The organism is Micromonospora sp. NBC_00821 (assembly GCF_036347035.1).
Lineage (GTDB): Bacteria > Actinomycetota > Actinomycetes > Mycobacteriales > Micromonosporaceae > Micromonospora > Micromonospora hortensis.
Genome location: NZ_CP108880.1, coordinates 2,409,963 through 2,467,633, shown reverse-complemented (window position 1 = coordinate 2,467,633; position 57,671 = coordinate 2,409,963). Strand labels below are relative to the sequence as shown.

At 69.7% G+C, this 57,671-nt stretch carries 45 protein-coding genes (2 of these 45 cut by a window edge); 17 read left to right on the top strand and 28 right to left on the bottom strand.

What is annotated here, in order from left to right:
- Together OHB44_RS11260 and OHB44_RS11255 are read left to right on the top strand one after the other, a co-directional pair.
- On the top strand, positions 1 to 2,090 hold the 3' portion of the coding sequence (locus OHB44_RS11260; protein ID WP_330440747.1) for a M64 family metallopeptidase. It extends 214 nt beyond the left edge of the window; 2,090 of the gene's 2,304 nt are visible here — the last part of the coding sequence; its start codon lies beyond the left edge, outside the window; its stop codon occupies positions 2,088 to 2,090.
- A 176-nt stretch (positions 2,091 to 2,266) separates the two neighbouring features.
- Positions 2,267 to 2,539, top strand: a complete 273-nt coding sequence (locus OHB44_RS11255) for a hypothetical protein (protein ID WP_238677066.1) — start codon at positions 2,267 to 2,269, stop codon at positions 2,537 to 2,539.
- Positions 2,540 to 2,747: 208 nt separating this feature from the next.
- Here OHB44_RS11255 and OHB44_RS11250 read toward each other — a convergent pair whose 3' ends face one another.
- Positions 2,748 to 4,016, bottom strand: a complete 1,269-nt coding sequence (locus OHB44_RS11250; RefSeq protein ID WP_330440746.1) for an Nramp family divalent metal transporter — start codon at positions 4,014 to 4,016, stop codon at positions 2,748 to 2,750.
- Positions 4,017 to 4,285: 269 nt separating this feature from the next.
- Here OHB44_RS11250 and OHB44_RS11245 point away from each other — a divergent pair, with 269 nt between their 5' ends.
- The 3 genes from OHB44_RS11245 (at position 4,286) to OHB44_RS11235 (ending at position 6,655) form a co-directional block, all read left to right on the top strand.
- Entirely contained in the window at positions 4,286 to 4,693 is a 408-nt protein-coding gene (locus tag OHB44_RS11245) for a GntR family transcriptional regulator (protein WP_238686345.1), read from the top strand.
- A gap of 85 nt (positions 4,694 to 4,778) precedes the next feature.
- Positions 4,779 to 5,669: an ABC transporter ATP-binding protein gene (locus OHB44_RS11240; RefSeq protein ID WP_238686346.1), complete on the top strand. Its 891-nt coding sequence runs from the start codon at positions 4,779 to 4,781 to the stop codon at positions 5,667 to 5,669.
- On the top strand, positions 5,666 to 6,655 hold the full coding sequence (locus tag OHB44_RS11235) for an ABC transporter permease (RefSeq protein ID WP_238686347.1): 990 nt from the start codon (positions 5,666 to 5,668) through the stop codon (positions 6,653 to 6,655). Before OHB44_RS11240 ends, OHB44_RS11235 begins: the two co-directional genes overlap by 4 nt.
- 148 nt (positions 6,656 to 6,803) lie before the next feature.
- Here OHB44_RS11235 and OHB44_RS11230 read toward each other — a convergent pair whose 3' ends face one another.
- From OHB44_RS11230 to OHB44_RS11200, 7 genes are all read right to left on the bottom strand, one after another.
- Positions 6,804 to 7,634 carry an ABC transporter permease gene (locus tag OHB44_RS11230; RefSeq protein ID WP_238686348.1) on the bottom strand — a complete coding sequence of 277 codons (831 nt, stop codon included), beginning with the start codon at positions 7,632 to 7,634 and terminating at the stop codon, positions 6,804 to 6,806.
- Positions 7,631 to 8,596 carry an ATP-binding cassette domain-containing protein gene (locus tag OHB44_RS11225; RefSeq protein WP_266303164.1) on the bottom strand — a complete coding sequence of 322 codons (966 nt, stop codon included), beginning with the start codon at positions 8,594 to 8,596 and terminating at the stop codon, positions 7,631 to 7,633. The genes OHB44_RS11230 and OHB44_RS11225 overlap by 4 nt, the downstream gene beginning before the upstream one ends.
- 164 nt (positions 8,597 to 8,760) lie before the next feature.
- A complete protein-coding gene (locus OHB44_RS11220; RefSeq protein ID WP_330440743.1) occupies positions 8,761 to 10,023 on the bottom strand; it encodes an ROK family transcriptional regulator in 1,263 nt (420 codons plus the stop codon).
- 112 nt (positions 10,024 to 10,135) lie between these two features.
- On the bottom strand, positions 10,136 to 11,239 hold the full coding sequence (locus OHB44_RS11215; protein WP_330440741.1) for a sugar-binding protein: 1,104 nt from the start codon (positions 11,237 to 11,239) through the stop codon (positions 10,136 to 10,138).
- A 52-nt stretch (positions 11,240 to 11,291) separates the two neighbouring features.
- Positions 11,292 to 12,590, bottom strand: a complete 1,299-nt coding sequence (gene mmsB / locus OHB44_RS11210) for a multiple monosaccharide ABC transporter permease (protein WP_238686352.1) — start codon at positions 12,588 to 12,590, stop codon at positions 11,292 to 11,294.
- Positions 12,587 to 14,134 (bottom strand): multiple monosaccharide ABC transporter ATP-binding protein, encoded by a 1,548-nt coding sequence (gene mmsA, locus OHB44_RS11205; protein ID WP_238686353.1) that lies wholly within the window; start codon positions 14,132 to 14,134, stop codon positions 12,587 to 12,589. Before mmsA (OHB44_RS11205) ends, mmsB (OHB44_RS11210) begins: the two co-directional genes overlap by 4 nt.
- A gap of 582 nt (positions 14,135 to 14,716) precedes the next feature.
- On the bottom strand, positions 14,717 to 15,433 hold the full coding sequence (locus tag OHB44_RS11200) for an SDR family NAD(P)-dependent oxidoreductase (RefSeq protein ID WP_330440739.1): 717 nt from the start codon (positions 15,431 to 15,433) through the stop codon (positions 14,717 to 14,719).
- A 68-nt stretch (positions 15,434 to 15,501) separates the two neighbouring features.
- Between OHB44_RS11200 and OHB44_RS11195 the strand changes: the two genes are divergently transcribed.
- From OHB44_RS11195 to OHB44_RS11185, 3 genes are all read left to right on the top strand, one after another.
- Positions 15,502 to 16,110, top strand: coding sequence for a TetR/AcrR family transcriptional regulator (locus OHB44_RS11195; RefSeq protein ID WP_266303167.1), 609 nt, complete (start codon positions 15,502 to 15,504; stop codon positions 16,108 to 16,110).
- A gap of 113 nt (positions 16,111 to 16,223) precedes the next feature.
- Positions 16,224 to 17,909 carry an ABC transporter ATP-binding protein/permease gene (locus tag OHB44_RS11190; RefSeq protein WP_330440738.1) on the top strand — a complete coding sequence of 562 codons (1,686 nt, stop codon included), beginning with the start codon at positions 16,224 to 16,226 and terminating at the stop codon, positions 17,907 to 17,909.
- On the top strand, positions 17,899 to 19,365 hold the full coding sequence (locus OHB44_RS11185) for an aminotransferase class V-fold PLP-dependent enzyme (RefSeq protein ID WP_330440737.1): 1,467 nt from the start codon (positions 17,899 to 17,901) through the stop codon (positions 19,363 to 19,365). The genes OHB44_RS11190 and OHB44_RS11185 overlap by 11 nt, the downstream gene beginning before the upstream one ends.
- A gap of 17 nt (positions 19,366 to 19,382) precedes the next feature.
- Here OHB44_RS11185 and OHB44_RS11180 read toward each other — a convergent pair whose 3' ends face one another.
- Positions 19,383 to 19,781 carry a hypothetical protein gene (locus OHB44_RS11180; RefSeq protein ID WP_238686358.1) on the bottom strand — a complete coding sequence of 133 codons (399 nt, stop codon included), beginning with the start codon at positions 19,779 to 19,781 and terminating at the stop codon, positions 19,383 to 19,385.
- Between the two features lie 378 nt (positions 19,782 to 20,159).
- Between OHB44_RS11180 and OHB44_RS11175 the strand changes: the two genes are divergently transcribed.
- The 4 genes from OHB44_RS11175 to OHB44_RS11160 all read left to right on the top strand — a co-directional run bounded on the left by OHB44_RS11175 (position 20,160) and on the right by OHB44_RS11160 (position 24,431).
- Positions 20,160 to 21,419, top strand: a complete 1,260-nt coding sequence (locus OHB44_RS11175; protein WP_330440735.1) for a family 16 glycosylhydrolase — start codon at positions 20,160 to 20,162, stop codon at positions 21,417 to 21,419.
- A 170-nt stretch (positions 21,420 to 21,589) separates the two neighbouring features.
- Entirely contained in the window at positions 21,590 to 22,612 is a 1,023-nt protein-coding gene (locus OHB44_RS11170) for a DUF4331 family protein (protein WP_330440734.1), read from the top strand.
- A gap of 273 nt (positions 22,613 to 22,885) precedes the next feature.
- Positions 22,886 to 23,431 carry a hypothetical protein gene (locus OHB44_RS11165; protein WP_238686361.1) on the top strand — a complete coding sequence of 182 codons (546 nt, stop codon included), beginning with the start codon at positions 22,886 to 22,888 and terminating at the stop codon, positions 23,429 to 23,431.
- A 76-nt stretch (positions 23,432 to 23,507) separates the two neighbouring features.
- Positions 23,508 to 24,431, top strand: a complete 924-nt coding sequence (locus tag OHB44_RS11160) for a hypothetical protein (RefSeq protein WP_266303172.1) — start codon at positions 23,508 to 23,510, stop codon at positions 24,429 to 24,431.
- Between the two features lie 178 nt (positions 24,432 to 24,609).
- On the opposite strand, the gene OHB44_RS11155 is transcribed toward OHB44_RS11160, so the two are convergent.
- From OHB44_RS11155 to OHB44_RS11145, 3 genes are all read right to left on the bottom strand, one after another.
- Positions 24,610 to 27,564, bottom strand: a complete 2,955-nt coding sequence (locus OHB44_RS11155; protein WP_330440732.1) for a fibronectin type III domain-containing protein — start codon at positions 27,562 to 27,564, stop codon at positions 24,610 to 24,612.
- 216 nt (positions 27,565 to 27,780) lie between these two features.
- Positions 27,781 to 28,011: a DUF2188 domain-containing protein gene (locus OHB44_RS11150; protein ID WP_091401205.1), complete on the bottom strand. Its 231-nt coding sequence runs from the start codon at positions 28,009 to 28,011 to the stop codon at positions 27,781 to 27,783.
- Positions 28,012 to 28,084: 73 nt separating this feature from the next.
- Positions 28,085 to 28,744, bottom strand: a complete 660-nt coding sequence (locus OHB44_RS11145) for a M23 family metallopeptidase (RefSeq protein WP_330440731.1) — start codon at positions 28,742 to 28,744, stop codon at positions 28,085 to 28,087.
- 122 nt (positions 28,745 to 28,866) lie between these two features.
- On the opposite strand from OHB44_RS11145, the gene OHB44_RS11140 reads away from it, so the two are divergent.
- From OHB44_RS11140 to OHB44_RS11125, 4 genes are read left to right on the top strand one after another with little or no spacing between them, the layout of a single operon-like run.
- Complete coding sequence (locus OHB44_RS11140) at positions 28,867 to 31,308, top strand: PEP/pyruvate-binding domain-containing protein (protein WP_330440729.1); 2,442 nt, start codon at positions 28,867 to 28,869, stop codon at positions 31,306 to 31,308.
- Positions 31,305 to 31,970, top strand: a complete 666-nt coding sequence (locus OHB44_RS11135; protein ID WP_330440728.1) for a hypothetical protein — start codon at positions 31,305 to 31,307, stop codon at positions 31,968 to 31,970. The genes OHB44_RS11140 and OHB44_RS11135 overlap by 4 nt, the downstream gene beginning before the upstream one ends.
- Before the next feature lie 51 nt (positions 31,971 to 32,021).
- Positions 32,022 to 32,588, top strand: a complete 567-nt coding sequence (locus OHB44_RS11130) for a TetR/AcrR family transcriptional regulator (protein ID WP_330440727.1) — start codon at positions 32,022 to 32,024, stop codon at positions 32,586 to 32,588.
- Between the two features lie 59 nt (positions 32,589 to 32,647).
- Entirely contained in the window at positions 32,648 to 33,832 is a 1,185-nt protein-coding gene (locus OHB44_RS11125) for a low temperature requirement protein A (protein WP_330440726.1), read from the top strand.
- Between the two features lie 44 nt (positions 33,833 to 33,876).
- On the opposite strand, the gene OHB44_RS11120 is transcribed toward OHB44_RS11125, so the two are convergent.
- From OHB44_RS11120 to OHB44_RS11105, 4 genes are all read right to left on the bottom strand, one after another.
- Positions 33,877 to 35,190, bottom strand: coding sequence for a hypothetical protein (locus tag OHB44_RS11120; RefSeq protein ID WP_330440725.1), 1,314 nt, complete (start codon positions 35,188 to 35,190; stop codon positions 33,877 to 33,879).
- A 23-nt stretch (positions 35,191 to 35,213) separates the two neighbouring features.
- Positions 35,214 to 36,731 carry an alkaline phosphatase D family protein gene (locus tag OHB44_RS11115; RefSeq protein WP_330440724.1) on the bottom strand — a complete coding sequence of 506 codons (1,518 nt, stop codon included), beginning with the start codon at positions 36,729 to 36,731 and terminating at the stop codon, positions 35,214 to 35,216.
- 122 nt (positions 36,732 to 36,853) lie between these two features.
- Positions 36,854 to 37,837, bottom strand: a complete 984-nt coding sequence (locus OHB44_RS11110) for a TolB family protein (protein WP_330440723.1) — start codon at positions 37,835 to 37,837, stop codon at positions 36,854 to 36,856.
- On the bottom strand, positions 37,834 to 39,129 hold the full coding sequence (locus OHB44_RS11105) for an MFS transporter (RefSeq protein WP_330440721.1): 1,296 nt from the start codon (positions 39,127 to 39,129) through the stop codon (positions 37,834 to 37,836). The genes OHB44_RS11110 and OHB44_RS11105 overlap by 4 nt, the downstream gene beginning before the upstream one ends.
- 220 nt (positions 39,130 to 39,349) lie before the next feature.
- Here OHB44_RS11105 and OHB44_RS11100 point away from each other — a divergent pair, with 220 nt between their 5' ends.
- A complete protein-coding gene (locus OHB44_RS11100; RefSeq protein ID WP_238686373.1) occupies positions 39,350 to 40,729 on the top strand; it encodes a CBM96 family carbohydrate-binding protein in 1,380 nt (459 codons plus the stop codon).
- Between the two features lie 178 nt (positions 40,730 to 40,907).
- Here OHB44_RS11100 and mmsB (OHB44_RS11095) read toward each other — a convergent pair whose 3' ends face one another.
- The 12 genes from mmsB (OHB44_RS11095) to OHB44_RS11040 form a co-directional block, all read right to left on the bottom strand.
- Positions 40,908 to 42,158 carry a multiple monosaccharide ABC transporter permease gene (mmsB, locus tag OHB44_RS11095; RefSeq protein ID WP_238686374.1) on the bottom strand — a complete coding sequence of 417 codons (1,251 nt, stop codon included), beginning with the start codon at positions 42,156 to 42,158 and terminating at the stop codon, positions 40,908 to 40,910.
- Complete coding sequence (mmsA, locus tag OHB44_RS11090; protein WP_112585361.1) at positions 42,155 to 43,693, bottom strand: multiple monosaccharide ABC transporter ATP-binding protein; 1,539 nt, start codon at positions 43,691 to 43,693, stop codon at positions 42,155 to 42,157. Before mmsA (OHB44_RS11090) ends, mmsB (OHB44_RS11095) begins: the two co-directional genes overlap by 4 nt.
- 82 nt (positions 43,694 to 43,775) lie before the next feature.
- Entirely contained in the window at positions 43,776 to 44,918 is a 1,143-nt protein-coding gene (gene chvE / locus OHB44_RS11085) for a multiple monosaccharide ABC transporter substrate-binding protein (protein WP_091401170.1), read from the bottom strand.
- Positions 44,919 to 45,230: 312 nt separating this feature from the next.
- Positions 45,231 to 46,886, bottom strand: a complete 1,656-nt coding sequence (locus OHB44_RS11080; protein ID WP_330440717.1) for a glycoside hydrolase family 27 protein — start codon at positions 46,884 to 46,886, stop codon at positions 45,231 to 45,233.
- 325 nt (positions 46,887 to 47,211) lie between these two features.
- Entirely contained in the window at positions 47,212 to 48,198 is a 987-nt protein-coding gene (locus OHB44_RS11075; RefSeq protein WP_238686376.1) for a LacI family DNA-binding transcriptional regulator, read from the bottom strand.
- A 411-nt stretch (positions 48,199 to 48,609) separates the two neighbouring features.
- Positions 48,610 to 50,715 carry a family 43 glycosylhydrolase gene (locus OHB44_RS11070; RefSeq protein WP_330440716.1) on the bottom strand — a complete coding sequence of 702 codons (2,106 nt, stop codon included), beginning with the start codon at positions 50,713 to 50,715 and terminating at the stop codon, positions 48,610 to 48,612.
- A 338-nt stretch (positions 50,716 to 51,053) separates the two neighbouring features.
- Positions 51,054 to 52,556 (bottom strand): L-arabinose isomerase, encoded by a 1,503-nt coding sequence (gene araA, locus OHB44_RS11065; RefSeq protein WP_330440714.1) that lies wholly within the window; start codon positions 52,554 to 52,556, stop codon positions 51,054 to 51,056.
- A 26-nt stretch (positions 52,557 to 52,582) separates the two neighbouring features.
- Positions 52,583 to 53,572 carry a galactofuranose ABC transporter, permease protein YjfF gene (gene yjfF / locus OHB44_RS11060; RefSeq protein ID WP_238686379.1) on the bottom strand — a complete coding sequence of 330 codons (990 nt, stop codon included), beginning with the start codon at positions 53,570 to 53,572 and terminating at the stop codon, positions 52,583 to 52,585.
- A complete protein-coding gene (locus OHB44_RS11055; RefSeq protein ID WP_238686380.1) occupies positions 53,569 to 54,639 on the bottom strand; it encodes an ABC transporter permease in 1,071 nt (356 codons plus the stop codon). The genes yjfF and OHB44_RS11055 overlap by 4 nt, the downstream gene beginning before the upstream one ends.
- Complete coding sequence (locus OHB44_RS11050) at positions 54,636 to 56,177, bottom strand: sugar ABC transporter ATP-binding protein (protein ID WP_238686381.1); 1,542 nt, start codon at positions 56,175 to 56,177, stop codon at positions 54,636 to 54,638. Before OHB44_RS11050 ends, OHB44_RS11055 begins: the two co-directional genes overlap by 4 nt.
- A gap of 191 nt (positions 56,178 to 56,368) precedes the next feature.
- A complete protein-coding gene (locus OHB44_RS11045; RefSeq protein WP_372488391.1) occupies positions 56,369 to 57,373 on the bottom strand; it encodes an ABC transporter substrate-binding protein in 1,005 nt (334 codons plus the stop codon).
- Between the two features lie 129 nt (positions 57,374 to 57,502).
- A protein-coding gene (locus OHB44_RS11040) for an L-ribulose-5-phosphate 4-epimerase (RefSeq protein WP_238686382.1) crosses the window boundary here: on the bottom strand, positions 57,503 to 57,671 show its end. The gene runs 524 nt beyond the window's last position; the window shows 169 of its 693 coding nt (coding positions 525-693); the start codon falls outside the window, past its right edge; its stop codon occupies positions 57,503 to 57,505.

Genomic DNA, 57,671 nt, shown 5'->3' with positions numbered 1-57,671 from the left:
ACCGGCACCTCAACACCCTGTGGACGATCGAGCCGTTCAAGTCCTACCGCAGCTACTTCAACGTCTACGCCGTGGAGATCGTCTCGGCGGAGTCCGGGGTGGACTGCGACCCCGGCCTGTCCGCGCCGCGACGCGACACCGCGCTGGGCATGGGCTTCTGGGGTGGTTGCAACCCGGCGAGTGTGCAACGCCTGCTCACTGTCGACGGCACCGCCGCTAACGCGTACGCCGACCTGGCCGGCGGCAGCAACCCCGGCAACCGGCAGTTGATCGCGCTGGCCAACAGCGGCACCTACGGCGGGGCCGGCGGCAGCAACGCCACCGCCTCCGGCGGCAACGCCCTCTCCGCGCTGATCAGCCCGCACGAGCTGGGGCACTCGCTCGGTGGCTTGCAGGACGAGTACGACTACTACGGCCGTGGGGTGCCGGGCGACACCTACAGCGGGCCGGAACCGGACTCGGCGCACCACACCGTGTTGACCGAGCGGCAGATGCGCGACACCCGGGCCAAGTGGTGGCGCTGGCTCGGTGAGCCGAGCGAGTCGGGCGGAACGATCGGCCGCTACGAGGGCGGCCTGTACCTCCAGCGTGGGGTGTGGCGACCGAGCCGGCACTCGATGATGAAGTCGCTGGGCTTCTACTTCGACCAGGTCGGCCGCGAGCGGATGACCGAACGGATCGCCGCCCGGGTCGGCATCGTGCAGGGCGGAACGGCCACCGATCAGGCGGTGGGCGCGGACCGACTGCTCTGGGTGGACACCCTGCACCCGGTGAGCCACGCGCTGACGGTGACGTGGTCGGTGGACGGCACTGCGGTGCCGCGCACCGGCAACGCCCGCCATCTGGACCTGCGGAAACTACGGCTCTCCCCCGGCCGGCACACGGTGACCGCCACGGTGACCGACCCGACGGAGTTCGTCCGCGACCCGGCGATCCGCAGCTCACCGGCGCTGACCCAGACCCGTACCTGGACCGTGGACACCGCGGTGCGTACCCCGGTGGTGGAGTCGCCGCTGGCGATCACCGCGTCCACCGCGACCGACCGACCGGTCGGCGCGCAGGATGTGGTGTACGTGCGGACCAACCAGCCCACCGATCGGGCGCCACGCGTGCGCTGGACCCTCGACGGCCGGCTGGTGGCCGACTCCGGCACCGACCGGGACGTGGACCTGTCCGCCCTGCGCCTGTCGCGGGGCACCCACCGGCTGACCGCCCGCGTCAGCGAACCGGCCACCGGGAAGGCGGTGACCCGCACCTGGACGGTCGACGCGACGCGGCCCGACGTGGCGTACGCCCTCTCCGAGCCGCTGCTCACCGTTACCCGGCCCGGCCGACCCACCGAGTACGTGTACAACGGCCCGTTCAGCATGGGGTTGACCGGCACCGACGACGGCACCGGTCAGGTCACCTCGGAGTTCCGGCTCGACGGCGACGGGTGGCACAACTACTACGGTTGGCCCACCGACGCCCGATCACCGTTCCTGTTCACCGCCACCGGCACCGACGTGGACGGTCTGGTCTACGGCAACCTCGGCTCGGGCGGCCTGTCCGTGTCCCCGTTCGCCGAGCGGACTCCCGGGTACGGCCGGCACCGCGTCGAGTACCGGGGCATCGACGCCGTCGGCAACATCGGGCCGGCCCGCGCGTTCGTGGCCACGCTGATCCCGCCCCCACCGGACTGCACCACAGTGATCACCGGCCGGCACGCCGGCCCGCTGACCGTCAGCGCCGGTGTCACCTGCCTGCGCACGGCCACGGTGACCGGCCCGGTCACCGTCGCGCCCGGCGCCGCCCTGGTCGCCCAGGGCTCCTCGATCGCCGGAGACCTGACGGCGTCGCGCGCCGCTGCCGTCGAGGTGCTGAACACCGAGGTACGCGGCGCGGTGGCGCTGACCGGCACCACCGACCACGTCACGATGGTGGGGGCCCGGGTGGCCGGGCCGCTGGCGCTGACCGGTACCGCGTCGGCGCCCATCCTCGCCGGCGGCCAGGTGGGCACGGTGGCCTGTTCCGGTGGCCCGACCCCGGTCGATCTGGGGGTGCCCACCACGGTACGAAAGCCCACCGCGGGCCAGTGCCGCCGGGCGTGACGCCAGACCCACTCAAGGTCCGCGCAACTACCGGGACAGTGCTGCTTCCGCTGCCGCGGAGGCAGCACTGTCCCGGAAACTGCCCAGATCTTGGCCGGCGCGGCGGCGTGAGTGCCGCGCCGGCGGGTAGGCAGCGGCCCGGCGGCATGTCGACACCCGCCGGGTGGGAGGCTCCGATGAGCACGTACCGGGACGAACAGGGCGACACGTTCCCTCCGCCCGAGGCGGATGCCCTTGAGCAACGGCAGGACGCGTTCGACGTCGGGCCGCCGGACCGGGTGTCGGGCGACGTGGACCCGGAGGCGGCCGAGGCCGACCTGGCCGAGCAGGGCGCCTTCCCGGCGGGCACGCTCGAGGAGGTGACGTCGCTGCCGGCCGACGCCAACCCGGCGGACGCCCTCGAACAGCGCCAGGAGATCCCGGCCCGCGACGAGGGGCGTCGCACCTGACAACGCCCGTTCCCGCCGGCCCCGGCCGGCTCAGCCCGCAGCGCCGACCAGCCGGCTCAGCCGGCGACGCCGACCAGCCGGCTCAGCCGGCGACGCTGACCAGCCGGCTCAGCCGCGACGCCGACCAGCCGGCTCAGCCGCGACGCCGACCAGCCGGCTCAGCCGCGACGCCGACCAGCCGGCTCAGCCGCGACGCCGACCAGCCGGCTCAGCCGGCGACGACCTGCCAGAGGAGGAACGCGTTGAGCGCGACCACCAGCACGGCCACCAGTGACGCGGCGGCGGTGGTGAGCGGGTGGTTGACCAGGTTGCCCATCAGGTCGCGTCGGCGGGTGAAGGCGACCACCGGAATCAGCGCGAACGGGATGCCGAAACTGAGGATGACCTGGGACAGCACGAGCGCCCGGGTCGGGTCGAGGCCGATGGCGAGCACCGCCAGGGCGGGCAGCAGGGTGACCATCCGACGCAGCAGCAGCGGTACCCGCCGACGCAGGAAGCCCTGCATGATCACCTCTCCGGCGTAGGTGCCGACGCTCGTGGAGGCGAGCCCCGATACCAGCAGGGCGACGGCGAAGCCGAACGCGGCGGCGGTCCCGATGGTCTGGCCGAGCCCGGCGTGCACGCCCTCCAGACTGTCCGCACCGCCCGGGCCGCCGCCCCGGAAACTGGCCGCGGCGATCAGCAGCATGGCGAGGTTGACAGCGCCGGCCGCGCTGAGGGCGAGTAGCACGTCGGTGCGCTGGCCGCGGAACAGGATCCGACGCTCGGTGTCGTCGGCGGCGGGAATGCGGTCGCGGGTGAGCGCGGAGTGCACGTAGATGACGTGCGGCATGACTGTCGCGCCGAGGATGCCGGCGGCCAACAGCACGCTGTCCGTGCCCTGCAGACGGGGCACCAGACCGGCCATGGCCGAGGCGGGGTCGGAGCCGGAGGCCAGCAGGTTGGCGGCGAAGGCCAGCACGATCACCCCGAGCAGGACGGCGATGACGACCTCGAAGGCGCGGAACCCGCGCGAGCGCAGGGCGAGCACGGCGAACGCGGCAGTGCCGATGATGATCCCGCCGGGCAGCAGGGGGATGCCGAAGAGCAGGTAGAGGGCGACGGCGCCACCGATCACCTCGGCCAGGTCGGTGGCCATGGCGACCAACTCGGCCTGCACCCACATCACCCGGTTCACCGGCTTGGGTAGGCGTTCCCGGCACAGCTCGGGCAGGCTACGCCCGGTGGCCAGACCCAGCTTCGCGGTGAGCGTCTGCACCAGCATCGCCATCAGGTTGGCCACCACCACGACCCAGACCAGCAGGTAGCCGTAGCGGGCGCCGGCGGCGGAGTTGGTGGCGAAGTTGCCGGGGTCGACGTACGCGACGGCGGCGACGAACGCCGGGCCGAGCAGGATCAGTCGCCCGCGTACGCGGCCCCGGGCACGGGCGGCCTGTAGTGGAGTCGCCCTCGACGTCGTCAGTTCGTTGGTGACCATCGAACACCTCCCCGTCCACGCGGATCGCTGCCGGTCCCTTCCCCTCGGGCTGGCCCTTGGGTGCCAACCGGTGGCCTGCCGGTGCCACCGGGGTCGGCCCGCCACGCCGGGCACGGACCCGATGCGCAGCCAGCGAGCGCGCGGCGCGCCGGACGAGACGCGCCGTGCCCGAACAGAACCTGCCGCGGCGGGCTTGACAGCCGGGTGAGTCACCGATGAAGCTGTCTATTAGTCCTACTGTCGTAGGACAACAGGAAGGATCATCGGGAGTGATCGAGTTCGTACTGGACAGCCGGTCGAAGGTGAACACCTACATGCAGCTCGTGCAGCAGGTGAAACAGGCGTTGCGGGTTGGCCTGCTGACGCCGGGCGACCAGTTGCCGAAGGTCCGGGACGTCGCGCAATCCCTGGCGATCAACCCGAACACGGTGCTGAAGGCGTACCGGGAGTTGGAGATCGAGGGTCTGGTCGGTGGCCGACCCGGGGTGGGCACGTTCGTCCAGCGCACGCTGGCCAGCGCGTCCCTGCCCAACCAGGCCGAGCTGCGCGACGACCTGGTCGCCTGGCTGCACCGGGCGCAAGCGGCCGGTCTCACGGCCGAGGACGTCATCGCCCTGGTGGAGACGACGTTGCGCGCCACCCTCGCCGACGACGCCCCGCAGAACGAGCCCGCGTGAGCGAGCAGAGCGAACGAACCATCAGGCACCGCAAGCGCTCGCGCGACCGCGAAGCGATCGCGTGAACGGAACGAGAGGACAAGGGATGGACATGGTCTTGGAAGCGGACCTGCTCGGCAAGCGGTACGGCAGCACCTGGGCGTTGCGGGACTGCTCGCTGCATTTGCCGGCCGGCCGGATCGCCGCTCTGGTCGGGCCGAACGGCGCGGGCAAGAGCACGCTGTTGCACCTGGCCGTCGGGCTGCTCAAGCCCGACGCGGGCACGGTCCGGGTGTTCGGTCGATCCCCGTACGGTGACACGGAGGGACTGGCCGACATCGGGTTCGTCGCCCAGGACACCCCGCTGTACCGGGACTTCACGGCGTCCGAGTTGGTCATCGCCGGCGGCAAGCTGAACAAACGGTGGGACGCGGCGTTGGCTCGCCAGCGGCTGGCACAGCTCGGCATTCCACCGGACAAGCCGGTCGGCAAGCTCTCCGGCGGTCAACGGGCCCAGGTCGCGCTGGCCCTGGCGCTGGCCAAGCAGCCGCGACTGCTGCTGCTCGACGAACCGGTCGCCAGCCTCGACCCGCTGGCGCGACGGGAGTTCCTCCAGTCCCTGATGGGCAGCGTCGCGGAGTCGGGCACCACAGTTCTGCTCTCCTCGCACCTGCTGGCCGACCTGGAACGCGTCTGCGACTACCTGATCGTGCTCAACGCCTCCCAGGTGCAGCTCACCGGCGCTGTCGACGACCTGGTCACCGAGCACCGGCAGCTCGTCGGGCCGCGGCACGACGGCGGCGTCATCGGGGGCGTCGCCGCAGTGATCCGGGCCAGCCACACCGACCGGCAGTCAACGTTGCTCGTCCGCACCGACGGGCCGGTCACCGATCCGGCCTGGACGGTCCGCGAGGTGAGCCTGGAGGACGTCGTGCTGGCCTACCTGGCCGACGGCACCACGAAGACCAGTCACAGCGAGTGGGGGGTAGCGGCATGATCTGGTTGACCTGGCGGCAACACCGCAAGCAGGCGTTCTACACCCTGCTGGGGCTCGCGGCGCTCGCCGCCCTGCTGGTGCCCATCGGCCTGGCGATGCGGCACACCTTCTCCGACCTCGGGCTGACGGACTGCGCCAACCAACTCGCCCGCGCCGACGTGGCGCAGGCAACCCGGGACACGTGCGATGCGGGCTATCGGCGCTTCGGCGACCAGTACGGCAACCTCAGTCTGGTGGCCGTACTGCTGATCACCCTGCCGGTGCTGGTCGGCCTCTTCTGGGGTGCGCCGCTGGTCGCCCGCGAGGTGGAGCAGGGCACGCACCGGTTCGTCTGGACCCAGGGCGTCGGCCGGACCCGCTGGGCCCTGGTGAAGTTCGGTCTCGTGAGCGGGTCCGTTCTGATCCTCGCGACGGTCTACGGGCTGGGCATGTCCTGGTGGGTCGACCCGCTCACCAAGTCCGCGCACGAGGGCCGGTTCGGCATGATCGTCTTCGACCTGCAGGGCATCGTCCCGATCGGGTACACGCTGTTCGCCGTGGCGCTGGGCGTCTTCGCCGGCACCGTGTGGAAGCGGATGCTGCCCGCCATGGGCATCACCCTCGCCGGCTTCATCGGCGTACGGGCGGCGGTCGAGCTGCTGGCCCGACGGCACTATCAGCCGGCCCGGACCCAGACCTTCCCGATCGAGGGGGAAGGGCCACCGGAGGTCAGCCGGGGAGACTGGATCCTCGCGCAGGGCGTCCGGAACCCCGACGGCACGATGATCGCGGAGGGCGGTCGGATCCAGTGCCCGCCGGGCGGTAAGGGGCCGGACGGTCGGGTCTGCGGCGCCGAGTTGGGCCTCGAACCGGGCGCGTACAACTGGCAGCTCTACCAGCCGGCGGACCGGTTCTGGCTGTTCCAGGGCATCGAGACGGGCATCTTCGTCGCCCTCGCCCTGCTCCTGCTCTACCTGGCGGTGCGCCGGGTCCGCCGGATCGCCTAGTTGGGCGACGGGTGCTCGTCGGGGAGCGGGGGCCTCGGCGATCACCCGCCCGGGCCCGATCGAGTCGGTGCGCTTCCACGCCGGTGAGCCTGACGACGACCACCGACACCGATCGGGCCCAAGAGTCGCACTCCGCGTCCGCGCGGGCTCAGCCGGCCAGCCGCCGGTACCGGGCGACCGAGAGTGGCAGGAAGACCGCGACCAGCACGAGTGGCCAGAGCACCGCCAGCAACTGGTAGTGCTGCGCCGCCCAGGAGTCGCCGCCCCAACCGGGGTTACCGAACAGCTCACGGGTGGCGCCGACGGTCGCCGACAGCGGGTTCCACGCTGCCACCGCACCGAGCCAGGCGGGCATGGTGGACGGTGCGACGAACGCGTTGGAGAGGAAGCCGAGCGGAAACTCCAGGGTCTGCACGGCCACCACGGCCGTCTGCCCGCGGGTGACCAGTCCGAGGAAGATGCCGACCCAGATGAGGGCGAAGCGCAGCAGCAGGATCAACCCCACCGCTGCCAGCGTGGCGCCGACCCCACCGTGTGCCCGCCACCCGATTGCCAGACCGGTCAGCAGCAGGACCCCGAGGGTAACCAGCGCGAACAGCATGTCGGCCACCGCCCGGGCCGCCAGCGGTGCCAGCGGTGAGACGGGCATCGATCGGAGCCGGTCGGTCACCCCGCGCTCCAGGTCCTCGGCAACGGCGATCGTGGTGAGACTGATGCCGAAGACCATGGTCATCACGAACATGCCGGGCATCAGGAACTCTCGGTAGCTCCCACCGCCGGGCACCTGCAACGCGCCACCGAACAGGTAGGCGAACATCAGCACGATCAGGATGTTGAAGCCGAGCGAGGCGATCAGCGGGCCGGGATCGCGTCGCCACCGGGCCAGGCCGCGCCAGATCAGCGTGCCGCTGTCGGCCAGGAGGGTGGGCCGGCCGGGCGTCAGGTCCACCGGCGGGGCCGGCATACTCACCGCGCTCATGCCGCCACCTCGGCCGACGCCGCCCGGTGCCCGGTGAGGTGCAGGAACACGTCGTCCAGGGTTGGGCGGCGCAGCGCGACGTCCGCCACCGGGATGTTCACGGCGTCGAGCGCCCGCAGCACGTCGACGAGCGCACCGGCCTGGTGGCCGACCCGGACGCTCACCATCCGCCGGTCCACGTCGACGGTCGGTTCGTCGTCGGCCGCCCGGCGTATCTGGGTGACGGCGGCGGCAAGGTCGGTCGGCGCCGCGACGACCACCTCGATCCGATCGCCGCCGAGCCGGGTCTTGAGGTCGTCCGGAGTCCCCTCGGCTATCACCCGGCCGGCCTCGACCACCGAGATCCGATCGGCGAGTTGGTCGGCCTCGTCCAGTTGTTGGGTGGTGAGCAGCACCGTGGTGCCGGTGCGTACCAACTCCCGGACCGACTCCCACACCTCGTTGCGGCCACGCGGGTCCAGCCCGGTGGTGGGCTCGTCGAGGAAGAGGACCGCGGGGGCCAGGATCATCCCGGCCGCCAGGTCGAGCCGTCGGCGCATGCCGCCGGAGTACGTGCTGACCGGCTGTTCGGCGGCGTCGGCGAGACCGAAGCGTTCCAGCAGCTCGACCGCCCGTTGACGGGCCCGGCGGCGACCCAGGTGAAACAGGCGGCCAAAGAGCACGAGATTCTGTCGGCCGCTCAGCGCCTCGTCGAGCGCGGGGTGCTGCCCCACCAGCCCGATGCGGTAACGCACCTGGTCGGGTTGGCGGGTCACGTCGAAGCCGGCCACCTCGGCGCGACCCTCGTCGAGGCGGAGCAGGGTGGCGAGGATCCGTACCGCTGTGGTCTTGCCGGCCCCGTTCGGGCCGAGCAGGCCGCACACCGTTCCCCGCGGCACCCGCAGGTCGAACCCGTCCAGCGCGTACCGGTCCCGATACCGCTTGCGCAGCCCCTGCGCCACTATCGCGTCGGCTCCTGTCATCAGAGCGCTCCCCTCCCGAAACTGTCCGTCCGCACTACCGTACAGCGTACGATAACGCGTACGGGAAGCGTCACGAAGGCCAGAGCGAATGAGGTCAGAACGAAGCACCGGGGATCACGCGCCACCCGCTCCGGAGCCGGGCCGGCACCGGCGGGCAGTCGCGGCTACTCGGGCTCGGCGGTCCCGCCCTGGCCCGCGACACCGACGTTCAACGGGTCGGCCAGGAGTTTGTCGAACGCCAACTCGGCGGCGCCGATCAGGACGGCGTCGCGGCCGAGCGCCGCCGCGCGCAACCGCAGGTGCTCGCGGGAGGCGGGCAGCGGCATCGTGTCGAGCCGATCCCGAACCACGTCCGCACCGGCGGTGAAGATGTCGCGCAGCGAGCCACCGAACACCACTGCGTCCGGGTTGACCACGTTGACCAGGTTCGCCACGCCGAAGCCGAGCCAGTCCGCCACCTGCTCGACCGCCGCGCGGGCGGTCTGGTCGCCCTCCGCCGCGGCGCGCAGCACCTCGGCCACCGCCGCGCGGTCGCTCGGGTCACGGCCGGCGTGTCGCAGGAGCGCGGCTTCGGAGATCTCGGTCTCCCAGCAGCCGCGTGAACCGCAGCCGCAGGGCAGGCCGTTGGGGTTGACGACCATGTGGCCGACCTTGCCGCTGTGACCCCGGTGGCCGACCACCAGTCGGCCACCAACGATGATGCCGGCGCTGATGCCCAGGTCGCCGTGCAGGTAGATGACGTCGTCGATGCCGACCGCGACGCCCCGGACATGCTCGGCCAGGCCGGCGATGTCGGCCAGGTCGCCGGCCACGAAACCGGGGCCGCAGCGGAACTCCGCCTCCAAAGCCGCGCCGAGCGTCTCGTCGATGCTGGCGATCCGGAGCCTGCCGTCCGGATCGCGGGTGGTGTCGGTGACCGCGGCGGCGCCGCCGACCAGCAGCGCGTCGCCGGCCACCGAACGTTCCATGTCGCGGACGAGGTCGGCGAGGGGCCCTACGGCTTCGATCGCCGACATGCCGCTGGGTCGGGGGATCTCCCGCAGGTCGAGGATCTGCCCGCCGAGGCCGACCCGGGCGGCACGCAGCCGGTCCGCGTCGATGCTCAACGCGTGTGCGTAGACCCGGTCGGAGCGGGGGCTGACCACGAGCGAGGGGCGGCCGGCGCGGCGGGCGGTGGTCGGTGCCTCCTCGGTGACCAGGCCGCCGGTGACCAGGTCGGCCGCGAGGGCGCCGATGGTGCTTCGGTTGAGGCCGAGCCGGCTGGTCAGTTCGGCGCGGGACGTCGGTCCGTGCAGGTGGACGTAGCGCAGCACGGCGCCGAGGTTCTGCCGCCGGATCTCCTCCTGGCTGGCGCCGGGAACCGACGGCAGCGGGGATTCGGGGTTGCGGCCGACGCCGGCTGGCCTGGCCCGTACTGGTGTCGCCACGGTCAGACCTCCTTCCGGGTCGATGCCGGTTGGTGCGGGGGTGCAGGGACGACGATGGGTCCCGGTAGAGGAGACCCGGGACCCATCGGCGTTACTACCTACCGTGCGGTGATTACTTGGTGAGCGGAGCGAGCTTCGGGTCGGTGGCGTACGCCTCAGCCGCGTTCGCCTTGGTGACGGCGACCGGCGGGAGCAGGTACGTGTCGACGACCTTGCTGCCGTTGTTGTAGGACTTGGTGTCGTTCACCTGCGGCTTGTCGCCGGCCTGGAGAGCCTTGACCATGTTGATGGTCTCCTTCACCAGGTTGCGGGTGTCCTTGTTGATCGTCATGTACTGCTCGCCCTTGACGATCGACTTGACCGACTCAACCTCGGAGTCCTGACCGGTGACGATCGGGGTCGGCTTGCCAGCACCCTTGACCGAGGTCAGGATGGCGCGGGCCAGCGTGTCGTTCGGGGAGAGGACGCCGTCCAGCTCCTTGTTGCCGTAGGTCGAGGTCAGCAGCTGGTCCATGCGGGCCTGCGCACCCTCGGCCTTCCAGCCCTGGATGGCGGTCTGCTTGACCTCCTTCTGACCCGAGGCGACGACCACGTTGCCCTTGTCGATCTCCGGCTTGAGCACGTCCATCGCGCCGTTGAAGAAGACACCGGCGTTGTTGTCGTCCGGCGAGCCGGAGAACAGCTCGATGTTGTACGGGCCGTTCGGCTTCTTGGCCTTCATGCCTTCCAGCAGGGCCTGGCCCTGGAGCTGGCCGACCTTGAAGTTGTCGAAGGCGACGTAGTAGTCGAGGTCCGGGGTGTTCGTGATGAGCCGGTCGTAGGCGATGACCTTCACGCCGGCCGTGTGGGCGGCCGCGACCTGGGTCGACAGCTGCGCGGCGTCGGTCGCGCCGATGACGATGACCTTGGCGCCCTTGGTGACCATGGCGGTGATCTGGGCCTGCTGGTCGGCGACAGTGGTCGACGCGCCGGCGTACTGCACGTCACCCTGGAAGCCGGCCTCCTTGAGGCCGTTGCTGAACAGGTCACCGGCGAGGACCCAGTTCTCCGAGGTCTTGGCCGGCAGGGCCACGCCGATCAGCGAGTTGGCCGCGAAGCCCTTGGCGGCCTCGCCGCCGGAGCCGGTGTCGCCGTCGCGGCCGGAGCCGCAGCCGGCGAGGGCCAGCATGGCGGCGGCGCTGATGGCCACCACCGACGTGCCGAAGAATTTACGCATGGTGAGGACTTGCCTTTCTAGATGGTGAGGCGGGTAGAGAGGTCGGTGGCCGTCAGCCGGACACCGCTGCCTTGGCGGGCTCGCGCTCCGCGTCCGGCGGTGAGGCGGGTGGGACGGAGTCGTCGCGGCGGAAGGGCCGCATCAGGCTCCCGATGATGGAGAAGCGCCCCTGGCTCTTGTTGTAGACGTCGATCGCGACGGCCAGCAACAGGACCAGACCCTTGATGATCTGGACGCGGTCGGTGCCGACACCCATGAGCTGAAGGCCGTTGTTGAGCACGGCCATGACGAGACCACCGACGATGGAGCCGCTGATGGTGCCGATACCGCCGGCGACGGCCGCACCACCGATGAAGACGGCGGCGATGGCGTCCAGCTCCCAACCGTTGCCGTCCTGCGGTCCGGAGGCCGCCGAACGGGCCACGAAGATCATGCCGGCCAGGGCGGCCAGGACGGACATGTTCATCATGACGAAGAAGTTGACCCGCTTGAGCTTCACACCGGACAGCTCGGCCGCCCGGGAGTTGCCGCCCACCGCGTAGATGTGCCGGCCACCGGCGGTGTTGCGGGTGTAGAAGGAGTACGCGATGACCAGGACCAGCAGGATGATGCCGGAGATCGGGAAGCTGGTGCCGACGCGACCGCTGGCGAAGCGCAGCGCCGCGAAGGCGATGACGCCGACCATGATGGCCATCCGCAGGATGGAGATCCACATGGGCGCCGGGTCGGCGTCCATGGCCCGTCGGGTCTTGCGGGCCTGGACCTCGCGCCACACCACGGCCAACGCCGCGGCCAGGCCGAGCAGCAGAGTGGCGTTGTTGTAGCCGGTGTTCGGACCGAACTCGGGCAGGAAGCCGGAGCCGATCTCCCGGAAGCCCTCCGGCACCGGGACGGTGCTCGCGTTACCGATGAACTGGTTGCCGCCCCGGAAGAGCAGCATGCCCGCCAGGGTGACGATGAACGCCGGCACCCCGATGTAGGCCACCCAGAAGCCCTGCCAGGCGCCGATCACCGCGCCGATGGCGAGGCCGAACACGATGGCAGCGGGCCAGGGAAGGTCCCACTCGGTCATCGACTTGGCGACCAGGATGCCGGCAAAGGCGGCGACCGAGCCGACCGAGAGGTCGATGTGTCCGGCCACGATCACCATGAGCATGCCGATGGCCAGAATCAGAATGTACGAGTTCTGCTGGAACAGCGCGATCAGGTTGTCCGACCGCAGGGTGAGCCCGTCGGTCAGGATCTGGAACAGGACGACGATCGCCACCAGGGTGAAGATCATGCCGAACTGGCGAGCGTTGGAGGTGGTGCCTCCGAACAGGTTCTTCTGAAGGTCCTTCAATCGGCTCATCGTGTGGCCATCTTCTTCGTCGAGGTCATCTGCTTCATGAGGGTTTCCGGGGTGGCGTCCGCCCGGGCGATCTCGCCCGTGATGGCGCCTTCGAACACTGTGTAGATGCGGTCGCACAGCCCGATCAGCTCAGGCAGCTCCGAGGAGATGACGATGACGCCCTTCCCCTGGTCGGCGAGCCGCTGGATGATGCCGTAGATCTCGTACTTGGCACCCACGTCGATGCCGCGCGTCGGCTCGTCGAGGATCAGCAGGTCCGGGTCGGTGAACATCCACTTGGCCAGGACGACCTTCTGCTGGTTGCCGCCGGAGAGCTTGGAGACGCTCTCGTCGACCGTCGGGGCCTTGGTCCGCAACTCCTTGCGGTACGACTCAGCCGCCTGGTATTCCTCGACCTCGTTCAGGACGCCGTGGTGCGAGATCTTGGACAGCTTGGCGGCCACCGTCGACGTCTTGATGTCGTCGAGCAGGTTGAGGCCGATCGCCTTGCGGTCCTCGCTGACGTACGCGAGACCGTTGTCGATGGCGTCCGCCACCGACTTCAGGACGACCTCCTTGCCGTCCTTGATGATCGTGCCCGACTCGAACACCCCGTAGGAGCGGCCGAAGACACTCATCGCGAGTTCCGTGCGGCCCGCGCCCATGAGACCGGCGAAGCCGACGATCTCGCCGCGGCGCACCACGAAGCTCTCGTTCTTGCAGACCTGCCGCTCGGCGGAGATCGGGTGCCGGACGTTCCAGTTGCGGACCTCGAAGAAGACGTCACCGATCTTCGGCGTGTGGTCCGGGAACCGGCTGCTCAGCTCACGGCCGACCATGCCCCGCACGATCCGGTCCTCGTCGACCCCGTCCGCCTTGACGTCGAGGGTCTCCACGGTCCGGCCGTCGCGCAGGATGGTGATCTGGTCGGCGATCGCCTCGATCTCGTTCAGCTTGTGCGAGATCATGATCGAGGTGATGCCACGGGAGCGGAACCCGCGCAGCAGGTCCAGCAGGTGCTTGGAGTCGGCCTCGTTGAGCGCCGCGGTGGGCTCGTCGAGGATGAGCAGCTTCACGTCCTTGGCGAACGCCTTGGCGATCTCGACGAGCTGCTGCTTGCCGACCCCGATGTCCTTGATCAGGGTGTCCGGGTTCTCTTCCAGACCGACCCGGGCCATCAGGTCCAGCGCCATCCGGTTCGCGGCCTTCCAGTCGATCGCCCCCCGCTTGCGCGGTTCGTTGCCGAGGAAGATGTTCTCGGCGATCGACATCCCTGGAATGAGCGCGAGCTCCTGGTGGATGATCACGATGCCGGCGTTCTCACTGGCCCGGATGTCGGAGAACTTGCTCTCCGACCCCTGGTAGATGATCTTGCCGTCGTAGGTGCCGTGGGGGTACACCCCGCTGAGCACCTTCATCAGGGTGGACTTGCCCGCGCCGTTCTCGCCGCAGATGGCATGGATCTCGCCGGCGCGAACCACCAGGTTGACGTCGGAGAGGGCCTTGACTCCGGGAAACTCCTTGGTGATGGAGCGCATCTCAAGGAGGATGGGCACGTCGCTCATCGCTCGTACCACCTCGCCAACGTCATCGGTTGCCTCCGGAAGGTTGAACCTTCACTTGGTTTTGTTGTTGACGGCAACGTATTGCGGCCGGAGGGCCATCCGCAAGGCGAGGGACTGTTGAAAAAGTAACAATCCGGCAATATAGATGTCGCACAGTGTTCGTCCGCCACAGCGGCAACGACAGTCCCTCCCGGGACCCGAGGCCCGACCGCAGCACCCACGCCCACCTGCGACAACGCGCCAATCGACCCCGGCCGTTCCCGCAGCTTTCCCACCAGGCAAGATGCCTCGGGCACGGTGCATCCGGTAACGCAGCGCACACGTCACGCCATCGAATACTGGGAATCGGGCACCAGCCCAGCGCCGTACACGAGGCGTACCGCGAGCCCCTGGCGGCTGATGTGACCCACGCCTCTACCGCCCGCACGCATCGACGGTCACCACCCGGGAGCGATGGGCACCGGACGACGGGTCAGAGCCCGAAAATCCCTTATGCGCAGTTCGTGACGGCACAGACCAGGATCCGCACCGCGGTGCGGATCCTGCCTCCGTGGGAGTCTGCGGCCCGCTCGGTGTGCGGGATCAGTGACCGGCGTTCTGGCCGCCGTCGACGTGCAGGATCTCGCCGGTGACGAACGGGGCGGACTCGAGATAGAGGACGGCGTCGACGACGTCGCTGGTCTCGCCCATCCGGCCGACCGGGTGCAGGCCCGCGAGCGTCTCGTGCGTCTCGACCGGGTGCATCGGGGTCTTGATGATGCCGGGCGCGACGGCGTTGACCCGTACGCCCCGAGCCGCGTACTCGATGGCCAGGGACTTGGTGGCCGAGCTGAGGCCGCCCTTGGTCAGCGACGCGAGCACCGACGGAACGTGCGAACTGGGCTGGTCGACGAAGCTGGTCGTGATGCTGACGATGTGCCCCGAGCCCCCGGCCAGCAGGTGCGGCAGGACGCGGCGGGTGAGGTGGAAGAAGCCGGCGAGGTTGACCCCGGTGACCAGGTCGAACTCCTCGTCGGTGTAGTCGGTGAACGGCTTGGCGACGAAGACACCGGCGTTGTTCACGAGAGTGTCGATCCGCCCGAAGCGGTCCAGTGCGGCACGTACCACCCGCTCGGCGGTGTCGGCCTCCGCGATGTCGCCCTGGACGGTGACGATCTCCGGGTCGTCGGACGCGCCGATCGAGCGCGAGGTCGCCACGACGCCGTACCCGAGCTTGCGGTAGGCGGCCACGAGGTCGGCGCCGATGCCCTGGGAGGCACCGGTGATAACGACGACCTTCTGGCTCTGACTGCTGTTCATGAGGGAACCACCTTCGCTAGACGACTGGTCTACTAAAAGCTAGCCGACCGGTCGTGTATCGTCGAGGCATGGGTCGAACCAGTGACGCGAAGAACAAGATCCTCGACGCGGCCGCCACGCTGATCGAGCAGCGCGGCTACACGGCGCTCGGCGTGGCCGAAATCTGCGCGGCGGCGGGCGTGCCGAAGGGCAGCTTCTACTACTTCTTCGAGTCCAAGCAGGCGCTCGCCCGCGCCGTCATCGACGAGCACTGGATCACCCAGCGACGCCAGTGGGAGCAACTGCTCGGCAGCGAGCGCGACCCGCTACAGCGACTCCGGGACCTGTTCGAGGCCACCGAGGAGATCCAGCGCGTCGGCCAGCAGAAGGCCGGCGTGGTCGCGGGCTGCCTGTTCGGCAACCTCGCCCTCGAACTCAGCAACCAGGCCGAGGAGATCCGCGGCCGGCTCCAGGAGATCTTCGAGGAGCAGATCAGCCTCATCGAGCAGGTCGTCGTCGAGGCGAAGGAGCGCGGCCTGGCGGGCCCGGCGGTCGACAGCCGGGAGGCCGCCCGATCGATCGTCGCGCAGATCGAAGGGCGGGTCCTTCTCGCGAAGTTGCTCAACGATCCGACCCAGCTGGAGACGCTGTGGCGCAACTGCCTCGACCTCCTCCAGGCGCGGACCACCACCGGCTGAACGGACGACGGTCGCTGACCGTCCACTCCGGGGCGCGCTGCGCGGCCGCTCAGTAGCATCGGCGAGGCACGATATTCAGGCGGACCACTCCCCGACCGGATCGAGCACTCGACATGACGACCGAGCAGACCACGTCTCCCCCGCGTGCCGGTGTCGGCATCGCCGCTCAGGGACTGGGTCAGAGCGTCCGGAGCGGTCGCCGGATCCTGACCGACATCTCAGTGAGCATCGCGCCGGGCGAGCTGGTCGCGATCATCGGCGCCAGCGGCGCCGGCAAGACCACCCTGCTGGAGATCCTCGCCGGGGTACAGCAACCGGCATCGGGCACCGTGACGTACGACGGCACCACCGCGGCCGGCACCATCGGAATCGTTCCGCAGGACGACATCATCCACCGCGAGCTGCCCCTGGCCCGCACCCTGCGGTACGCCGCCAGACTGCGCCTGCCCTCCACCACCGGGCCCGCCGAGATCAGTGACCGAGTCGCGGAGGTGCTCGCCGAGCTGCGACTCACCGACCGGGCCACCACGCCGGTCGGCCTGCTCAGCGGCGGTGAACGCAAGCGCGCCAGCATCGCCGTCGAGCTGCTCACCCGGCCCGGTGTGTTCTTCCTCGACGAGCCCACCTCCGGATTGGACCCGGCGATCGCCGTGGAACTGCTCCGGGTGCTCCGGGCGCTCGCGGACACGGGCGCCACCGTCGTGCTGACCAGCCACCAGATCACCGACGTGGACCACTGCGACCGGGTCGTCGTGCTGACCCGTCAGGGCCGACTGGCGTTCACCGGCACCCCGGCCGCCGCCCGGGAGTTCTTCGGCGTGCGGTCCCTGGCCGAGGTGCACCTCCGGCTCGACGAAGCGACGCAACCCGCCGAGTGGCCCGACCGCTTCGCCGAGCAGCGCGCGACCGAGGGGCCGTCAGGTACCACCGACGACGGTGACGTCTCCGCGACGCCGCCCCGGCGCGTCGGCCGGCTGCGCCAGTGGGCCGTCCTCACCGCGCGCAACGCGGAGATCGTCGTCCGCAACCGGCTGACCCTGGCGATCCTGCTCGGCTCGCCGCTGATGGTGCTCGGTATGTTCGCGCTGCTGTTCCGCCCGGGAGCGTTCGAGCCGACCAGCCCCAGCCCGACGGTGACCGTGATGATCCTGTTCTGGATCGCGTTCGGCGGCTTCTTCTTCGGGCTGACCTACGGGCTCCTCCAGATCTGCACCGAGCTGCCGATCCTGCGCCGGGAGCGGCTCGCCGGTGTCCGGCTGGTGCCGTACCTGTTGGCGAAGGTCGCGGTGCTGCTGCCGCTGCTGGCCCTGGTGGACCTGGCCCTGCTCGGGGTGCTGCGCGGCATGGACCGGCTACCGCCGGTCGGCGGCGCCGACTTCGCCGCCCTGTACGCGACCCTCCTGCTCTCCTCGACGGCGGCGCTCGCCCTCGGCCTGCTCTGCTCGGCGGCCGTGTCCGACGCGGCCCAGGCGACGCTCATGCTGCCGATGCTCTGCTTCCCACAGGTGCTGTTCGTCGGCGCGATCCTGCCGGTGCCGGCCATGGCGATCGGCGGTCAGTGGCTCAGCTACGCGATGTCGAACCGCTGGGCGTTCGAGGGCCTCGGGCACACGGCCGGTGTGGAGCGGCTCTGGCGCGACGGTGGCTCCCCGCTCGGCCCGCCGCTGCTGGCCACGTACGGCGACAGCTTCTCTCGGCCGGTGTGGGTCGACTGGCTGGTGCTCGGCGGTTTCGTCCTGCTCTTCCTGGGCGCGGCCTGGGCGGTACTGCTCCGACGGGATCCACGTCGTGGGTCCTGACCCGACGCCGCCGGGCTCCCCCACGGCGCTGCCGGGATACGCCGCCACCGGCCGGATCGACGAGCTGCGGGCCACCGAGTACCGACACCTGGACACCGACGGGCAGGTGTACCTCGACTACGCCGGAGCCGGGGTGGCCGCCCAGGCGCAGGTGCGCAATCACCACGACCGGTTGCTCGCCGGCCTGTACAGCAACCCCCACTCGGAGAACCCCACGAGCGTGGCGGCGGGGTCGCTGGTGGAGTCGGCGCGACGCGCGGTGCTCGACTACTTCCGCGCCGACCCGGACGAGTACGCCGTCGTCTTCACCCCGAACGCCAGTGGCGCCTGCCGGCTGGTCGGCGAGGCGTACGACTTCGGCCGGACCGCGAAGCTGGTGCTCACCTGGGACAACCACAACTCGGTCAACGGCATCCGCGAGTACGCCCGGTCGGCCCGCGCGTCCGTACGCTACCTACCGCTGAGCGGCCCGGAGCTGCGGGTCGCCGAGTCGGACCTGGTCGCGGCGCTCGACGCCGGCAGTGGCGGCCTGGCCCGTCGCCGGGGTCGGCCTGGTCGGCGCGGGCTGTTCGCCTATCCGGCGCAGAGCAACTTCTCCGGTGTGCAACACCCGCTGGGCTGGGTGGAGCTTGCCCACCAGCGCGGCTACGACGTGCTGCTCGACGCTGCCGCCTTCGCGCCGACGAACCGACTGGACCTCAGCGTCGTACGGCCGGATTTCGTCTGCCTGAGCTGGTACAAGCTCTTCGGCTACCCCACCGGGGTCGGCGCGCTGCTGGCCCGCCGTTCGGCGCTGGCCCGGTTGCGCCGACCGTGGTTCGCCGGCGGCACGATCCGCGCGGTGAGCGTGCAGGGCGACTGGCACCGGCCGATGGACGACGAGTCGGCGTTCGAGGACGGCACGCTCAACTTCCTGAGCATTCCGGACGTGGAGTTCGGGTTGCGCTGGCTCGACTCGATCGGCGTGGACCTCGTTCATGCCCGGGTCGGCCTGCTCACCGAGTGGCTGCTGGAGCGGCTGGCCACCCTGCGGCACGACACCGGCGGGCCACTGGTCCAGGTGTACGGGCCGGCGACGGGTGCGGGGCGCGGTGGCACAGTGACCTTCAACCTCCGTCACCCGGACGGCACGCTGGTCGACGAGCGGCTCGTGGCGCGGGAGGCGGCAGCGGCCGGTCTGTCCCTGCGTACCGGCTGTTTCTGCAACCCGGGCGCGGCTGAGGGCGCGTTCGGGATGAGCCGGACGTCGATGCGGCAGCGGCTGTTGGCGGGGGTCGACACGATCGACCAGTACCTTGACGCGCTGGGGTTGCCGACGGGCGGCGCGGTCCGCGTCTCGTTCGGACTGGCCTCGATCGCGACCGACGCGGAGCGCCTCGTCGACTTCGTCCAGTCGACCTATCTCAACCGGGGTGCCGGTACGGAGTCACCACTGCCACCTCGGCTGCGCTGCTGACCGCCCGGCCCCGCCGACTAGCTGACCTGGGCCACCGGTGCTGGGCGGTGCTTGATCTCCTCCATGAACGGGAACCGGGCGGTCAGCTCGGCGACCGTCAGGCCGGCGCGCCAGGCGGCGGCCACCTGGGCGACCTGCACCAGATCCATGACGTCACCGCGGGCGAGCACCTCTCCCGAGACGCGCAGGTCAATCATGAAGTACCGGGCCTGCGAGCCCAGCCCCACACAGACCACGCCCTCGTCGGAGTGCAGCTCGGCGCAGGTGAACCGGGCCCGCCCCTGCTCCGGCGCTGTCACCCGACCGACGTCGAGCCCGTGGTGGGCAGCGGTTTCGATCAGCGCGGGGGCCAGGCCACCCCGCTCGACCAGATCCGGGTAGAGGCGCACACCCAGCGCCGTCGACGCCTCGCTCATGACTGACTCCCACTTCCTTGTGACAGAGACCAGCAGCGCGCAGGTTACGGGAAAGTTTCCGGCACGCCTCGTCATCCTGTCCCGCGTGGACGCCCCACGGCAATAGGAAGGGTCGATTCGACCGCTATCGAGTAACCCTCGGCCGCGCCGAACTCCGTCGATGGGTCGGCGTCGTCCATCTCGGAGGCATCGAGCAGCGTGATGGCGACGACCGGCGTCCGCGCGCCGCCGATCACTGGTCAGCATCGGGCGGTAACGGACGGTCGTGATATTGGAAACACTCTTGACAGAAAGACATGATATCGACATGCTTCGCTTTAGAGAGCGCTCTCTATCCTGGTAAACCGCCTCCACCACCCCCAAGCTGAGGAGCCTCCCGTGTTCACAGCCCGGCCCAGCCTCCGCTTCCGCCCCCTCGTACTCCTGGCGGCCGCCCTCGTCGCGACCGCGACAGCGCTCGTCGTCCCGGCGCACCCCGACCGGGCCGAGGCCGCCATCGGCCCCATCAGCTGGCAGGACGAGTTCAACTCCCCCGCCGGCACGCCCGTCGACCAGAACAAGTGGCGGTTCGACACCGGCGGCGGCGGCTGGGGCAACAACGAGCGGCAGTACTACACGAACAGCACCAGCAACGCCGTCCACGACGGCCAGGGCAACCTGGTCATCACCGCCCGCCGGGACAATCCCGCCAACTACCAGTGCCACTACGGGCGCTGTGAGTACACGTCGGCACGGTTGCTGACGGCGGCCACCTTCACCCAGACGTACGGGCGGTTCGAGGCCCGGATCAAGGTTCCTCGTGGTCAGGGCATCTGGCCTGCCTTCTGGATGCTCGGCACCGGCGGCGGGTGGCCCGACGCTGGCGAGATCGACGTCATGGAGAACATCGGCAGGGAGCCCAACACCGTCTACGGCACCGTGCACGGGCCCGGCTACTCCGGCGGCGGCGGCATCACGGGCAGCCGCACCCTCGGCGCGCCGCTCGCCGACACCTTCCACACCTACCGGGTGGACTGGGAACCGAACGTCATCACCTGGTACGTCGACGGGGTGCAGTATCACCGGGTCGATCCCGCTCGGCTCGGCGGCAACCGTTGGGTGTTCGACCACCCCTTCTTCATGATTCTCAACGTGGCGGTCGGTGGCAACTGGCCCGGCTACCCGGACGGCTCGACCCAGTTCCCGCAGCAGATGCTCGTCGACTACGTCCGGGTGTCCAGCTACACCTCGGGTGGCGGGGGCGACCCGGCTCCCGGCACCAACCGGATCCGGGGTGCGCAGAGCGGTCGCTGCATCGACATCCCCGGCGCCAACCCGGTCGAGGGCGCCAAACTCCAGATCTGGGACTGCAACACCACGGCGGCCCAGAGCTGGACCTTCGCCTCCGACGGGACCGTCCGCGCGATGGGCAAGTGCATGGACCCGGCCTGGGCCGGCACCGCCAACGGCACCGAGGTCAACCTCGTCAGCTGCAACGGCAACACGGCGCAACGCTTCACCCTCAACGCCTCCGGCGACCTGGTCAACCTCAACGCCAACAAGTGCGTGGACGTACGGGAGGCCAACCCCAACAACGGCGGCAAACTGCACCTGCGGGACTGCCTCGGCGCCGCCAACCAGAAGTGGTCTCGCATCTGATCAGCCGAGCGCGAAGGCGTGGGCCGCCCGAGGGGAACTTCGGGCGGCCCACCGCCGTTGCGGCCTCCACCCACCTCCTCGAACCGGATTAGCTCGATGGGCGGGGAGGCCAGGCTCACGCCCACTATGTTCGGATTAGTCCAGAATCCGGCAGTTCCGGGAGTGAGCTCATGTCGCACCACCTCGATACGCCCCTGGCCGCCCAGGGCGGCCAGTTGTACATCGACGACCTTTACGTCTTCAACGGCGACCGCGCCACGGTGTTCGTCATGGACGTCAACAGCTCGGTGACCAAGGCCGACATCAAGCGCGGCTTCCACGCCGAGGCGCGTTACGAGATCAAGATCCACATCAACGGCACCGAGGCGGAGGACCTGACCTACCGGTTCGCCTTCGGCGAGCCGGACGGCGACGCCCGGCAGGCCCTCCAGTTGTACGAGCTCACCGGCGCGGACGCCCGCGACGACGCCGCGATGGGCACCCCCATCGCCGAGGGGCGCACCGGCGAGGTGACCACCGGCGGCAACGTCCGGATCTGGGCCGGCCGGATCACCGACCCCTTCTACGTCGACCTCGACGAACTCGCCACCATCAACGGCGCGGTCAAGAACGGTTCACCTGTGGACCGCTCCGCGTGGCGGGTCGACCAGGCCAAGAACAGCTTTGCCGGCACCACAGTCGAGTCGATCGTCCTCGAGGTCTCCCACGACGAACCACTGCTGCGCGACGGCACCGAGATCGGCGTGTGGTGTCGCACCATGCTGGCCACCGACGCCGGCGGATGGCGGCAGATCAACCGCGCCGGCCACCCCATGATGTGGCCGATCTTCTGGCCCCACGACACCGACTTCTCCGACCCCGCCAACTTCCGGCACCCCAGCAGCGACCTCACCGAGGGCGGCGAGGAGATCGCGAACGCGGTCGCCGGGGTGGTCAAGGCGAACGGCACCGCACCGGACCCGCAGGCGTACGGCTGGAGCGTCGCCCGGCAGCTCTACCCCGACGTGTTGTCGTACAAGGTCGGCACGGCCGCGAACTTCGGCTTCGCGGTCCGCAACGGACGCACCCTGGCCGACAACGCCGCCGAGGTGATGTTCTCCCTGGTCCTCAACACCGGCACCACGGCGGGCCTCACCTCGGAGGTCACCAAGGCCGCCCGTTCCGCCACGTTCCCGTACGTGGTCGCGGCCTGAATCCGCTCGCAAGGGCTCGGCGGCCGACACGGCGCCGAGCCCTTGCCGTGCGCGCCCTTGACGACGGCCGAACGGGCAGGACGGGCCACCCATGATCGCGCTCGATCCAGGAGAGAGGCCCCTGCCGCGCGCACGACACCACGACATCCAGGATCGAGCACGATCATCGAATGCCTCACCGGGTGATGCTCGCGTCATTCACGCCCTGATGGGCGTTTTGCGTAGTTAGTCTCTTAAGTGCTTCCCAGGGTTCTTTAGGACAAAGGAGACTCGATGCGTAGAAAGATTCTCGCGGGCTTGGCCGGCGTCGCCGCCGTCGTCGCGCTCGCCGGACCGGCCGCCGCGGACACCACGGGCGACACGATCGTGACCCTCACCGTCGACGCCGCCGGTGGCCTGTCGATCACCGTGCCCGCGACGGCGAACATCGGCCACGGCGTGGAGGGCTCGACCATCTCCGGTCAGCTCGGCCCGGTCACCGTGCTGGACCAGCGCGGATCGCTCACCCCCAACTGGACCGCCAACGTCATCTCCACCGACTTCGTCACCGGTGGTGGCTCCTCCGGGGAGACGATCCCCAACATCAACGTCCGGTACTGGTCCGGTCCCGCCACGGCGACCGCCGGTGGCGGCACCTTCACACCGGGTCAGCCCACCGCCGCCCAGGCAGTGATCATCAACGTCCCCCAGACGGCGATGACCCACACCGGCGGCACCGGCAACAACTTCGCCACCTGGAACCCGACCCTGGTGGTGGACGTACCCGTCGGCACCGTCCAGGGTGTCTACACGGGGACGGTGACACATTCGGTGTTCTGAGCCGCTCGGCCGGCTGGTGCTGCTGGCCTCGGTCGCCCTCGCGGCGCTCGGGGTTTCGGCGGCACCAGCCGTTGCCGTGCGGGAGCAGCGACAGGAGCCGGCCGAGGAAGCCGCGATCAGCATCCGGATGCTGGACATCCCGGCCAGTCGGGTGCAGGACCCCCGGGCCCAGGTCTACATCGTGGATCACCTGAAGCCCGGGACGACGATCAACCGCCGGGTCGAGGTGCAGAACACCTCCGCCGAGACGCAGAAGATCGAGTTCTATTCCGGCGCAGCGTCGGTCGAGAACAACGCCTTCACGGTGCCCGAGGGGCGTACGGGAAACGAACTGAGCGGGTGGATCCGGCTGAAGACCGCCACCATGGAGCTGGACCCGGGCGAGCGGCAACCGGTCGAGGTCGAACTCGCCGTGCCGAGGAAGGCATCGAAGGGCGAGCGGTACGCGGCGATCTGGGCGCAGGTCACCAGCGCGAAGGAACGCACCGGCAACGTCACCCAGATCCACCGGGTGGGCATCCGGGTCTACCTCGACATCGGCCCGGGTGGTGAGCCGCCAACTGACTTCCGGATCGAAGGGTTGGCCGCGGAGCCGGGAACCGGTGAGTTCCCAGTGGTCACCGCGAAGGTCACCAACACCGGCGAACGCGCGCTGGACATGACCGGCACCCTGTCGCTGAACAAGGCGGCGGTGCAGGCCGGTCCGTTCAAGGTGACAAACGGCGTGACGATCCTGCCCGGCCAGAGCGGTCAGGTTCGGATCGAGGTCAACCAGGCCCTGCCCGCCGGGACCTGGGACGTGCACGCGAAGCTCGCCAGCGGCACCGTGGAACGCACAGCGACCGGGAAGATCGTCCTACCCGTCGCGGCGCCCATGACTGTCGCGACGTCCAGCGGGCCGAGTTGGCTGGTCTACACGGTCGGTGGGGTCGCCCTGCTGGTGCTGGTCACCCTCGGCGGCTGGTACCTCGTCCGCCGGCAGCGCACCCAGTTGGCCTGACGTCCCCGGACCAGAGACTGCCCGGCCGTTCCCTCCGGAACGGCCGGGCAGCGACGTCTGACCGAGTCGATCATGGACTTGTGCTGGCCGACCTGGGCACAATCAAAACGATTTGTCCCCCACCACAACTTCACGATCCAAGAGGCGGGGCGGCGGGCGAGGGGTGTCGGGCCGGGGTTCAGATGACGGAGTGCGTCACGACCGCCACGTAGTCGCCGACCACCACCCCGGACGGGAGCGTCACGAACAGCGTGGGGTTCCAGGTGGCGGAATTCGGGCCTCCTGTTTGGCCGGACCACCCGGCGGCCGTACGCGGCGTGTTCAGCACCGCCCCGGGCTGCGGGACGAAGGATCCGACCCCGGTGCTGGCGACGACGGGCCCGGAGGCGTACGTGATGTTGCTGTTGGGGATGGTCTCGCCACCCGAGCCGGAGCCCGTGGTGAAGTTCGTGCTGGAGACGACGCTGACCCAGTTGCCGGAGAACGGCCCACGGTCGTCGGTGACGGCCACCGGGCCGAGTTGACCCGATACCCCGGTCGTGCCCGAGCTGACGGTGCCGAGCGCCGAGATCGCCGGGACGCTGATGGACAGCCCACCGAGCGGGGTGATGACCAGGTCGACCGGTCGGGTCGCGGACTGGTCGAACGAGTCGGTCACCCGGACGGTGAACGGGAACGTCCCGGACACTGTGGGCGTGCCGGAGAGCAGGCCGGTGACCGGGTCGAGGGTCAGCCCGGCGGGCAGGCTCCCGGCGCTGACCGACCAGGTGAACGGGCCGGTGCCGCCGGTCACTGTGAGCTGGTACTGGTACGGCTCGTACGCCTTGCCGGGTGGGGGCGGTGGGAAGGTCAGCGTCGGCGACGCGTTGACAGTCACCGACCCGGAGGGGGCCGACTGTGGGCCGGTCCCGCCGGCGTTCGTCGCGGCCACCCGGAAGGTGTACGTGGCACCGGCGGTCAGCCCGGTGACGATCTGGGTCGTTGCGGTTCCGCTGAAGACCCGGGGTGTCTGTGCCACCGCGCCGAGATACGGCGTCACTGTGTAGCCGGTGATCGGCGATCCGCCGTTGGCCGGGGCCGTCCAGCTGACAGTGGCGGCATTGGTTCCGGCGGTGGCCGCTGTGTTCGTCGGCGCTCCCGGCACCGTGTACGGGACCACCGCCGCCGAGGGCGGGCTGGCCGCGCCGGTCCCGAACGCGTTCACCGCCGCGACCCGGAAGGTGTACGACGAGCCCACAGTCAGCCCGGTCAGGGTGCGGCTGGTGGTGGAGGCGTCGAAGGTGACAGTCGGTTGGGTGACGCCGTCCCGGATCGGGGTGATCAGGTAGCTGGTGATCGGGCTGCCGTTGTTCGCCGGCGCGGTCCAGCTCACCGTGGCGCTGGAGACGCCCGCGACCGCTGTGGGCGCGGTCGGTGTGCCCGGTGTGGACGCGTAGACGAAGTTCGCCGACCCGGCGGAGCCCCGGGTGACGACGCTGACGGTGACCGTCGCCGGGCTGGACCGGGCGGGCATGGTGGAGATGGCGAGGGTGCCGTTGGGGTTCACAGTGAAGCAACCGGCGGCCGGGCCGGAGGTGCACGGCACCAGCAGCACCGACGTGCCGGCCTGCTGCTCGGCGGCCGTACCGATGGTGATCGCTGTCGCTCCGGTGAGGTTGCTGCCGCCGACGGTCACCGGGATGCCCCCGGAGACCGAACTCTGGGCCGGGGTGACTGTGACGCCGCTGGGCGCGGTGGCCGGCGCTACCGGTGTGGTGCTGGTGGCCAGGCCCGGGTTCGCGTCGATCGACGACGAGGTCGCCACCGTCGCGGTCTGGATCTGCGTCGGCGTCACGCCGGTGCCGGTGACGGTCGCGACGACGGTGATGGGCGGCAGGGAGGTGCCGCCGGCGAACGGGCCGTTGCTGTTGGTGCAGGTGATGGTCTGTCCGGACGGCGCGGCGCAGACCCAGCCGGAGCCGTACGCGGCGCGTGGGACGACACCGGCGGGCACGGTCTGGGTGACCGAGATCGGTGACGTCTCGGTGGCGCCGGCATCGACCCCGGCGGTGATCGAGTAGGTGACCGGGTCTCCGGGCTGCGGGGTGGCGCCGACCGCGCTGGTCTGCGTCACGTTCAGGTCCGGTACCGGGTTGAAGCTGACCGCCCGCGCGTCGTCGACCTCGTGGAAGTCGGTGACCGAGCCGGTCGATCCCACCCAGCCGAAGGCGAGTTGCCGGGGGTAACCGCTGGCGTTCAGCCAGGTCGGCGACGGGTACAGGCTCGGTGCCACGACCGGAAGTTCGCCCGCCAGGGTGCGGGCGGCACCCCCGACCGGGGTGAACCTGATCCGGTACTGGCCGGCGGGAGTGGTGATTCCGGAGTCGGTGGTGAACGGCGAGGCGGTGGTGTTGATGACCACCTCGACCGGCACCACTGACGCGGCCCGGGTGGCGGCCCGCAGCGGCAGGGCGGGAGACGAGGTGCTTCCGGCGGTGCTGTTGATCGCGCAGTAGCCGACCGCGTTGCGGCCCGGCCCCCGGACCACGACCTGTCCGGGGACCCGGCCGTTGGTGGTCGAGATGTACGGCGGGTTCGTACAGCCGGTCCCCTGGTAGGTGCTGTTGCTGAAGTTGCCGAAGACGTCCAGCCCGATGCCGAGGTAGCCGTTGGAGAGGCCCGCCGACACTCCGTTGAACGCCGCCGAGTAGCCCAGCGAGCCGCCCGGCTGGCCGAGGGTGGACGGGGGTCTCGGGTTGGCCGGGTCGACGGCGGCCAGGACGAAGGCGAGGCCGTCCGCCCCGGGGTTGATGCCGCCGTACTGGTAGGTGTTGAAGGTGACGTGCAGCCCCTGCGAGGTGGGCACGCTCACCGCGCCGAACACTCCACCCTGGCGGGTGATGGCGGCGGGGGTGAGGCGCAGCTTGCCGGAGCCCTGCGGGTCGGTGGAGGTGGTGCAACTGAGCAGCGGGCCGATGGTGGAGTTGCCCGCCGCGCTCAGGCAGGCTGCGTTGGTGGCGAGGAGACCGGGCACTGCTGGCACCGCCACCGCGCCGATGCCATTCGCTGTGTTGTTGTGGAAGGGTTGGTCGAACAGCACCGAGCCGGCCGCCGAGGCCGGGAGCGGCGCGACCGCGAGAACTCCCACGGTCACGGCTACCGCCAGCGTTGCGATTCTGCTCGGACGACGCCGGCCCCGAAACGACATGCCCACTCCCAGTTTTCACTCCAGTCCCGAGCTGGACTATATCCTCCCAAAACACCCATATTTCTCTTACGAGGATAAAGCCGACTGGGGTGCCCGGCCGCGCAAAAGCGGACCGACCCCCTCGGTCACGCCGGGGAGGTCGGTCCGCTGAGACGGAAGCCGTCAGCCCTCGATGTCCCGAGGGTCGCGGCTGCGGGGGTACGTGTTCTTCTCCCCGATCGTGCCGTCCTGCTTCTTGATCACGTGTTCGACGCCGCGGTCGGCCGCCATCTCGCGGCCCTGGGCCTGCGCGTCAGCCTTCACGTCATGCGTGCTGCTGGCCCGCTCCTGGCCCTCCGGCTTGTTCTTCCACTGCCCGTCCTCGTGGTACGTGTCGACGTCACCCTTGGCCATGACCGGCTCCTCCCTGCGTCTGCGCTGTCTCCCGAATCAGTGCCCGCGAGCCGTGCCGGGCAAACTGCGGTCCTCAGGAGACGGCCGGGCAGTTGTTGCTCACCCGCCGCAGGATCTGTTCGCGTTCGTCGGTGGTGATGCCCGACGGCGTCCCGTCGAAGTGGGTCTCGACCTTTTCCCAGCCGCGGCGCTGCTCGTAGTGCAGGTGCGGGGCTCCGGAGTTGCCGGTGCTGCCGAGCCGCCCGATCTGGTCACCCTGGGCGACCTTCTGACCCACGGTGACCAGCGGAGGTTCGAGCATGTGCAGGTACTGCGTCTCCCACTTGCCGCCGTGGTCGATCTTCACCCAGTAGCCGCCGCCGCGCCCCCGTGGGCCGTCCGGGTTCTCCGGGTTCCGACCACCCAACGAGCCGTTGATGCCCGCCACTGTGACGGTGCCGGCGTACGAGGCGAGCACCGGCCGCCCCCACGTCTCGCCCTCGACCGGGAAGAAGTCGACGTCGTAGTCGTCGTGACCGGGGTAGGTGCTGAGTTGCCACGTCTCGCCGCAGGTCACCGGCATCTGGAAGAGCGGGCGCGGCCCGGCCGGTCGCAGCATCGGCACCGCGACCACCGCGACGCCCAGGACGGCCGCCGCCGTGACGAGCGCGAGCAGGAGACGGATGGCACGGCTTCGAGGGCGGCGGTGGGAGCGGGATCTGGTGGGGCGACCGGTCGTCACCGGCCCGAGCATGGCAGATCCCAGCAACGTTCCGACCCCGAGGTGACGCACCCGCAGCGGTGACATTGCAGTCGCACCGCAAACGAGATACCGTCGGATGCAATGCAGTCGTATTGCAACGAGAGTGGGCTCCCATGCACGTGATCGCGTTGTCCGAGGTGACCGCCGCCATGACCGCCCTGGTCGGCGGCAAGGCTGCCGGGCTGGGCGAGCTGATCCGGCACGGCGAGCGGGTCCCCGACGGTTTCTGCGTCACCACCGAGGCACACCGGCTCGGCGTCGTCCCCACGGTCGAGGTCGTCGCCGCGTACCAGCGCCTCGGCGCGGGCCCGGTGGCGGTGCGCTCCAGCGCCACCGCCGAGGACCTGCCGGACGCGAGCTTCGCCGGGCAGCAGGACACCGTCCTCAACGTCACCGGCACCGCCGAGCTGATCGCCGCCATCGAGAAATGCTGGGCTTCGCTGCACGGCGACCGCGCGACCGCCTACCGCGACGCCCGCGGCATCGATCACCAGACGGTGCGGATGGCCGTCGTCGTGCAGCGCATGGTCACACCCGCGGTGGCGGGAGTGCTGTTCACGGCGAACCCGCTGACCGGGGGCCGCGACGAGATGGCCGTCGACGCCGCTGCGGGCCTCGGCACGACAGTGGTGGACGGCGCCGCCGCCGTCGACCACTACATCCTCGACGACGTCGCGCCCACCGAGACCGGATGCCTGACGTCCACGCAGCTGGCCCGCCTCCGCGCCGTCGGCGAACGGTTGCAGGCCCACTTCGGCTGCCCGCAGGATGTCGAGTGGGCGATCGACGCGGACGACGTGCTGTGGCTCCTCCAGTCCCGGCCGATCACCAGCCTGTTCCCCGCCCCACCGCTCAGCGAGAAGCCCCTCCCCCGCGTCTACCTGGAGTTCGGGCACGTTCAGGGCATGCTGCAACCGGTCACCCCGATGGGCATGTCGACTCTGCGGACGCAGATCGCCGCGATGCTCGCCGCGCTCGGGGTGCGGGTCGAGATCGTCGACATCGGCGGCCGTCTCTACGGCGACCTGACCGACCTCGCCCGTGACCGGTCGTCCCGCAAGCGGCTGGTGAAGCTCCTGGCCGTCGACTTCGGGCCGCGCGCCCAGGCGGTGATGCAGCACGTGCTGGCCGATCCCCGGTTCGCCCCGACCAGCGGCGGCGCCCGGCGCGGTGGGGCGCCGGGCGCCGCGTCGCTGCGGACGGCCCGCCGCGCGGTGGTGGGCATCCTGCGGGCGCTGGCCCGTCCCGAGGCCGCGCGGACCCGGATGTTCGAGGCGATCGAACAGCTGAGGGTGAGTTCAGCAGCCCCCGCCGAGCTGCGTACCACCGCCGACCGGCTGCGCTTCGTGCAGGCGCAGGACGCCGAGGCCGACGACAGCGCCGACGCGATCATGTGGCCGATCGTCGCCGGGATGCTCGCCGCCGCCCTACCGGCCGCGCTGCTCAAGGGCGTCGCCGGCCCCGACGAGATCCACACCGTGCTCGGCGGCATGCCGCACAACGTCACCATCGAGATGGACCTGGCCCTGTGGCGGCTCGCCCAGGGCGTGGGCGACCACCGGCAGCTTCTCCTGGACACCCCGCCGGCCGAGTTGGCCGCACGCCACCTGCGCGGGACGCTGCCCGACATCGGCATGGCGGCCTTCCTGGACGTCTACGGGCACCGGGGCGTCGCCGAAGTCGACCTCGGAGTGCCGCGCTGGGCGGAGGACCCCACACCGGTCTTCGCCGCGGTCGCCAACTACCTGCGGGTGACCGATCCGCACCAGGGTCCCGACCAGCGCTTCCAGCGGGCCGCCGCAGCGGCGGAGACAGCGTTGGAGGAACTGGTCACCCGAGCTCGCCGTCGGCGGCCGGTGCGGGGCGGGATCGCCGCTTTCCTGTTGCGCCGGGCGCGGTCGTTGGCCGGCCTGCGCGAGGCCGGCAAGTTCGCCGGGCTGTACCCGCTGCGCGAGACCCGTCGCCAACTGCTGCTCATCGGCGCCGACCTGCACGCCAACGGGTTGCTGGACCAGCCCGACGACATCATGTTCCTGACCCTCGACGAGGTGCACACCGTCGTACACCAGGGTGTTGATCTGCGCGGCACCGTCACCGCTCGACGGGCCGTGCACGGCCGGGAGCTGCGGCGTCGGACGGTACCGGTGGCACTGCTCTCCGACGGTACGGATGTCGAGACCGTCCTGCCGGCGGCATCGACCGGCGACGGGACGCTCGCTGGAGTGGGTGCGTCGGCGGGCCGGGTGACCGGCCCCGCCCGGGTGGTGCGCGACCCGAGCACCGCCCACGTCGAGCCCGGCGAAGTCCTGGTGGCCGCGACCACGGACCCGGGCTGGACCCCGCTGTTCCTCACCGCGTCGGCGCTCGTCACCGAGACCGGCGCGATCATGGCGCACGGCCCGACGGTGGCCCGTGAGTACGGCATTCCCGCCGTCATCTGCGTGCCGGACGCCACCCGGACCATCACCACCGGGCAGCTCGTCACGGTGGACGGCGGCGCCGGCACCGTCACGCTGCACCGACCCTCGGCCTCCGAGCGAGAAGGACGACAATGACCGACACGAAGACACCGACCAGGGCGCGGGTGGGCCCGCTGCTGCGGCGGGCGGCCGAGGCCGAGGCCGCGACGTGGCGCAGCCTGTACGTGTGGGCGCGGCGTCGTCCACTGCCGCTGGGGCCCGGCGACGAGCCGTTCGGCTACCTCGGCGTGGTCAGGCCGATCCTGGGCATCTTCATCGGCCTCTCGGTCGTGGAGATCCCGATCTTCGACGTGGTGGTCACCCACGTGGTGCCGTGGCGGCCCGCCCGCTGGATCGTGTTGGGCCTCGGCATCTGGGGTCTGCTCTGGATGATCGGCCTGTTCGCCAGCATGACGATCCACCCGCATGTCGTGGGTGACCGGGGCCTGCGGGTGCGGCTCAGCTGGGGCATCGACGTCTGGATCCCGTGGACCGACGTCGAGGCGCTGCGCAAGCGCTACCGATCGCTGCCGTCGAGCAAGTCGGTGCAGGTCGAGCAGGAGGGCGACCGGCGGGTGGTGTCCATCTCGGTCGGCAGCCAGACCAGCATCGACGTCCTGCTGCGCCGGCCGCTGACCTTCGACCTGCCGAAGACCGGGTCCACACCGGTCAACGAGCTGCGACTGTACGCCGACGACCCGGACGGCCTGCTGCGCAGCGCCCGGGGCACACCGGCGAGCCAGACCGTCAGCCGGTGACCGCCGCGCTGGCGGAGTCTCCGGGCCACCCACTGTGAAACGATCGAGGCCATGCCCAAGAAGGTCGATCACCAGGAGCGACGCACCCTCATCGCGGACGCGCTGATGCGGGTCGCCGCGGATCAGGGCCTGGAGGCCGTCAGCCTCCGACACGTCGCCGCCGAGGCCGGCGTGTCCGCCGGGATGGTCCAGCACTACTTCCGGACCAAGGACGAGATGATGGCGTTCGCGTTGAGCGTGGTGCGCGAGCGCAGCCAGCTCCGGGTCACCGAGGCGGTGGCAGGGCTGGGCGAGACCCCCTCGCCTCGGCTGCTGCTGCGCACGATGCTCGCCGCGCTGCTGCCACTCGACGAAGCCACCCGCGACAACGGGCGGGTGGCGCTCGCGTTCCTCGCCTACACGGCGGTGCGACCGTCGGCCGCGCCCACGCTGCACGAGGACACCGCGCAGTTCACCGGGTTCATCGCCAGCGTCCTGCCCGACCGGCACGGCGCCGCCGCCGCGGCCGGCCTACTGGCGCTGATGGAGGGTCTCGGCGTCTACCTGCTGGGCGGGCAGTACACCGCCGAGCAGGCGCTGGGCGCGCTGGACGCCCACCTCGACCTGCTCTTCGGCTGATCCCGTCGTAGCTGGCCGTTGGCCCCCCGGCGAGGGGCGGCACGGACCAGGATGAGCGGATGAGCCGCGTCCACCGGGCCCGGCCGGTGCTGGTCGAGGAGGCACACCGGGCCACCACCTTCGAGATCTTCTTCGACCTGGTCCTGGTCTTCGCGCTGACGCGGCTCATCGGTTTCATGGCGGAGTCGCTGGGACCGCTCACCCTCTACCAGGGCCTGCTGCTCCTGCTCTGGTTCTGGTACGCGTGGAGCTGCTACGCCTGGCTGGGTAACCAGGTCCGCGCGGACAACGGCCCCGTGCTGGCCGGAATGCTCGCGGCGATGGCCGCCATCTTCGTGGCCGCCCTGGTGATCCCGGAGGCATGGCAGCGCCACGACGGCGCGTTGAGCCCGCCGCTCACACTGGCCATCGCCTACATCGTGGTCCGCGGGGTGCACCTCGCCCTGATGACCTACGCCTCGTCCGGCAACCCGCAGTACCGCCGGCAGACCCTGCGCTTCGCCGTGTCCACCACACTCGCCTGGGTTCCGCTCCTGGTGGGAGCCGTCCTCGGCGGCACCGCGCAGACCGTGCTGTGGACAGTGGCGTTCCTCGTCGACTACGGCGGCGGCCGGATCGCCACCGCCGCCAGCTTCGGCGAGGTCCGCAGCGGCGCCCACTTCGCCGAACGCCACGGTCTGGTGCTGATCATCGTGCTCGGTGAGTCCCTGCTGTCGGCCGGGGCCGGCGTGGGCCTGACCATGATCGCCTGGCCGATGCTGGTGGCCGCGGTGTTCGGCTTCGCCGCGACCGTGTGCCTGTGGTGGCTCTACTTCGTGGGCGTAGCCCCGGAGGCCGCGAAGGTGCTGACCTCGGCCTCGCCGCGTACCCGACGCCGTCAGCAGTTGGCATCGGACGCTTACACGCTGGCGCACCTGCCGCTGGTCGCCGGGGTCGTCTACTTCGCCCTGGGCATCCACCTGATCCTCGCAAGCCTGACGGATCAGCCTCGGCACCCCGCCGGGGAGCCGATGGGATGGCCGGCGACGACAGTGCTCTACGGCGGTGCCGCGCTCTACCTCATCGGTCGTCTGCTGTTCCTCCGGCTGACCGTCGGCGGCTCGCCGGGCCATCTCGTCGCGATCGGCGTCGTCCTCCTGCTGCTGCCGGTGTCCCGGATCCTGCCCGCGCTGGCCGCCCTCGGCCTGCTGACGGCCATCCTCACCGCCCTGGTCCTGTACGAGCGGCTGCCCCGGGCCGTCTGACCCCTCCCCGACAGGGAGATGTCAGACGACCCAGGTCAACGTGTTCAGCTCGCCCTGGTGCCCCGCGCCTTCAGTCGGCGCAGCTCGTCGGCGGACATCAGCCAGGTGGAGTTCGTCGTGCCCAGGCCGAGGAGCACCTGGTCGAAGGTGTTGCCGTCGTTGTCGTCGGTGTAGCAGACGCTCACCTCACCCCAGGGCGACGCGGCGACCGCGAAGTGCTCCTGGCGGCCCGTCGTGGTCTGGCTCAGCGCCTGGGCCGCCAGCCGGCCGGTGGACGTGCCGTCCGGGTTGAGGCCCCGCGCCCAGACGTCCGGGTTGGAGCCGGACACCGTCCAGCCCACCACCACGTTGTCCTGGTCGTCGATGCCGACAGCGGGAGCGGTGGCGCCGGCGCCGGTGGAGACCGGAACCTCGTCGTGCCGGGCCGTGCCCGCGGCGGTGAACGATCGGGCCCAGACACCCCGGGTGCCGGTGTGGTCGGATTCCCACCCGACCGTGAAGTCACCGGCGAAGTTCGCCGCCACCGAGGCGCGCTGCTGCTGCCCGCCGCTCTGGGCGTTGGCCGTCCGCCGCGACAGCGCCACGGCACCGTTGGGCCGGGCCAGCCGGGTCAGCCCGATGTTGTACGAGCCGTTGGCGTCGGCGTCCTCGTCCCAGACCACCAGCGCCTCGCCGGAGGCGGACACCGCCACGTCGGGACGGTGGTGCGTGCCCGTCGTCTGCGAGGCCGTCACCTCGTACGCCTTGGTGGTGGCGGCGGTGAAGCCGGCGGCCTTGACGGTGGCGGGAGCGGTGCCCTGCACGTCCTCCCAGACCACTGTGAAGCCGACGGCGGCGGCGTTGGTGGGCGCGCCGTCCGGGTCGACCGAGACCTTCGGCCAGATCTGCTGCCCGGCGTCGCTGGCGTTGGCCTGCCCCGAGCCGAGCACCGCGCCGGCGGGCGACACCACCCGGTACTGGATGTTGTAGACGCCGTTGCCGTCGCCGTCGGCGGCCCAGACCACCACGGCGTTGCCCCGGTCGTCGAGCCCCACGTCGGGGCTGAGGTGCCGCCAGGCGGCCCCGCTGGTCCCCCCGGTGCTGAGCTTCAGCTCGTACGCGGGCGTGCCGTCGCGGAACAGCCGCAGGTAGATCTCGCTGTGGGTGTCGTCCTCCGGTGCGGTGCTGTCCCGGTCGTCCTCCCAGATCACTGCGACGTGACCGTTGCGGTTCATGGCGATGGAGGGCAGATCCTGGTCGCCGGTGGCGACGCTGTTCGCTGTGGTCCAGGTGACCGCCTCGGCGGTCATCGCGGTCGGGCCGAGGACCACGTTCGGGATGAGCAGGGACGCGGTGAGCAGTGCGGTGATCGCGGTCATTGTGGCTCTCTCCCTTACCCGGCCTACAGGCCGGGCTGGCCGTCGAGGATGACGAACGAGCGCACGGTGGACGCCGCCGCGCCGTGCTCGGTCACGGAGTTCACCGCGCGGAAGTCCGCGCGGACCTGGCTGCGGCTGATGGTGGTACGGACGTAGCCGCGCCGGTCCGAGTAGAACTTCAGGTGCGGGTTGGCCGCCGCGTTCGGGACCGTGGTGCTGCCGCTGCCGTTGCCGGTCGAGCTGATCGAGGTGCAGACCAGCTCGGTGCCGACGGTGGCCGAGGAGGGGTCGGCGTAGTCGGCCTTGAGGTCGTTGGCCCACGACCGGTGCACGTCGCCGGTGAGCACCAGCGGGTTGCGCACCCCACGCTGCTGCCAACCGTTCTGGATGCGGCTGCGGGAGGCCCGGTAGCCGTCCCACGCGTCCATGCTCGCCGCCCCGTTCGCGTCGAGCTGCTGGGCGAAGAAGACCTGCTGGCCGAGGATGTCCCAGGTGCCGTAGCGCTGGGCCAGCCCGTCGAGCAGCCACGCCTCCTGGGTGGCGCCGGTCAGTGACCGGGAGGCCAGATCCGCGTCGGCGCAGACCTTCCACCCGTCGCCGCAGGCCTGGTCGTCGCGGAACTGCCGGGTGTCGAGCATGTGGAAGGTGGCGAGTTGCCCCCACCGGATGCGCCGGTACAGCGGAATGCTGTTGCCGTTGGCGGCGGACGCCGGTCGCAGCGGCATGTTCTCGTAGTAGGCCCGGTACGCGGCGGTGCGCCGGGCGGTCCACTGGGCGGCGGTCAGCGTGGGGCTGCTGTCGTTGCGGACCATGGTGGCGTAGTTGTTCTCCACCTCGTGGTCGTCCGGCACCACCAGCCAGGGTGCCGCCGCGTGGGCCGCCTGCAGGTCCGGGTCGGACTTGTACAACGCGTACCGGCGGCGGTAGTCGGCCAGCGACACGATCTCCGCGCCGACGTGCTGCCGCACCGTGGAGCTGCCGACGCCGCCCTCGTAGATGTAGTCGCCGAGGTGCAGGATCAGACCGGGGTTGTCCTCGGCCATCCGCCGGTACGCGGTGTAGTAGCCGGCCTCGTAGTGGGCGCAGGAGGCGAAGGCCATCACCAGGTCGCGGCCGAAGGCGCTGGGCGCCGGGGCGGTCCGGGTCCGCCCGACCGGCGAGATCTGCCCCTGGGCCCGGAACCGGTAGTAGTAGTCGGAGTCGGCGGAGAGCCCGCCCGCGATGGCGTGCACGGAGTGCGCGTCGGCGTACCGGGCGACCACCGAGCCGGAGGCGACCAGCGAGGTGAACCGGTCGGTGGTGGACACCTGCCACTCCACTGTCACGTCGGCGTTGGCCATGCCGCCCTGCCCGTCGGCGTTGAGCGGGGAGGGTGCCAGCCGGGTCCAGAGGACCACGCTGTCGGGCGCTGGGTCACCGGACGCCACACCGAGTTTGAAGGGGTACGGCACCGCGGCGCGGGCACCCTGGCGGGGTGTCACAGCGACTCCGGCGGTCACCAGTCCACTGAGGACGAATATGCGACGGCTCAGCCTTGTCATGGTCAACAGCCTCGGGAACGTCGATGAACGGCGATGGCTGCGCGGCGGAATCCGACATGACGGAATGCTGTCCGCGTCAAGGCGTTCGGGTGTCCGGGCCACCGGGGCCGGGAACCGGACCGTCAGGTGAGCGGGGACGGCGACTCCGCGCCGGGGATCACCAGCGCCGGCGTGCCGGACCCGTCCGCCGGAACGCTCCAGACGTCGGGCTCGCCGTCGTCCCGGCGCAGCGCGTAGGCCAGCTTTCCGTCGTCCAGCCACGCGGCCTGGTCATCGACGCTGCGGACCTCGGCGGTCGCGGTGACCCGCATACTCGACAGGTCCAGGACCGACAGCCGCCAGCCCTTCGTCGGGTCGGCGTCGACCGCCTCCTTGAACGCGAGCCGGGTGCCGTCCGGTGACAGCGACGGGCACTCGACGTTCTCCTTCAGCGTCTCGACCGTACGAGCCGCGAGGTCACCCCGGACGAGGTACCTCCTACCACCGGTAGCCATCGTCGCGTAGAAGCTGTTGTCGTCGGCGGTGAAGGTGACGCCCCAGTAGTTGACGTCCGCGTTGCGGTAGCTCCGGCCGTTCCGGGTGATCGCGAACTCTTCGAGCGAGGCCACTGTGGTGCCGGTGCGGGTGTCGAGGATCCCGGTGCGGGTGGAGAATCCACTGGAGGTGTACGAGTCGCCACCGACGAACGTCGTCCAGGAGACCATCCGGCCGGACGCCGAGACCCGGGCCCGGTTCGGCAGCCCCGGCACACTGACCGCCCTCGTCTGGCGCAACGTCGCGTCGAGCACGACAACCTGGTATGACCACGCGGTCTCCGGCTTCAGACAAACCCCGGTGCCGGCCGCCGCGTACACCCGGAGGCACTCCAGGCCGGCGACGGTGCGCGGCCCGGCGGGGTCGGTCGCGGCGACCGTGGAGACGTGCCGGTCGGTGATCGCCAGCAGGCGGGGCCCGGGTGCCAGGGTGACCGCCTGCTCGCCGCTGGCGGGTGGCGGCGTCGGGGGAGCCTGCGCGGCAGTGGCGGCGTAGCCGGCCGCCACCGCGCCCAACAGCACTGCCGAGGCGACCACCACGCCGAGCTTCGCTCGGGTCGACATCACTGTCATCGGGGTACCTTCCGGGTGGTGAGTCGGGACGGGGAGGCCAGCAGGAGCAGCGTGCCGACCAGGACGCCGGCGACGGCCACGGCCGCCGCGCGGATCGCGTTCTCCGGCCCCCACGCCTGCCAGGCCAGACCGAACAGCACGGAGGAGACGAGGTACGCGAGGGCCTGCCCGGTCTGCACCAACGCGATTCCGGTGGTCCGCAGACGCGCCGGCAGCACCGGACCGGCGAGCGCGATGAGCACGCCGTCGGTGGCCGCGTAGAAGGCGCCGTACAGAGTCAGCGCCAGGGCGACCAGCGGCCAACCGTCGACCGGGCCGGCCAGCAGCAGATACGTCGCACCCAGGGCGGTGTAGCCGCCGATCACCACGGGCAGGCGGCCGATCCGGTCGGCGAGTACGCCGAGCGGAGCGGCGAGCAGCAGGTACGCCAGGCTGGTCCCCACCGCGAGCAGCGGGAACCAGCGCAGGCCAAGGTCCATCCGGCGTTGCAGCAGCAGGTAGACGAAGCCGTCGCCGATGGTGGCCAGCCCGAGCAGCGCGGCGGCCAGCACCAACCGCCGGGCCGGTCCGCCGCGCAGCAGCCCGAACGCCTCGCGGACGGAGACCTTCGGATCGTTGGTCGCCTCCGCCGCCTTCCCGTCCACCACCTCGCCGGGCGGCTGCTCCCGAACGAAGAGCACGAGCACCACGACGGCCAGGGCCGCGATGCAGAAGCTGGTGACGAAGACCGCGTCGTACGACTGCCCGACGACCAGCAGGACCGCGAACGCGGCGAGCGGCCCGAGGAACGCGCCGACGCTGTCCATCGCCCGGTGCACCCCGAACGCCCGACCCAGCTCCTCGGGTGGCGTGGAGAGCGTGATCAGCGCGTCGCGCGGCGCGCTGCGAACACCCTTGCCGAGTCGGTCGACGGCGATGACGGCGCCGATCGCCGGGATCGACCGGCCGGCGAGCAGCAGGCCGAGCTTCGCGACCGCCGAGAGCGTGTAGCCGATGCCGGCAATCAGCTTGCGCCGCCGGAACCGGTCGGCGGCGAAGCCACCGACGACCCGCAGCAGCGCTGTGGCGCCGGTGTGGACGCCGTCGAGCACGCCGAAGGTCACCGGGCTGAGGTGCAGGCCCAGCACCAGATAGAGCGGCAGGACCGCGGCCACCATCTCGGCGGACACGTCGGTGATCAGACTGACAGTGCCGAGCGCGACGACGTTGCCGCTGACCATCGTGAACCGGCGGCGTCGGGGCCCCGACCCGGGTTGGTCGGCGACCGGTCGGGAGACGGTCGACAGGTACACGAGCATCTCCTCTGATCGACGGTCGACGGGCAGCCATCGTCCGTACTCAGTGGAGGTCGCACAACGGACCGCGGGTGGCGTCCGGGCGAGGGTCGGATGAACGGGCTCCCAACACCGAGGTGTTCGCCTGCCGGGACGCACTGTTCATCCGCCCGTCGCCCGCCGGCTCATCGACCTTCCTACATTCCTTGCGCTCTACCCACGAGGTAAGGAGTCCTGGATGGACATTCGATTCCCCCGTCCGCCGGTGACGCTGGGGGTGGTCACGGTGATCGTCGCCGCGACCGCCGCCGTCGTCGTGACCGGCGCTGGCGCGGCGTCGGCGGCGAGCGTGACCTTCACGCCGGTCGCCGACACCTACGTCCAGAGCGACACGGCCGCCACCAACTACGGCACGTCCACGCAGGTAGTGGTCGACAACTCGCCCGTGCGGCGCTCGTTCCTGCGCTTCACGGTGAGCGGTGTCAGCGGCACGGTGACCGGCGCCAAGCTGCGACTGCGCACGATCAGCGGCAACAGCGGCAGCGACGCCGGTGGCACGTTCCGCCGGATGTCCAACACGACCTGGTCGGAGACCGGCACCACCTGGAACAACCAGCCGACCATCGACGGGGCCACACTCGGCACGATCGGCGCGGTCAGCGGCAACACCTGGTACGAGGTCGACGTCACGGCCGCTGTCACCGGCAACGGCACGTACAGCTTCGGTGCCACCTCGACCAGCGGTGACGGCGCCTACTACGACACCCGAGAGAGCGGCGCTGACGCACCGCAACTGGTGGTCACCACCGGGACCACCACGCCACCCCCGTCGGGCGACCCCGTGTTCGTCGGTGCCGGCGACATCGCCGACTCCGGCTCCGGCGACAGCGCCACCGCGACGCTGCTCGACAGCATCCCGGGAACGGTCTTCACCACCGGCGACAACGTCTACGACAGCGGGACGGCGTCGCAGTTCACCAGCTACTACGAGCCCACCTGGGGTCGACACAAGTCCCGCACCCGCCCGTCGCCGGGCAACCACGACTACAACACGTCGGGCGCGACCGGCTACTACAACTACTTCGGTACGTCGGCCGGCCCGAGCGGGCGCGGCTACTACTCATTCGACCTCGGCAACTGGCACGTCGTATCGCTGAACTCCAACATCAGCATGTCGGCCGGCTCGACTCAGGAGCAGTGGCTGCGCGCGGACCTGGCCGCCAGCAGCAAGCCGTGCACCATCGCGTACTGGCACCACCCGCTGTTCACGTCCAGCTCCAACCACGCGCCGTCGACGTCGACGCGTCCGCTGTACCAGGCCCTCTACGACTACAACGCCGACGTCGTCGTCTGGGGGCACAACCACGTGTACGAGCGGTTCGCCCCGATGAACCCGGCCGGTGGCGCCGACTCCAGCCGGGGTCTGCGCAGCTTCGTCGCGGGGATGGGCGGCGCCGGCCACTACGGCTTCGGCACCATCCAGCCCAACAGCGAGGCGCGTAACAGCTCAGCCTGGGGCGTCCTGAAGTTCACCCTGCACTCCAACAGCTACGACTGGCAGTTCGTCCCAGTAGCCGGCCAGACCTACACCGACACCGGCACCAACACCTGCCACTAACCCCCACCCCACCCCACCACCACCCCACCCCCCACCCCGTCGATCTTGCACTTTCTGTCCCGACTTATGCCGCGTAAGCCGCAAACCGTCAACACAAAGTGCAAGATCGCGGAGTCGGTTGGAACGCAGTGGCCCCTGATCGCTCTGCGGTCAGGGGCCACTGCGTTCTGTTCAGGCGTCAGCGGGCGGTGCCGGCGCGACGCTTGTTGTAGACGTCGAAGGCGACCGCGACGAGCAGAACGAGACCCTTCACTACCGACTGGGTCGACTGGTCGATGCCCATCAGCTGCATGCCGTTGCTCATCACCGCCATGATCAGACCACCGACCATCGCGCCCACCACGGTGCCAACGCCACCGGTGACCGCCGCGCCGCCGATGAAGGCCGCGGCGATCGCGTCCAGCTCGAACATGTTGCCGGCGGCGGGCTGGGCGCCGTTCGACCGCGACGAGTAGATGACGCCGGCCACCGCCGCCAGGAAGCCCATGTTGACGAACATCCAGAAGTTGACGGTGCGGACCTTCACCCCGGACAGCGCCGCCGCCGACAGGTTGCCGCCGATGGCGTAGACCTGGCGACCGAAGACGGTACGCCGGGTGAGCAGGCCGTAGACCAGCACCAGGACCGCCAGGATGATCAGCACGATCGGCAGCCCTCGGGCGTGCGCCAGCTGCCAGGCGAAGTACATGAGGACCGCGCCGACCAGCACGACCCGGGCGACGAACAGCGGGAACGACTCGACGGGCTGCTGGTAGCGGATCCGCGCCACCCGGGTGCGGAAGCCACTGACCGCGTAGCCGGCCACGGCGACAGCGCCGATCAGCAACGTGAAGGCGTCGAAGCCCTGCCCACCGAGCAGGCCGTTGAGGAAGCCCGCCGCGACCTGCTGGTACTCGGACGGGAACGGCGACAGCGAGATGTTGTCGAGCACCCGCAGGGTCAGACCCCGGAACAGCAGCATGCCGGCCAGGGTCACGATGAACGCCGGAATGCCGGCGTACGCCACCCAGAACCCGTGCCACGCGCCGACCGCGACGCCGACGACCAGCGCGGCCACGACGCCGATCCACCAGGGGTGACCCTGCTGGATCACCAGGACGGCGGAGACCGCTCCGGTGAGCGCGACGACCGATCCGACCGACAGGTCGATGTGCCCGCCGATGATCAGGATGACCATCCCGATCGCGAGGACCAGGATGTACGAGTACTGGAGGACGATGTTGGTGATGTTGCCGGGGCTCAGCAACACCCCGTCGGTCAGGACCGCGAAGAGCGCGACGATGACGACCAGGGCGACGTAGATCCCGCTCTGCCGCAGGTTGTTCAACACCAGCGCCCGAAGGTCGCTCGTCCCGCTGTGCAGGGCGGCGGTGGGCGTGCTGTCCGGGGGCGTGGGGCGCTCCGTCGAAGGGGTCTTGATGCTGGTCATCCGACGAGCTCCTTGTCCTTGGTCATCAGCTCCATGAGGCTCTCCTGAGTCGCCTCGGCCACCGGCATCTCGCCGGTGATCCGGCCGGCGGCGAGGGTGTAGATGCGGTCGCACATTCCGAGCAGCTCCGGCAGCTCGGAGGAGATGACGATCACCGCCTTACCGGCGGCCACCAGCCGGTTGATGATCGTGTAGATCTCGTACTTGGCGCCGACGTCGATCCCGCGGGTGGGCTCGTCGAGGATCAGCACGTCCGGGTCGGTGAACAGCCACTTCGACAGCACGACCTTCTGCTGGTTGCCGCCGGAGAGCTTGCCGACCACCGCCATGACGCTCGGCGTGCGGATGTTCATCTCCTTGCGGCTCGCCTCGGCAACCTTGATCTCCTCGTTGCCGTTCACCCAGCCCAGGCGGGACAGCCGGTCCAACGCGGCGGCGGACACGTTGCGCCGCACGTCGTCGATGAGGTTGAGGCCGTAGCGCTTGCGGTCCTCGGTGACGTAGGCGATGCCGTTGTCGATCGCCTCGGCGACGGTGCGCGCCTGCACCTCCCGCCCGTGGACGAAGAGTCGGCCCCGGATGTCACGCCCGTAGGACCGACCGAACACGCTCATGGCCAGCTCGGTCCGCCCGGCCCCCATGAGGCCCGCGATGCCGACGACCTCACCGGCGCGTACGGACAGCCCGACGCCCTCGACGACCATCCGGTCCTGGACCGGGTGCCGCACCGTCCAGTCCTCGATGCGCAGGACCTCGTCACCGGGGGACGACTCGCGGTCGGGGTAGAAGCTGTCCAGGTCGCGCCCGACCATGCCCCGGATGATCCGCTGCTGGGTCACCTCGTCGGACCGCATGTCGAGGGTCTCCACGGCGCGCCCGTCGCGGATGACGGTGGTCGAGTCGGCGATGGCGGTGATCTCGTTGAGCTTGTGCGAGATCATGATGCAGGTGATGCCCTGCTCCTTGAGGGCCCGCAACAGGTCGAGCAGGTGCGCCGAGTCGATGTCGTTGAGCGCGGCCGTCGGCTCGTCCAGGATGAGTAGGCGCACCTTTTTCGACAGCGCCTTGGCGATCTCCACGAGCTGCTGCTTGCCGACGCCGAGCTGGATGACCGGGGTGACCGGGTTCTCGTGCAGCCCGACGGACGCCAGCAGCTTCGCCGCTTCGGCGTTGGCGAAGTTCCAGTCGATGAGCCCGCTGCGGCCTCGCCGCTCGTTGCCGAGGAAGATGTTCTCCGCGATCGACAGGTACGGCACCAGGGCGAGCTCCTGGTGGATGATGACGATGCCGTTGGCCTCGCTGTCGCGGATGCCACGGAACTGCATCGGCTTGCCGTCGAAGAGGATCTCGCCGTCGTACGAGCCGGACGGGTAGACGCCGGACAGCACCTTCATCAGGGTGGACTTGCCGGCGCCGTTCTCACCACAGATGGCGTGGATCTCCCCGCGGCGCACTGCGAGGGTGACGTCCTCCAGCGCGGTCACGCCGGGGAAGGTCTTGGTGATGCGACGCATCTCGAGGATGGTGTCGTCCATTGTCACTGTCCTCCGTCAGGTCTGGACGTGTCCGCGCCCAGGCGTCGGGCCCGGCGGGTGACCGCCGGGCCCGACGAGTGGCTTACTTCTTGGCCTGACCGGCGGCGACCTCTTCCGCCGTCCAGTAGCCGGAGTCGATCAGCGTCGCCTTGATGTCGTCCTTGTAGACGGTCGCGATCGGCAGCAGGTACGCCGGGACGACCTTGACGCCGTTGTTGTACGTCTGGGTGTCGTTGGCCTGCGGCTGCTTCTTCTGCAGGAACGCCTCGGCCGCGTTCACGGCCTGCTCGGCCAGCAGCCGGGTGTCCTTGAAGACCGTGGAGCTCTGCACGCCGTCGTTGATCAGCTTGATCGAGGCGATCTCCGCGTCCTGGCCGGTAACCACCGGGAGCTTCTTCGCGCCCTTGCCGTAGCCGGCGTTCTGCAGGGCGGTGATGATGCCGCGGGAGATGCCGTCGTACGGCGAGAGCACCCCGTCGACCTTCGAGCCGTCGTTGTAGCTGGAGGTGAGCAGGTTCTCCATCCGCTTCTGCGCGGTCTCCTGCTGCCACCGCAGGATGGCTACCTGCTCGGGGGTGGTCTGCTTGGACTTGACGACCAGCGTGCCGTTCTCGATGAACGGCTTCAGGGTGTCCATCGCGCCGCCGAAGAAGTACTGGGTGTTGTTGTCATCCAGCGACCCGGCGAAGAGCTCGACGTTCAGCGGCCCCTTGGCCGTGCCCTTCGAGCCGTCCTTGTTCAGCAGGCCGAGGCCGACGAGCAGCGCGGTGCCCTGGGCGACGCCAACCTTGTAGTTGTCGAAGCTGACGTAGAAGTCGACGTCCTTGCTGCCACGGATCAGTCGGTCGTAGGAGATGACCGGGATCTTCGCGGCGGCGGCGGCCTGCAGTTGGCTGCTGAGCGCGGTGCCGTCGATCGCCGCGAGGACCAGAACATCGGCACCCTGGGTGATCATCTGGTCGACCTGCTGCGACTGCGTGGGGATGTCGTCGCCGGCGTACTGGAGGTCGACCTTGTAGCCCTTGGCTTCCAGCTTCGACTTCACCGCGTTGCCGTCGGCGATCCACCGCTCCGAGGTCTGCGTCGGCATCGAGACACCGATGGTCAAATCGCTCGGCTTCTCGTCACCGGACTTCTCACCGCTGCCCGCACCCCCGCCGCTGCACGCCGCCAAACTCAGCGCGAGTGCCGCGCCGCCGAGAGCAACCAGGAATTTCCTGCCCACGGGCTTCTCCTCTCTGGACTCCCCCGCCGACTGCCGGGGCCAAGTGTCATCTTTCGGGTAGTGTTAGCGCTCACATAGATTGCGTCAACACCAGATCCGAAATACCGGTGTCACGGTCTCGTAACGGAGCATCCAGGCGAGCGTAGCCATGTGGCCGATCCACCGGAAGGGCAGGACGCGGCAACTCAGCGTGGTCGTCCGCAGCACTCTACAGACCGGTGCCCGCGGACGACATCTGTCGTCCGCGGGCACCGGCACTGCCGTCGGATCAGGTGGGTCGCCGCGACCTCGGCGGTCGGCGGCCCCGGTCGGCTACCGCTGCGACCACCGCTGGTTCGCCGCCGCGGTGCAGGTCCAGAGGATCACCGTGGTGCCGTTGGCGGTGGCGTTGCCGTTGACGTCCAGGCAGAGCCCCGACTGCGTGTTGCTGATCGTGCCGTTGGCGTTGACCGCCCACTGCTGGTTGGTCCCGCCGTTGCAGTCCCAGATCTGCACCTTGGCGCCGGCCGCGGCGTTCGGCGGCGCGTCCAGGCACTTGCCCAGGGCCTGCAGGGTCCCACCGCTGCTGGTCCAGCGCTGGTTGGCAGCGCCGTTGCAGTCCCAGATGACCGGCTGCGTGCCGTTGGTCGTGTTGCTGTTCGGCACGTCGAGGCAGCGACCGGAGGCGGCGCTGGCGTACGCGCTCGACGTGGTCGGCGGCGGCGTCGTCGGAGGAGTCGTTCCGCCACCGCTGACCCGGTACACCACAGTGCCGTGGGCGGGGACGCTGGCGCTGATGGTCCCGCTGCTGGTGCTGGTGCCACCGGTCCACGCGTCCACCAGGGTGAACGACGACCCGGACTTGCCGATGGCCGCGGCCGTGGTCGAGATCGTCGTCGTCGAGCCGCCCTGGTTGAAGAGGGCGACGGCGACGTCACCGTTGGCGAGCCGCTTGGCCAGCACCCGACGCGTGCCGTCGAACGACACCTGCGTCCCCTGCAACCCGAGCGAGTCCTGGTTGATCGCGATCAGGTTGGCGTTCTTGAGGATCGCCTGCGTCGCCGCGTTCATGTTCCGCACGTCGTTGCCGGCGATCAGCGGAGACGCCATGATCGCCCACATCGCGAAGTGGCTGCGCATCTCCGTGTCGTTCATGCCGCCGCGGCCGATCTCCATCATGTCGGGGTCGTTGAACCCACCCGGCCTCGCGTAGGACGCCAGCGGAACGGTCACGTTGATGATGTTCTGGATGCCCATCGGGTAGCCGTTGGTCTGGCCGGTGTCCCACGCGTTGGTGATGTCCTCGGTGGTGCGCCACATGTTCGCCACGTCGCCCCAGTTGCGCTGTGGGCCGGTCTTGGCGTGGATGCTGTTGGGGTTGATGCTGTAGACGATCGGCCGACCGGTGGCGGCCAGCGCGTCACGCATCTTGGCGAAGGTGGCCACCTGGTCGTTGATGCTGCCCTCCGGCGAGCACCAGTCGTACTTGAGGAAGTCGACACCCCAGGCGGCGAACTGGCGCGCGTCCTGCACCTCGTGGCCCCGACTGCCGGTCGCCCCGGGGTAGGCGCCGAAGTACTGCGCGCAGGTCTTGTCGACCGGCACCTGGTAGAGGCCGAACTTCAGGTTCCGGGCGTGCAGGTAGTCGCCGAGCGCCTTCATCCCGCTGGGGAACCGACTCGGGTCGCCCTGGATGTTGCCGGAGCTGTCCCGGTTGGGGTTGAACCAGCAGTCGTCGACCACGACGTAGTTGTAGCCCAGGTCCCGCATGCCGGTGCTGACGATCGCATCCGCCGTCTGCCGGATCAGCGCCTCGTTGATGTTGCAGCCGAACTGGTTCCACGAATTCCACCCCATGGGTGGAGTGCGCGCCACGCCGTTGTCCAGTGCCTGCGCGGTCGGGGCGCGAAGGCCGACCAGGGCGCCGGCGAGCAGAATTCCGGCCGCCAGTGCGCTCCCCCAGCGACGACCTCGGGTATTGCGGTTCATCGAGCCTCCTTGTCGGTGACGCCCGCCCGTGTTTACGATCGCTGGTCGGTACGCCGATAGTTGGACGCCAATTTTTGTTAGCGTTAACAGAGACGCCCATCATGTTACGACGACATTTCACGAGGTTCAATACCTTCACCGCGTCGTATCGCTCGACATCGATTAGTTACCCTCAGCAACCCATCGAGCCGCGTCTTATTCGACGGGGAAGCCGAAAATTGGCGCACGCTGGCGCGGCGGACCCACCCGCGCGTTCACTGCTGGGCGGGGCGGTGGCGGGGCTTCTCCCCGCACCACGCGGGGCGACCTCCGGTGGCGCCAACCGTCAGTGACGAGGTGGAGCGACGCTCTCGCGGGCGACCAGAGCGGGGGCGATGGTCTGACGCAGCGCCCCGCTGGTGCCCGACTCGATCTGGGACAGCAGCATCTGCAGGCTCGCTCGCGCCACCGCGTCGAAGTCCGGTCGGACGGTGGTCAGCGGCGGAATGAAGTACGCCGCCTCCGGTACGTCGTCGAAGCCGACCACGCTGATCTCGTGCGGCACCCGTCGACCGAACTCGTGCAGTGCCCGCAGGACGCCCAGCGCGAGATGGTCGTTGGCGGTGAAGACGGCGGTGACCTCCGGCATCCGCGCCAACATCTGCCCGCACCGGTAACCCGACGCCGCGGACCAGTCCCCCGGCATCGGCGGCGGCGGTTCCAGCCCGGCGGCCACCAACGCCTGCCGCCAGCCATCGATCCGACCCACGCTGTCGAACCAGTCGGTCGGCCCGGAGACGTGCCAGACGGTGCGGTGCCCGGCGTCGAGCAGATGTTGCGTCGCCGCCCGGGCGCCCGCCACCTGGTCGACAGTCACCAGCGGCACCGGCCGACTCGGGTCACCGTCGACAGTGACCAGCGGGACATCCTTGGGTAGGCGCTCCAGCGCCTCACCGGCCGACTCGACCGGGGCGATGACCACGATGCCGGCGACCCGGTGCGAGAGGTGCCGCTCGACGGCCGCCGAGATGGAGCGGTGGTCCAGGTTTCGCACGCTGCCGACGCTGACCGCGAAGCCCTCTTCGGCGGCGGTCTGCTCCAGGGCGGCCAGCAGCGACGCCGGACCGTAGAGCGTCGTGTTCTGCGCGACCACACCGATGACCTGCGATCGACCTGTCACCAGGGCACGTGCCGCGCCGTTGGGGCGGTAGCCGAGTTCGGCGATCGCCGCGCGTACCCGAAGCCGGGTCTGCTCACGGACGTTGGGGTGCCCGTTGAGCACCCGCGACACCGTCTGATGGGAGACACCGGCGAGACGAGCAACGTCCGTCATCGCGGGACCGTGGACGGCCATTTCACTCCCCCCGCTACATCTCCGGCCCGCGGCCCGTCGACGTCGACTGGAGCGGCCCGGCCCGATCCCCCTCGCTCAGTCACCACGCCGGTGCTGAATCCCAGGTGACCAGCGCTGGATCGCCGACAGTCTACGCCAGCAACGGCCCCGAACACGGCACGCCCGTGCGGGGACCGCTCGAGGCGCCGAAGCCGTACAACGCGGTGCCCGTTCGGAGTCCCCCACCAACTGGCACGGGACGCGGTCCTCATGTGGTACGCCGGCCTGCCCTCGCCCTGGGCAGAGCGTGGAACAGGCCGGCGAGGACCTGAGGCGGTGGCGCGGACTTCACATGCCGCCTGGGCTGCGTCGCCAGCGCCACCGCTTAGTGCGATAGTCGTGTGACCGGTGTCACGGGGTGGTCAGGTCGAAGCGCCGCACGGTGACCGCGCCACCAAGCGCCTGCGTCGCGTGGTTGAAGATGGCGAACCGGTAGCCCATGAAGAACTGCCAGTTGTTCGCCAGCGTCAGGGCATTGCCGAACGAGGTGAAGTTCACCCCGTCGGTGCTGTACGAGAAACGGGCCTGTCGGCCGGAGCCGGGTCTGATGTCGGCGTTGGCGCGCAACCAGATCCGACCACCGGAGACGGCGGTGCTCGCCACCTCGCTGCCGGTGCTGGTGGTGTTCCAGCTGCCGTCCATCGTCAGACCGTTCTGCATGACCAGTCGGGTGGAGCCGTTGTCCCGTCGGACTCCGATCCAGGCCGACGAGTTGCGCAGCACCGCCAGGCCGGTGCGATCACCGTCGCGCATGGTGGAGTAGTCCAACTCGATCGTCGCCGTCGAGGTGGGGCCCTGGATGCGGTGGGTCAGCGTGTTGCGCGCCTTGTACAGGTCGCCGGTGACTGTGGCGGTCTGCAGGTTCAGCCCGTTGTTGACCGACCACTTGCTGGTGTCCGGGTTGTGGTTCCACTCCCACTGCGGGCCGAGCGTGGTGCCGGCGAACGTGTCGGTGCCGGTGAGCGGCTTGACCGCCCGGGGCGGCGCGGGCAGGTTCGGCTTCGGGTACGAGCTGCCCCACGTGCCGTTGACAGTCTGCAGCACCGGCCAGCCGTCGCCGGTCCAGGTGATCGGGGCCATGGCCGGCATCCGACCACCGGGGTACGCGTCGACGAAGGACATGTAGTACCAGTCGCCGTTCTGGGTCTGCACCAGCCCACCCTGGTGCGGCACACCGCCACCGGAGATCGGGCCGGGCAGGTTGAGCAGCACCTGCCGCTGCTCGTACGGGCCGAACGGTCCGTTCGTCGACTTCAGCACGTACTGGCCGTTGGCCGGGCGGGTGAGCCAGATGTAGTAGGCGCCGTTGCGCTTGTAGAAGCGGGCGCCCTCCAGCGTCCCGATGCTCGACGGCGTCTGGTACACCTGCTGGGCGCGGACCTGGGACTTCCCGTCCGCGGACAGCTGCGCCACGCTGATGGTGCCGTTGCCGTACGCCACGTACATGGTGTCGTTGTCGTCGACCAGCATCCCCGCGTCGTAGTAGCAGTTGGGGATGGTGGCGTGCTTGCTCCAGGCGCCGTCGACGGCGGACGCGGTGTAGATGTGGGTCTGGGCGAAGTCGATGCACCCGGCCCAGTAGTACGTCTTGTTGCTCGGCCGGTAGTTCAGCGTCGACGCCCAGATCCCGTCGACGTAGGCGTTACCACCGCTCATGTCGTACTTCGAGCCGAAGTCGAGCTTGGGTACGGAGTGGCCGGCGAACTCCCAGTTCACCAGGTCGTACGAGCGCAGGACCGGCGCGCCGGGCGAGTAGTGCATGGTGGACGCCGACATGTAGTAGGCGTTGTCCACCCGGATGATGTCGACGTCGGCGAAGTCCTGCCAGACCACCGGGTTCGGGTACGTGCCGTTCGACGGGGGTGGCGTCGTGGGGTCGGTCCCGCCGTCGACGCGGACGAGCTGCCACTGCTGGTTGGTGCCGTTCCAGTCGTCGTACTGCACGATGTTGCCGCCGTCGGCGGTCGAGGCGCCCTGCACCTCCATCACCTTGTTGCTGTTCCGGTTGATCAACCGGACGTACCCGCCGTCCGAGTCGGCCAGCCGGAACTGCTGGTTGGTCCCGTTGTTGTCGCTCCACTGCACGACGCTGGCGCCGTTGGCGGTCGAGCGGCCGGAGACGTCCAGCACCTTGCCCGACAACCTCGACTTGAGTCGGTAGTAGCCGCCTCCGGAGTCCACGAACTGCCACTGCTGCTGATTGCCGTTGTTGCGCGTCCACTGGGTGATCCGCGCACCGTCGGTGGTGGCCAGGTTGTACACGTCCACGGCCTTGCCACTGTTGCGGTTCACCAACACGTACCAGGCGCTGGTGTCGACGGTGGCCGCTGACGCCGGCGACGAGGCGACGGCCGCAGCCGCGCCGCCGACCACCAGCACCATCGCGGCGACGGCGAGTCTCGACAGCCACCCGCGCCGTCGTGGCGCACCCCGGGGAACCCGACCGATGGAAAGCATGATCCTCCTCTGCTGACGCGAACCGTGCGGTCTGGGTCGGCGTCCGCGGCACCGGGCGGGGCACCGAGCTGACCATGCCCGGCCATGTGATCGCTAACACCGCTCGCCCGACCGTCGCGGTGACCAGGTGCCGAAACCGCGGGGGTAGGACGCGCGCGCGGCCGGACCAGCCAACGACATCGACCATCTTGGTTATAGACTGTGAGCGATAACATGCTGTTAGTCAAGGCGTAACACAATCGCCTCGGGGCCCGACTGGCGCACACGCGAACGGGTGGCCCAACCCCGCCCGCAGGCAGGGGTGGACCACCCGTTTCCGTACGATCCGACAGCGCGAATCAGAAGCCGCGGGCCAGCCGGTGGTAGGCCTGGTTCCAGCGCAGCTCGTCGGCGAAGCGGCGGGGCTCCGTGTCGGCGTCGATGACGACCAGCTCGGTACGGCTCATCTCCGCCAGGTCGTGCAGCTCCTCCACGCCCACCGCCTGCGACAGCACCGTGTGGTGCGGGGCGCCCGCGGTGATCCACGCCTCGGCCGAGACCGGCAGGTCCGGGCGCGGACGCCAGACGGCACGGGCGACCGGCAACCGGCGCAGCGGTTGCGGCGGGGCCACCACGTCGATCTCGTTGGCCACCAGCCGGAAGCGCTCCCCCATGTCGGACAGCCCGAGCACCACAGCCGGACCGGATGCGGCGTCGAACACCAGCCGGACCGGGTCCTCCCGGCCACCGATGCTCAGCGGGTGGATCTCCACGTTGGGCACGTCGGAGGCGATGGTCGGGCAGACCTCCAGCATGTGGGCGCCGAGCACCAACTCGTTGCCCGGGGTGAGGTCGTAGGTGTAGTCCTCCATGAACGACGTGCCGCCGCTCACGCCCACCGACATCGCCTTGAGGGTGCGGACCAGGACCGAGGTCTTCCAGTCGCCCTCGCCGCCGAAGCCGTAGCCGTCCGCCATCAACCGCTGCACGGCGATGCCCGGCAGCTGACGCAGCCCCCCGAGGTCCTCGAAGTTCGTCGTGAAGGCCCGGAACCCGCCCGCGTCCAGGAAGGCGCGCATGCCCAACTCCAGGCGCGCGGCGTACCGCAGGGAGTCGTGCTGCTCGCCGCCGGGCAGCAGCTCCCCGACGATGCGGTAGGTGTCCTCGTATTCCTTGACCAGGTCGTCCACCTGCGCGTCGGTGACCTCGCCGACCACCTCGACCAGGTCGTTGACGCCGTAGGTGTTGACCGAGACCCCGAACCGCAGCTCGGCCTCGACCTTGTCGCCCTCGGTCACCGCGACGTCGCGCATGTTGTCACCGAAGCGGGCCAGGCGCAGCGACCGCATCGCCGACCAGCCCAGCGCGGCACGGGCCCACGCCCCGACCCGAGTGGTCACCCGCGGGTCGCTGACGTGCCCGGCCACGGTCTTGCGGGCCACACCGAGACGCGTCTGGATGTACCCGAACTCGCGGTCGCCGTGGGCGGCCTGGTTCAGGTTCATGAAGTCCATGTCGATGTCGTTCCACGGCAGCAGAACGTTGGCCTGGGTGTGCAGGTGCAGCAGCGGTGTCTGCAACGCGTCCAGACCGGAGATCCACATCTTGGCCGGTGAGAACGTGTGCATCCAGGCGATGACCCCGACGGCACCCTGAGCGGCGGCGTCCCGACAGACCTGCAGGATCTCACCGCTGTTGGTCAGGACGGGCTTCCAGACCACGCGGGCGGGAATCTGCGGCGAGTCGTCGAGTGCGGCCGCGATCTGGCGAGACTGCTCGGCCACCTGGCGGAGCGTCTCCTCGCCGTACATGCCTTGGCTGCCGGTGAGGAACCAGATCTCGGGTTCGTTGTGTGGTGCCATGGAGTTGCCTTCCGCGAGAGGGGCGGTCACTTGTAACGGATTCCGATGAGGCGCTGGAGGAGGATGAACGCGAAGAGCAGACCACCAATCACGATCTTGGTCCACCAGGAGTTGAGGCTCCCATCGAAGGTGATGAGGGTCTGGATCACGCCGAGGACCAGCACGCCGAGCACCGTGCCGAAGACGTAACCCGCGCCGCCGGTGAGCACAGTGCCACCGATGACGACGGCGGCGATGACGTCCAGCTCCATCCCCACGGCGATCAGCGGCGCACCGGAGAGGGTGTAGAAGGACAGCAGGATGCCGCCGATGGCCGAGCAGAGACCACTGATCGTGTAGACGGCGATCCGGGTCCGCCCCACCGGCAGGCCCATCAGCAGCGCCGACTGCGGGTTGCCGCCGATGGCGTACACGTTGCGGCCCAGTCGGGTGTAGGCCAGCGTGTACGCGGCGATGGCGACCACCACGAAGGCGATCAGCACGCTGATCGACACGAAGTTGCCCTGGGGATTACCGATCCGCTCCTGCGACATCGAGGTCCAGAACCCGTCGGTGATCGGGACCGACGCGCCGGAGATGAAGGTGCACATGCCCCGGGCGAAGAACATCCCGGCGAGCGTGACGATGAACGGCTGGATCTCGAAGAAGTGGATCACGCAGCCCATCAACAGGCCGAGCGTCGGACCGATGAGCAGGGCGATGACCAGCACCAACGCCGCCGGCATGCCGTCCTGCAGCAGCGCGGCCGACACCATCGCCGTCATCGCGACCACCGAACCGACCGACAGGTCGATGCCACCGGTGAGGATCACGAAGGTCATGCCCACCGCGACGACGAGCAGGAAGCTGTTGTCGATGAAGACGTTGAAGATGACCTGGACGTTGGAGAACGCCGTGTACTGCGAGACGCCGATGCCGTACATCACCAGCAGCAGGGCGAGCGTCGCCAGGACCGGTATCTGCTTCCTCGGCAGCCGGAACCGGGTACGACCGGCGGTAAGCGTTCCAGTGGTCATGCCGGCACCTGCTCCTTCGGCTTGTCGGCGATGGTGGCGGGCGGCGGGACGTTACGCCTCCGTCGGCTGAACCGGGCCCGGAAGGCCGGTGCCTGGATCAGGCAGACGGCGATGACGACGACCGCCTTGAACAGCAGCGAGGTCTGCGGTGAGATGTCCATGGCGTACACGGTGGTCGTCAGGGTCTGGATGATCAGCGCGCCGATGATCGTGCCACTCAGGAAGAACCGGCCGCCCGCGAGGGACGTACCGCCGATGACGACCGCGAGGATCGCGTCCAGCTCGACCCAGAGGCCGACGGCGTTGCCGTCGGCACTGGAGACGTTGGCCGTCATCATGAAACCGGCGACCGCGGCACACGCGGCGCTGATCACGTACGCGAGGAAGATGACCCGGCCGGACCGGATACCGGCGAGCCGGCTGGCCATGGCGTTGCCGCCGACCGACTCGATGATCATGCCGAGTGCGGTGCGACGGGTGAACGCCGCGACCAGCAGGGCCGCGGCGAGCGCGATGAAGATGGCCAACGGCAGGGTCAACGCGTGGCCCAGGCCGATCGCCCGGTACGGCTCGGAGTTGATGGTGATGATCTGACCCTCGGTGATCAGCTGGGCGAGACCCCGCCCGGCGACCATCAGGATCAGGGTGGCGATGATCGGTTGGATCCCGATCACGGCCACCAGCACCCCGTTCCAGGCGCCGAGCACCAGCGAGACGCCCATCGCCATCGCGAGGGCGGTCACCACCACGCCGAGGCTGTTCTGGTCGGGCTGCTTGCTGATGTACATGCAGGCGATCGCGCCGCTGATCGCGCAGAGCGAGCCCACCGACAGGTCGATGCCGCCGGTGGAGATGACCAGGGTCATGCCCAGCGCGACCAGGATCAGCGGTGCGCTCAGCCGCAGGATGTCGACCGGCGTGCCGTACAGGTGCCCGTCCTTGAGCTCGATGGACAGGAACCCGGGCCGGTAGATCGTGTTCGCGGCGAGCATGACGAACAGCACGGCGGCGGGCCAGAACAGCCGGTGACCGATCATCGTCCGATAGCGGCTCATGGTGTCGTTCATCGGTCTGCCTCCTCCCGGTGGGATCCGCTGGCGATGGTCTGCATGATGCGGTCGGCGTCCAGGCTCTCGTCGTTGGCGAGCTGCGCGACCATCTGCCGGTCCCGCATGACGGCCACCTTGTGGCTGAGGCGCAGCACCTCCTCCAGCTCGGCGGAGATGAACAGCACCGCCATGCCACCGTCGGACAGCTGCGTCACGAGCTTCTGGATCTCGGTCTTCGCCCCGATGTCGATGCCCCGGGTGGGCTCGTCGAGGATCAGCAGTCGCGGCTCGGTGATCAGCCACCGGGCCAGCAGCACCTTCTGCTGGTTACCGCCGGAGAGGTTGCGGACCGGCACCTCCGGGTCGGCGGGCCGGATGTTGAGGGCCTTGACGTACTTGTCGACCAGCTCGTCCTGGCGGCGACGCGGGATGGGCCGCAGCCAGCCGCGGGCCGCCTGCATGGCGAGGATCATGTTCTCGCGGACCGACAGGTCCGCGACGATCCCCTCGGCCCGGCGGTTCTCCGAACAGAAGCCCACACCGTGGTCGATGGCCTGCGCCGGGGTGCGCAGGCTGCTCGCCGTGCCGTCGATCGCGACCTGACCGCCGTCGGTCCGGTCCGCGCCGAACAGCAACCGCGCGACCTCGGTACGCCCCGAGCCCAGCAGGCCGGCAAGGCCCACCACCTCGCCAGCATGGATCGTGAGGCTGAACGGCTCGACAGCACCCGACCGACCGAAGTTCGACACCGCCACCAGGGGGGTGCCCTCCTCCAGCGCGGCCAGATCCCGCCGGGAGTGCTCCTCGATGCCCTCCAGGACGTCGAGTTCCTTGCCGATCATCTTCTCGACCAGGGAGAGCTGGGGCAGCTCGGTGGTGAGGTACTCGCCGACGAGCCCGCCGTTGCGCAGCACGGTGATCCGGTCGGCGATCTCGTAGACCTGGTCGAGGAAGTGGGTCACGAACAGGATCGCGATGCCCTCGTCGCGCAGTTGCCGCATGATGCGGAACAGCTGCGCCACCTCGCCGGCGTCGAGGCTGGACGTCGGCTCGTCCAGGATCAGCACCCGGGCCTTGATGTCGATGGCGCGGGCGATGGCGACCATCTGCTGGATCGCGAGCGAGTACGAGCCGAGTGGCGCGCTGACGTCGAGGTCGAGGTCGAGGCGGGCCAGCAGGGCTCGGGCGCGGCGGCGGACCTCACCCCAGCGGACGGCGCCGAAGACCCGAGGCTCACGGCCGATGAAGATGTTCTCCGCCACCGAGAGGTTGGTGCAGAGGTTGACTTCCTGGAAAACGGTGCTGACACCGGCGGCGGTCGCCTGCATTGGCCCGGTGAACGACACGGGCTCGCCGTCGAGGGTGATCGCGCCCTGGTCGGTGTCGTAGACGCCGGTGAGCACCTTGATGAGCGTGGATTTGCCGGCGCCGTTCTCGCCCATCAGGGCGTGCACCTCGCCGGGAAAGAGCCGGAAGTTGACGTCGTGGAGTGCGCGCACCCCGGGGAAAGACTTGCTGATCCCGGTCATCGTCAGGACCGGACGGCTATCCGTCATCCCATCAGACCTCTTCTGGGTTGTCGACACGGAAGGGCCGCTACGCTCCCGCCACGCCCGCCCGGTCGTCCCTGGGGAGGGCCGCTCGGGCGGGCGTGGTTCGGAGGTCGTCGCGGGCCAAGCCCGGTCCGTTTCGGGTAGGAAAGCGACGCGGCGGGGCCGCCACGCGAACGCGGCGACCCCGTCGTCGATCAGTACTTACGGTTGGGCAGAGCTTCCTTGGCCTGCTCGGTCGTGAAGGTGGTCTCCTCGGTCTCGATCCGAGTCGGCACCTCCTCGCCCGCGTGGACCTTCTTGGCCAGGTCCATCAGCTGCGGGCCGAGCAGCGGGCTGCACTCCGCGATGAAGTTGAACTTCCCGTCGGCGAGAGCCTGCATGCCGTCCTTGACGGCGTCGACGGTGATGATGGTGATGTCCTTGCCGGGCACCTTGCCGGCGGCGGTGATCGCCTCGAGCGCGCCCAGACCCATGTCGTCGTTGTGCGCGAACAACACGTCGATCTTCTTGTTGGCCTTGAGGAACTGCTCCATGACCTGCTTGCCGCCGGCGCGAGTGAAGTCACCCGGCTGGGAAGCGATGATCTTCAGGTTCGGGTTGGCGGCGATCGCCTCACCGAAGCCCTTCTTGCGATCGTTCGCCGGCGCCGCACCCGTGTTGCCCTGCAGCTCGACGATGTTCACCGGGCCCGAGGCGGTCTTCTTCTGCTCGACCAGCCACTCACCGGCGAGCTTGCCCTCCTTGACGAAGTCCGAGCCGAGGAAGGTCTTGTACAGCGACTTGTCGGCCGAGTCCACCGAGCGGTCGGTCAGGATGACCGGGATGTCGGCGTCCTTGGCCTCCTTGAGCACGGTGTCCCACCCGGACTCCACCACCGGCGAGAAGGCGATGACGTCGACCTTCTGCTGGATGTAGTTGCGGATCGCCTTGATCTGGTTTTCCTGCTTCTGCTGAGCGTCGTCGAACTTCAGCTCGATCCCGGCTGCCGTGGCGGCCTCCTTGATCGAGGTGGTGTTCGCGGTACGCCACCCGCTCTCCGCACCGACCTGGGAGAAGCCCATCGTGATCTTGCCGTCGTCCTTGGTGCCGCCGCCGCCCGTGTCGCTATTGCCGCAGGCCGCCACGCCGCCGACCAGCAGCACGCTGGCGAGGACCGCGGCAGCGCGCCACGGAGCGGACTGCGTTCGCATCTTTCCCATCGAATCTCCTTGGCTGGATGTGGTGGGTAACCGCGCCAACCGCCGAGGTGCGAAAGAGCGGCGTACGCGGGTGGTGCGTGCTGGTGCGTCGTGGTGCAGACCGACGGGTCCCGGTTTATCGGTGCAGGGTCAGGAACCCGCCGGTGCGACTGGTTGTTGGCCGTAGACGTTCTGGTAGCGGTCGTAGAGCGAGTCGATGTCGGCCTGTGCCATCGGGACCGGCTGCCCGAGGGTGTGGGCCAGGTGCGCGGTGCGGGCCACGTCCTCGCACATGACCGCCGCCTTGACCGCCGCGCGG

Bases quoted from the DNA above. Each gene is read 5' to 3' on its own strand.
- OHB44_RS11045 (WP_372488391.1), bottom strand. From the start codon at position 57,373: ATGGGAAAGATGCGAACGCAGTCCGCTCCGTGGCGCGCTGCCGCGGTC.
- OHB44_RS11125 (WP_330440726.1), top strand. From the start codon at position 32,648: ATGAGCCGCGTCCACCGGGCCCGGCCGGTGCTGGTCGAGGAGGCACAC.
- OHB44_RS11195 (WP_266303167.1), top strand. From the start codon at position 15,502: ATGGGTCGAACCAGTGACGCGAAGAACAAGATCCTCGACGCGGCCGCC.
- OHB44_RS11200 (WP_330440739.1), bottom strand. From the start codon at position 15,433: ATGAACAGCAGTCAGAGCCAGAAGGTCGTCGTTATCACCGGTGCCTCC.
- mmsB (WP_238686374.1), bottom strand. From the start codon at position 42,158: ATGACCAGCATCAAGACCCCTTCGACGGAGCGCCCCACGCCCCCGGAC.
- OHB44_RS11075 (WP_238686376.1), bottom strand. From the start codon at position 48,198: ATGACGGACGTTGCTCGTCTCGCCGGTGTCTCCCATCAGACGGTGTCG.
- mmsB (WP_238686352.1), bottom strand. From the start codon at position 12,590: ATGAGCCGATTGAAGGACCTTCAGAAGAACCTGTTCGGAGGCACCACC.
- mmsA (WP_112585361.1), bottom strand. From the start codon at position 43,693: ATGGACGACACCATCCTCGAGATGCGTCGCATCACCAAGACCTTCCCC.
- OHB44_RS11165 (WP_238686361.1), top strand. From the start codon at position 22,886: ATGCGTAGAAAGATTCTCGCGGGCTTGGCCGGCGTCGCCGCCGTCGTC.
- OHB44_RS11135 (WP_330440728.1), top strand. From the start codon at position 31,305: ATGACCGACACGAAGACACCGACCAGGGCGCGGGTGGGCCCGCTGCTG.
- OHB44_RS11230 (WP_238686348.1), bottom strand. From the start codon at position 7,634: ATGAGCGCGGTGAGTATGCCGGCCCCGCCGGTGGACCTGACGCCCGGC.
- mmsA (WP_238686353.1), bottom strand. From the start codon at position 14,134: ATGAGCGACGTGCCCATCCTCCTTGAGATGCGCTCCATCACCAAGGAG.
- OHB44_RS11055 (WP_238686380.1), bottom strand. From the start codon at position 54,639: ATGAACGACACCATGAGCCGCTATCGGACGATGATCGGTCACCGGCTG.
- OHB44_RS11100 (WP_238686373.1), top strand. From the start codon at position 39,350: ATGGACATTCGATTCCCCCGTCCGCCGGTGACGCTGGGGGTGGTCACG.
- araA (WP_330440714.1), bottom strand. From the start codon at position 52,556: ATGGCACCACACAACGAACCCGAGATCTGGTTCCTCACCGGCAGCCAA.
- OHB44_RS11255 (WP_238677066.1), top strand. From the start codon at position 2,267: ATGAGCACGTACCGGGACGAACAGGGCGACACGTTCCCTCCGCCCGAG.
- OHB44_RS11225 (WP_266303164.1), bottom strand. From the start codon at position 8,596: ATGACAGGAGCCGACGCGATAGTGGCGCAGGGGCTGCGCAAGCGGTAT.
- OHB44_RS11140 (WP_330440729.1), top strand. From the start codon at position 28,867: ATGCACGTGATCGCGTTGTCCGAGGTGACCGCCGCCATGACCGCCCTG.
- OHB44_RS11050 (WP_238686381.1), bottom strand. From the start codon at position 56,177: ATGACGGATAGCCGTCCGGTCCTGACGATGACCGGGATCAGCAAGTCT.
- OHB44_RS11180 (WP_238686358.1), bottom strand. From the start codon at position 19,781: ATGAGCGAGGCGTCGACGGCGCTGGGTGTGCGCCTCTACCCGGATCTG.
- OHB44_RS11130 (WP_330440727.1), top strand. From the start codon at position 32,022: ATGCCCAAGAAGGTCGATCACCAGGAGCGACGCACCCTCATCGCGGAC.
- OHB44_RS11145 (WP_330440731.1), bottom strand. From the start codon at position 28,744: ATGCTCGGGCCGGTGACGACCGGTCGCCCCACCAGATCCCGCTCCCAC.
- OHB44_RS11150 (WP_091401205.1), bottom strand. From the start codon at position 28,011: ATGGCCAAGGGTGACGTCGACACGTACCACGAGGACGGGCAGTGGAAG.
- OHB44_RS11080 (WP_330440717.1), bottom strand. From the start codon at position 46,886: ATGAACCGCAATACCCGAGGTCGTCGCTGGGGGAGCGCACTGGCGGCC.
- OHB44_RS11240 (WP_238686346.1), top strand. From the start codon at position 4,779: ATGGACATGGTCTTGGAAGCGGACCTGCTCGGCAAGCGGTACGGCAGC.
- yjfF (WP_238686379.1), bottom strand. From the start codon at position 53,572: ATGACCACTGGAACGCTTACCGCCGGTCGTACCCGGTTCCGGCTGCCG.
- OHB44_RS11170 (WP_330440734.1), top strand. From the start codon at position 21,590: ATGTCGCACCACCTCGATACGCCCCTGGCCGCCCAGGGCGGCCAGTTG.
- OHB44_RS11110 (WP_330440723.1), bottom strand. From the start codon at position 37,837: ATGACAGTGATGTCGACCCGAGCGAAGCTCGGCGTGGTGGTCGCCTCG.
- OHB44_RS11115 (WP_330440724.1), bottom strand. From the start codon at position 36,731: ATGACAAGGCTGAGCCGTCGCATATTCGTCCTCAGTGGACTGGTGACC.
- OHB44_RS11120 (WP_330440725.1), bottom strand. From the start codon at position 35,190: ATGACCGCGATCACCGCACTGCTCACCGCGTCCCTGCTCATCCCGAAC.
- OHB44_RS11250 (WP_330440746.1), bottom strand. From the start codon at position 4,016: ATGGTCACCAACGAACTGACGACGTCGAGGGCGACTCCACTACAGGCC.
- OHB44_RS11070 (WP_330440716.1), bottom strand. From the start codon at position 50,715: ATGCTTTCCATCGGTCGGGTTCCCCGGGGTGCGCCACGACGGCGCGGG.
- OHB44_RS11190 (WP_330440738.1), top strand. From the start codon at position 16,224: ATGACGACCGAGCAGACCACGTCTCCCCCGCGTGCCGGTGTCGGCATC.
- OHB44_RS11215 (WP_330440741.1), bottom strand. From the start codon at position 11,239: ATGCGTAAATTCTTCGGCACGTCGGTGGTGGCCATCAGCGCCGCCGCC.
- OHB44_RS11235 (WP_238686347.1), top strand. From the start codon at position 5,666: ATGATCTGGTTGACCTGGCGGCAACACCGCAAGCAGGCGTTCTACACC.